General features: G+C 55.7%; 51 protein-coding genes (1 of these 51 cut by a window edge). 16 read left to right on the forward strand and 35 right to left on the reverse strand.

Annotated features, from left to right (window positions below; all coding sequences use genetic code 11):
* Positions 1-316: 316 nt before the first annotated feature.
* Positions 317-880 carry a D-glycero-beta-D-manno-heptose 1,7-bisphosphate 7-phosphatase gene (gene gmhB / locus GY169_RS18990; protein ID WP_163447308.1) on the reverse strand — a complete coding sequence of 188 codons (564 nt, stop codon included), beginning with the start codon at positions 878-880 and terminating at the stop codon, positions 317-319.
* Between the two features lie 188 nt (positions 881-1,068).
* Here gmhB and metN point away from each other — a divergent pair, with 188 nt between their 5' ends.
* The 6 genes from metN to proS all read left to right on the forward strand — a co-directional run bounded on the left by metN (position 1,069) and on the right by proS (position 6,656).
* A complete protein-coding gene (metN, locus tag GY169_RS18995) occupies positions 1,069-2,100 on the forward strand; it encodes a methionine ABC transporter ATP-binding protein MetN (protein ID WP_167576693.1) in 1,032 nt (343 codons plus the stop codon).
* Positions 2,093-2,746, forward strand: coding sequence for a methionine ABC transporter permease MetI (locus GY169_RS19000; protein WP_064547618.1), 654 nt, complete (start codon positions 2,093-2,095; stop codon positions 2,744-2,746). The genes metN and GY169_RS19000 overlap by 8 nt, the downstream gene beginning before the upstream one ends.
* Positions 2,747-2,786: 40 nt before the next feature.
* The gene (gene metQ / locus GY169_RS19005; RefSeq protein ID WP_163447304.1) at positions 2,787-3,602 is read left to right on the forward strand and encodes a methionine ABC transporter substrate-binding lipoprotein MetQ; all 816 of its coding nucleotides are present in this window, start codon (positions 2,787-2,789) and stop codon (positions 3,600-3,602) included.
* Between the two features lie 110 nt (positions 3,603-3,712).
* Positions 3,713-4,117, forward strand: coding sequence for an Rcs stress response system protein RcsF (gene rcsF, locus GY169_RS19010; RefSeq protein WP_064547614.1), 405 nt, complete (start codon positions 3,713-3,715; stop codon positions 4,115-4,117).
* The gene (tsaA, locus tag GY169_RS19015) at positions 4,117-4,824 is read left to right on the forward strand and encodes a tRNA (N6-threonylcarbamoyladenosine(37)-N6)-methyltransferase TrmO (protein ID WP_163447302.1); all 708 of its coding nucleotides are present in this window, start codon (positions 4,117-4,119) and stop codon (positions 4,822-4,824) included. Before rcsF ends, tsaA begins: the two co-directional genes overlap by 1 nt.
* Before the next feature lie 113 nt (positions 4,825-4,937).
* Positions 4,938-6,656, forward strand: a complete 1,719-nt coding sequence (proS, locus tag GY169_RS19020; RefSeq protein ID WP_167576695.1) for a proline--tRNA ligase — start codon at positions 4,938-4,940, stop codon at positions 6,654-6,656.
* A 104-nt stretch (positions 6,657-6,760) separates the two neighbouring features.
* On the opposite strand, the gene nlpE is transcribed toward proS, so the two are convergent.
* Genes nlpE through GY169_RS19035 form a run of 3 tightly spaced genes read right to left on the reverse strand, consistent with a single transcriptional unit; the run spans position 6,761 to position 8,448 of the window.
* Entirely contained in the window at positions 6,761-7,456 is a 696-nt protein-coding gene (gene nlpE, locus GY169_RS19025; RefSeq protein ID WP_167576697.1) for an envelope stress response activation lipoprotein NlpE, read from the reverse strand.
* Positions 7,457-7,492: 36 nt separating this feature from the next.
* Positions 7,493-7,906 carry an alternative ribosome rescue aminoacyl-tRNA hydrolase ArfB gene (gene arfB / locus GY169_RS19030; protein WP_065356570.1) on the reverse strand — a complete coding sequence of 138 codons (414 nt, stop codon included), beginning with the start codon at positions 7,904-7,906 and terminating at the stop codon, positions 7,493-7,495.
* Positions 7,903-8,448: a YaeQ family protein gene (locus tag GY169_RS19035; protein ID WP_163447296.1), complete on the reverse strand. Its 546-nt coding sequence runs from the start codon at positions 8,446-8,448 to the stop codon at positions 7,903-7,905. Before GY169_RS19035 ends, arfB begins: the two co-directional genes overlap by 4 nt.
* Before the next feature lie 166 nt (positions 8,449-8,614).
* Here GY169_RS19035 and GY169_RS19040 point away from each other — a divergent pair, with 166 nt between their 5' ends.
* Together GY169_RS19040 and rof are read left to right on the forward strand one after the other, a co-directional pair.
* The gene (locus tag GY169_RS19040) at positions 8,615-8,815 is read left to right on the forward strand and encodes a YaeP family protein (RefSeq protein ID WP_064547602.1); all 201 of its coding nucleotides are present in this window, start codon (positions 8,615-8,617) and stop codon (positions 8,813-8,815) included.
* Positions 8,802-9,062: a Rho-binding antiterminator gene (rof, locus tag GY169_RS19045; protein WP_163447294.1), complete on the forward strand. Its 261-nt coding sequence runs from the start codon at positions 8,802-8,804 to the stop codon at positions 9,060-9,062. Before GY169_RS19040 ends, rof begins: the two co-directional genes overlap by 14 nt.
* A gap of 16 nt (positions 9,063-9,078) precedes the next feature.
* Here rof and tilS read toward each other — a convergent pair whose 3' ends face one another.
* The 21 genes from tilS to rpsB form a co-directional block, all read right to left on the reverse strand.
* Positions 9,079-10,386 carry a tRNA lysidine(34) synthetase TilS gene (gene tilS, locus GY169_RS19050; protein WP_167576699.1) on the reverse strand — a complete coding sequence of 436 codons (1,308 nt, stop codon included), beginning with the start codon at positions 10,384-10,386 and terminating at the stop codon, positions 9,079-9,081.
* A gap of 57 nt (positions 10,387-10,443) precedes the next feature.
* Positions 10,444-10,833 (reverse strand): VOC family protein, encoded by a 390-nt coding sequence (locus GY169_RS19055; protein ID WP_167576701.1) that lies wholly within the window; start codon positions 10,831-10,833, stop codon positions 10,444-10,446.
* A gap of 62 nt (positions 10,834-10,895) precedes the next feature.
* Complete coding sequence (locus GY169_RS19060) at positions 10,896-13,034, reverse strand: lysine decarboxylase LdcC (RefSeq protein ID WP_167576703.1); 2,139 nt, start codon at positions 13,032-13,034, stop codon at positions 10,896-10,898.
* 77 nt (positions 13,035-13,111) lie between these two features.
* On the reverse strand, positions 13,112-14,881 hold the full coding sequence (locus GY169_RS19065; protein WP_167576705.1) for a chitinase: 1,770 nt from the start codon (positions 14,879-14,881) through the stop codon (positions 13,112-13,114).
* Positions 14,882-15,061: 180 nt separating this feature from the next.
* Positions 15,062-16,021 carry an acetyl-CoA carboxylase carboxyl transferase subunit alpha gene (accA, locus tag GY169_RS19070; RefSeq protein WP_163447286.1) on the reverse strand — a complete coding sequence of 320 codons (960 nt, stop codon included), beginning with the start codon at positions 16,019-16,021 and terminating at the stop codon, positions 15,062-15,064.
* Between the two features lie 12 nt (positions 16,022-16,033).
* Positions 16,034-19,516 carry a DNA polymerase III subunit alpha gene (gene dnaE, locus GY169_RS19075; RefSeq protein WP_163447284.1) on the reverse strand — a complete coding sequence of 1,161 codons (3,483 nt, stop codon included), beginning with the start codon at positions 19,514-19,516 and terminating at the stop codon, positions 16,034-16,036.
* A gap of 36 nt (positions 19,517-19,552) precedes the next feature.
* Positions 19,553-20,149, reverse strand: coding sequence for a ribonuclease HII (rnhB, locus tag GY169_RS19080; protein WP_163447282.1), 597 nt, complete (start codon positions 20,147-20,149; stop codon positions 19,553-19,555).
* A complete protein-coding gene (gene lpxB, locus GY169_RS19085; protein ID WP_167576707.1) occupies positions 20,146-21,294 on the reverse strand; it encodes a lipid-A-disaccharide synthase in 1,149 nt (382 codons plus the stop codon). Before lpxB ends, rnhB begins: the two co-directional genes overlap by 4 nt.
* The gene (gene lpxA, locus GY169_RS19090; RefSeq protein ID WP_064547588.1) at positions 21,294-22,082 is read right to left on the reverse strand and encodes an acyl-ACP--UDP-N-acetylglucosamine O-acyltransferase; all 789 of its coding nucleotides are present in this window, start codon (positions 22,080-22,082) and stop codon (positions 21,294-21,296) included. Before lpxA ends, lpxB begins: the two co-directional genes overlap by 1 nt.
* 3 nt (positions 22,083-22,085) lie before the next feature.
* On the reverse strand, positions 22,086-22,541 hold the full coding sequence (gene fabZ / locus GY169_RS19095; protein WP_052285413.1) for a 3-hydroxyacyl-ACP dehydratase FabZ: 456 nt from the start codon (positions 22,539-22,541) through the stop codon (positions 22,086-22,088).
* A 103-nt stretch (positions 22,542-22,644) separates the two neighbouring features.
* Entirely contained in the window at positions 22,645-23,670 is a 1,026-nt protein-coding gene (lpxD, locus tag GY169_RS19100; protein ID WP_064547586.1) for a UDP-3-O-(3-hydroxymyristoyl)glucosamine N-acyltransferase, read from the reverse strand.
* A gap of 3 nt (positions 23,671-23,673) precedes the next feature.
* Positions 23,674-24,159 (reverse strand): molecular chaperone Skp, encoded by a 486-nt coding sequence (gene skp / locus GY169_RS19105; RefSeq protein ID WP_065356564.1) that lies wholly within the window; start codon positions 24,157-24,159, stop codon positions 23,674-23,676.
* Between the two features lie 124 nt (positions 24,160-24,283).
* On the reverse strand, positions 24,284-26,695 hold the full coding sequence (bamA, locus tag GY169_RS19110) for an outer membrane protein assembly factor BamA (RefSeq protein ID WP_167576709.1): 2,412 nt from the start codon (positions 26,693-26,695) through the stop codon (positions 24,284-24,286).
* A 31-nt stretch (positions 26,696-26,726) separates the two neighbouring features.
* Positions 26,727-28,079, reverse strand: a complete 1,353-nt coding sequence (rseP, locus tag GY169_RS19115; protein WP_167576711.1) for a sigma E protease regulator RseP — start codon at positions 28,077-28,079, stop codon at positions 26,727-26,729.
* Positions 28,080-28,090: 11 nt separating this feature from the next.
* Positions 28,091-28,948, reverse strand: coding sequence for a phosphatidate cytidylyltransferase (cdsA, locus tag GY169_RS19120; RefSeq protein WP_163447276.1), 858 nt, complete (start codon positions 28,946-28,948; stop codon positions 28,091-28,093).
* Between the two features lie 12 nt (positions 28,949-28,960).
* The gene (ispU, locus tag GY169_RS19125) at positions 28,961-29,719 is read right to left on the reverse strand and encodes a (2E,6E)-farnesyl-diphosphate-specific ditrans,polycis-undecaprenyl-diphosphate synthase (RefSeq protein WP_163447274.1); all 759 of its coding nucleotides are present in this window, start codon (positions 29,717-29,719) and stop codon (positions 28,961-28,963) included.
* Positions 29,720-29,956: 237 nt separating this feature from the next.
* Positions 29,957-31,153, reverse strand: a complete 1,197-nt coding sequence (gene ispC, locus GY169_RS19130; protein WP_163447272.1) for a 1-deoxy-D-xylulose-5-phosphate reductoisomerase — start codon at positions 31,151-31,153, stop codon at positions 29,957-29,959.
* Positions 31,154-31,241: 88 nt separating this feature from the next.
* Positions 31,242-31,799 carry a ribosome recycling factor gene (frr, locus tag GY169_RS19135; RefSeq protein WP_163447270.1) on the reverse strand — a complete coding sequence of 186 codons (558 nt, stop codon included), beginning with the start codon at positions 31,797-31,799 and terminating at the stop codon, positions 31,242-31,244.
* Between the two features lie 151 nt (positions 31,800-31,950).
* Complete coding sequence (gene pyrH, locus GY169_RS19140) at positions 31,951-32,676, reverse strand: UMP kinase (RefSeq protein ID WP_000224567.1); 726 nt, start codon at positions 32,674-32,676, stop codon at positions 31,951-31,953.
* A 169-nt stretch (positions 32,677-32,845) separates the two neighbouring features.
* A complete protein-coding gene (gene tsf, locus GY169_RS19145) occupies positions 32,846-33,697 on the reverse strand; it encodes a translation elongation factor Ts (RefSeq protein ID WP_064547572.1) in 852 nt (283 codons plus the stop codon).
* A 135-nt stretch (positions 33,698-33,832) separates the two neighbouring features.
* Positions 33,833-34,558 (reverse strand): 30S ribosomal protein S2, encoded by a 726-nt coding sequence (rpsB, locus tag GY169_RS19150; protein WP_064547569.1) that lies wholly within the window; start codon positions 34,556-34,558, stop codon positions 33,833-33,835.
* Positions 34,559-34,890: 332 nt separating this feature from the next.
* On the opposite strand from rpsB, the gene map reads away from it, so the two are divergent.
* The 4 genes from map to GY169_RS19170 all read left to right on the forward strand — a co-directional run bounded on the left by map (position 34,891) and on the right by GY169_RS19170 (position 39,764).
* On the forward strand, positions 34,891-35,685 hold the full coding sequence (gene map / locus GY169_RS19155; RefSeq protein ID WP_163447268.1) for a type I methionyl aminopeptidase: 795 nt from the start codon (positions 34,891-34,893) through the stop codon (positions 35,683-35,685).
* A 59-nt stretch (positions 35,686-35,744) separates the two neighbouring features.
* Complete coding sequence (glnD, locus tag GY169_RS19160) at positions 35,745-38,417, forward strand: bifunctional uridylyltransferase/uridylyl-removing protein GlnD (protein WP_167576713.1); 2,673 nt, start codon at positions 35,745-35,747, stop codon at positions 38,415-38,417.
* 33 nt (positions 38,418-38,450) lie between these two features.
* On the forward strand, positions 38,451-39,275 hold the full coding sequence (gene dapD / locus GY169_RS19165) for a 2,3,4,5-tetrahydropyridine-2,6-dicarboxylate N-succinyltransferase (RefSeq protein WP_052285401.1): 825 nt from the start codon (positions 38,451-38,453) through the stop codon (positions 39,273-39,275).
* Between the two features lie 108 nt (positions 39,276-39,383).
* Positions 39,384-39,764 (forward strand): DUF3461 family protein, encoded by a 381-nt coding sequence (locus GY169_RS19170; RefSeq protein ID WP_065356560.1) that lies wholly within the window; start codon positions 39,384-39,386, stop codon positions 39,762-39,764.
* Positions 39,765-39,874: 110 nt separating this feature from the next.
* Here GY169_RS19170 and cdaR read toward each other — a convergent pair whose 3' ends face one another.
* From cdaR to dgt, 3 genes are all read right to left on the reverse strand, one after another.
* Entirely contained in the window at positions 39,875-41,032 is a 1,158-nt protein-coding gene (gene cdaR, locus GY169_RS19175; RefSeq protein WP_163447264.1) for a DNA-binding transcriptional regulator CdaR, read from the reverse strand.
* Positions 41,033-41,191: 159 nt separating this feature from the next.
* Positions 41,192-42,637: a serine endoprotease DegP gene (gene degP / locus GY169_RS19180; protein WP_167576715.1), complete on the reverse strand. Its 1,446-nt coding sequence runs from the start codon at positions 42,635-42,637 to the stop codon at positions 41,192-41,194.
* Between the two features lie 135 nt (positions 42,638-42,772).
* Positions 42,773-44,287 carry a dGTPase gene (gene dgt, locus GY169_RS19185; RefSeq protein WP_167576717.1) on the reverse strand — a complete coding sequence of 505 codons (1,515 nt, stop codon included), beginning with the start codon at positions 44,285-44,287 and terminating at the stop codon, positions 42,773-42,775.
* Between the two features lie 83 nt (positions 44,288-44,370).
* Between dgt and mtnN the strand changes: the two genes are divergently transcribed.
* The 3 genes from mtnN to GY169_RS19200 are packed head-to-tail and all read left to right on the forward strand — an operon-like array spanning position 44,371 to position 46,500.
* The gene (mtnN, locus tag GY169_RS19190) at positions 44,371-45,069 is read left to right on the forward strand and encodes a 5'-methylthioadenosine/S-adenosylhomocysteine nucleosidase (protein ID WP_065356557.1); all 699 of its coding nucleotides are present in this window, start codon (positions 44,371-44,373) and stop codon (positions 45,067-45,069) included.
* On the forward strand, positions 45,062-45,862 hold the full coding sequence (gene btuF / locus GY169_RS19195) for a vitamin B12 ABC transporter substrate-binding protein BtuF (RefSeq protein ID WP_167576718.1): 801 nt from the start codon (positions 45,062-45,064) through the stop codon (positions 45,860-45,862). Before mtnN ends, btuF begins: the two co-directional genes overlap by 8 nt.
* Positions 45,863-45,876: 14 nt before the next feature.
* On the forward strand, positions 45,877-46,500 hold the full coding sequence (locus tag GY169_RS19200) for a TRIC cation channel family protein (RefSeq protein ID WP_064547555.1): 624 nt from the start codon (positions 45,877-45,879) through the stop codon (positions 46,498-46,500).
* Between the two features lie 57 nt (positions 46,501-46,557).
* On the opposite strand, the gene erpA is transcribed toward GY169_RS19200, so the two are convergent.
* Positions 46,558-46,902, reverse strand: coding sequence for an iron-sulfur cluster insertion protein ErpA (gene erpA, locus GY169_RS19205; RefSeq protein ID WP_064547553.1), 345 nt, complete (start codon positions 46,900-46,902; stop codon positions 46,558-46,560).
* 82 nt (positions 46,903-46,984) lie between these two features.
* Entirely contained in the window at positions 46,985-48,403 is a 1,419-nt protein-coding gene (gene clcA / locus GY169_RS19210) for a H(+)/Cl(-) exchange transporter ClcA (RefSeq protein ID WP_163447256.1), read from the reverse strand.
* Between the two features lie 181 nt (positions 48,404-48,584).
* On the opposite strand from clcA, the gene hemL reads away from it, so the two are divergent.
* Positions 48,585-49,865, forward strand: coding sequence for a glutamate-1-semialdehyde 2,1-aminomutase (gene hemL / locus GY169_RS19215; RefSeq protein WP_163447253.1), 1,281 nt, complete (start codon positions 48,585-48,587; stop codon positions 49,863-49,865).
* A 158-nt stretch (positions 49,866-50,023) separates the two neighbouring features.
* Here hemL and fhuB read toward each other — a convergent pair whose 3' ends face one another.
* From fhuB to mrcB, 5 genes are all read right to left on the reverse strand, one after another.
* On the reverse strand, positions 50,024-52,006 hold the full coding sequence (fhuB, locus tag GY169_RS19220) for a Fe(3+)-hydroxamate ABC transporter permease FhuB (RefSeq protein WP_167576720.1): 1,983 nt from the start codon (positions 52,004-52,006) through the stop codon (positions 50,024-50,026).
* On the reverse strand, positions 52,003-52,893 hold the full coding sequence (fhuD, locus tag GY169_RS19225; protein WP_167576722.1) for a Fe(3+)-hydroxamate ABC transporter substrate-binding protein FhuD: 891 nt from the start codon (positions 52,891-52,893) through the stop codon (positions 52,003-52,005). The genes fhuB and fhuD overlap by 4 nt, the downstream gene beginning before the upstream one ends.
* Positions 52,893-53,690 carry a Fe3+-hydroxamate ABC transporter ATP-binding protein FhuC gene (gene fhuC, locus GY169_RS19230; RefSeq protein WP_064547545.1) on the reverse strand — a complete coding sequence of 266 codons (798 nt, stop codon included), beginning with the start codon at positions 53,688-53,690 and terminating at the stop codon, positions 52,893-52,895. Before fhuC ends, fhuD begins: the two co-directional genes overlap by 1 nt.
* A 48-nt stretch (positions 53,691-53,738) precedes the next feature.
* Complete coding sequence (gene fhuA, locus GY169_RS19235) at positions 53,739-55,952, reverse strand: ferrichrome porin FhuA (protein ID WP_163449495.1); 2,214 nt, start codon at positions 55,950-55,952, stop codon at positions 53,739-53,741.
* 226 nt (positions 55,953-56,178) lie between these two features.
* Positions 56,179-57,671, reverse strand: partial view of a bifunctional glycosyl transferase/transpeptidase gene (mrcB, locus tag GY169_RS19240; RefSeq protein WP_167576724.1) — the 3' portion only. 1,042 nt of this gene lie beyond the right edge of the window; the window shows 1,493 of its 2,535 coding nt (coding positions 1,043-2,535); its start codon lies beyond the right edge, outside the window — the gene reads right to left on this strand; it ends in the stop codon at positions 56,179-56,181.

Genomic DNA, 57,671 nt, shown 5'->3' on the forward strand with positions numbered 1-57,671 from the left:
ATTTTTCGTCTTGCGACGTTAAGAATCCGTATCTTCGAGTGCCCACACAGATTGTCTGATAAATTGTTAAAGAGCAGTTGCGACGCGGCTTGCAGCTCACCGTCGCGAGGTGGCGTATATTACGCTTTCCTCTTTCAGAGTCAAGCGTTTAATTTCGCTTTTCTCTGTCGAGATTCTCAGGAGAACCTCGCTGACCCGGCGGCTTGTTTGCCGTTGTTCCGTGTCAGTGGGAGCGCATTATAGGGAGTTATTTCTGGCTGACAAGAGGGAAAATGCATTTTTCTTTCAACCGCTCACCTTTTCGCCTTTTCGTCGATTATTTCTGCTTTTTGATGGCCGCAGGCAGGTCTGCCAGGCTATTAATCACCCAATCTGCCGCTTTCTCCGCTTCTTCCGTCACCGGCTTACCGGTGCGCACCAGCACTTTTGTACCGACATTCGCCGCTGCGGCTGCCAGCATGTCTTCAATTTTATCGCCAACCATATAAGAAGAAGCCATATCAATGTGCAGATATTCCTGCGCCGACTTCAACATACCTGGATGCGGTTTGCGACAGTCGCATACCTGACGATACTCTTCTACCGTTCCCTGCGGGTGGTGCGGACAATAGTAGATACCATCGAGATCGACACCACGGTCGGCCAGCGACCAGTCCATCCATTCCGTCAGCGTTTCAAACTGCGCTTCAGTAAACTTCCCGCGAGCAATACCCGATTGGTTAGTCACCAACACCAGGGCATAGCCCATTTCTTTTAATTCACGCATCGCGTCAATGACGCCATCGATAAACTCAAACTCATCTATTTCATGAACGTAGCCATGATCGACATTAATCGTGCCATCACGATCGAGAAAAATAGCGGGTACGGACTTTGCCACCGTGTTGCTCCTGAATAAGGCATGTGCCCTTAGTATCGCATGTTTCGCCAGGCAAGAAAGCGTCGATCGCATAAATCAGATTGATTTAGACGTCTAGATGCCTTAACATCCGTTTTGTTGACGGTCATCGCCCGTCCAGGGCAGAAGAAAATGCCGCGGATAACTCCTAACTGATAATAAAAAATCTAATGATTAAACTTTCGAATATCACCAAGGTGTTCCAGCAGGGCCACCGCACGATTCAGGCACTAAACAACGTTAGCCTGCACGTGCCTGCGGGACAAATTTACGGCGTCATTGGCGCATCCGGCGCAGGTAAAAGTACGCTCATTCGTTGCGTTAACCTGCTTGAACGCCCGACCGAAGGCAGCGTTCAGGTCGGCGGCCAGGAACTGACTTCATTATCTGAGTCGGCACTGACCAAAGCACGCCGCCAGATTGGCATGATCTTCCAGCACTTTAACCTGCTCTCATCTCGCACGGTATTTGGCAACGTCGCGCTGCCTCTGGAACTCGACAATATGCCGAAAGAAGAAATCAAGCGCCGGGTCACCGAGCTGCTGGATCTCGTCGGTCTGGGCGATAAGCACGACAGCTATCCGGCAAACCTGTCCGGCGGACAGAAACAGCGCGTGGCGATTGCCCGTGCTCTGGCCAGCAACCCCAAGGTGTTGCTGTGTGATGAAGCCACCAGCGCGCTGGATCCAGCCACCACGCGTTCTATTCTCGAACTGCTGAAAGACATTAACCGTCGTCTGGGCCTGACTATTCTGCTTATCACCCACGAAATGGATGTTGTTAAGCGTATCTGTGACTGCGTCGCCGTGATTAGCAACGGTGAGCTGATCGAACAGGATACGGTGAGTGAAGTCTTCTCTCATCCGAAAACGCCGCTGGCGCAGCAGTTCATTCAGTCCACACTGCATCTGGATATTCCAGAAGACTACCTGGCACGTCTGAAAGACACTCAGTCCGCTGATAGCGTTCCCATGCTGCGCATGGAGTTTACAGGTCATTCGGTAGACGCCCCGCTGCTGTCAGAAACCGCGCGTCGCTTTAACGTGAATAACAACATTATTAGCGCGCAGATGGATTACGCGGGCGGCGTGAAGTTCGGCATCATGCTGACCGAAATGCACGGTACACCTGAAGATACGCAAGCGGCCATCGCCTGGCTGCAGCAACACCATGTAAAAGTAGAGGTATTGGGTTATGTCTGAGGCCATGATGTGGTTACTGGCGCGCGGCGTCTGGGAAACGCTGGCCATGACGTTTGTGTCAGGCTTTTTCGGTTTCGTGATTGGTTTGCCGGTTGGCGTGCTGCTTTATACGACACGTCCGGGACAAATCATTGAGAACGGCAAGCTTTACCGCATTCTCTCTGCGCTAGTGAATATCTTCCGTTCCATTCCGTTCATTATCCTGCTGGTGTGGATGATTCCATTTACCCGCGTGATTGTGGGCACCTCCATTGGTCTGCAGGCGGCGATTGTTCCGTTGACCGTGGGCGCCGCGCCGTTTATCGCCCGTATGGTGGAAAACGCCCTGCTGGAGATCCCGACCGGGCTGATTGAAGCTTCCCGCGCAATGGGCGCAACACCGATGCAAATCATCCGTAAAGTTCTGCTGCCGGAAGCCCTCCCGGGCCTGGTGAATGCGGCAACCATTACGCTGATTACGCTGGTTGGTTACTCCGCGATGGGCGGTGCCGTGGGCGCTGGCGGCCTGGGCCAGATTGGCTATCAGTACGGCTACATTGGTTATAATGCGGTCGTGATGAATACAGTGCTGGTATTGCTGGTCGTTCTGGTTTATTTAATTCAACTATCTGGCGATCGTATCGTCCGGGCAGTGACTCATAAATAGCGTTACACACAACACAACTTAAAAGTTTAAGGAAATAAGCATGGCGTTCAATTTTAAAACCTTTGCGGCAGTTGGGGCCCTGATTGGTTCTCTGGCACTTGTTGGTTGCGGCCAGGACGAGAAAGATCCAAACCACATCAAAGTCGGCGTGATCGTCGGCGCAGAACAGCAGGTTGCTGAAGTTGCACAGAAAGTAGCAAAAGAGAAATACGGTCTGGACGTTGAGCTGGTTACCTTCAACGATTACGTACTGCCGAACGAAGCGCTGAGCAAAGGCGACATTGACGCCAACGCCTTCCAGCACAAACCGTACCTCGATCAGCAGATCAAAGACCGTGGTTACAAACTGGTATCCGTGGGTAATACCTTCGTTTACCCGATTGCTGGCTACTCGAAGAAAATCAAATCTCTGGATGAACTGAAAGCGGGCGACCAGATTGCCGTGCCTAACGATCCAACTAACCTGGGCCGTACTCTGTTGCTGCTGCAGGCACAGGGGCTTATCAAACTGAAAGACGGCGTTGGTCTGCTGCCGACCTCTCTGGATATCGTAGAGAACCCAAAAAATCTGAAGATTGTTGAACTGGAAGCTCCGCAGCTGCCGCGCTCACTGGACGATGCGCAGATTGCGCTGGCCGTCATTAACACCACCTACGCCAGCCAGATCAACCTGACCCCGGCGAAAGACGGTATCTTCGTGGAAGGTAAAGAGTCTCCGTATGTGAACCTGATTGTCACTCGCGAAGACAACAAAGACGCGGAAAACGTGAAGAAATTCGTTCAGGCATACCAGTCTGACGAAGTTTACGAAGCGGCGAACAAAATCTTCAATGGCGGCGCTGTTAAAGGCTGGTAATTGTCTTACCGCTAAGCAGTATCTTTCAAGACGGGCACATGCCCGTCTTGTCATTTATGCAAGCACCTGATTCAATAGCCCCCTGGTCTACCCTTTATAGAGGAATTACTATGCGTGCTTTACCGGTCTGTTTATTAGCGCTCCTGTTAGGCGGCTGCTCCATGCTAAACAGATCTCCCGTTGAACCCGTTCAAAGCACTGCGACCCCCGTCAAAACGGAGACCGCGAAACCGAAGGCGCCACGCGCAACGCCGGTACGAATTATTACCAACGCTGAAGATCTGGTCGGTAAGCCGTTCCGCGATCTGGGCGAGGTGTCGGGCGAATCTTGCCAGGCAACCAATCAGGATTCACCGCCGAATATCCCAACCGCGCGCAAACGCATGCAAATTAACGCGTCGAAAATGAAAGCGAACGCAGTACTGCTGCACAGCTGTGAAGTGACGAGCGGCACGCCGGGCTGCTACCGTCAGGCGGTCTGCGTCGGGTCTGCGCTCAACGTTTCCGCGAAGTAATGAGCACCTTCTCATTCGCGCAAATCGGCGTTATTCGCTCTCCTTATAAAGAGAAGTTTGCCGTGCCTCGCCAGCCGGGGCTGGTTAAAAGCTGTAGCGGCGAGCTGCATCTGGTCGCCCCCTACAACCAGGCCGACGCGGTGCGCGGTCTGGAGGCTTTCAGCCATTTGTGGGTGTTGTTTGTCTTCCATCAAACGATGGAAGGCGGCTGGCGCCCCACCGTTCGCCCTCCTCGTCTGGGCGGCAACGCGAGAATGGGCGTGTTTGCAACGCGCTCGACCTTCCGCCCTAACCCAATTGGGATGTCGTTGGTCGAACTGCGTGGTATCCGCTGCCATAAAGAACAGGTGATTCTTGAACTTGGCGGGCTTGACCTCGTCGATGGCACGCCGGTGGTAGATATTAAACCGTATCTGCCCTTTGCCGAATCGCTGCCGGAAGCGCGCGCTAGCTATGCGCAGGACGCGCCACAGGCCGATATTAACGTCACCTTCAGCGAGGAAATCGCCCAGCAGTTGCTCGGGCTGGAAAAACGTTACCCGCGCCTTCGTCAGTTTATTGCCGAAGTGCTGGCGCAGGATCCGCGTCCTGCCTACCGTAAAAATGAGGAAGAAGGCAAAACCTACGCGGTCTGGCTGCTGGACTTTAACGTCCGCTGGCGCGTAACAGCATCAGGATTTGAGGTCTTTGCCCTCGAAGCCCGGTAATTTGCGCCGCGCACTCTTTTGACATCCCTTTCTCGCTGGTAAACTAAACCACTTTTGTTTTGTGCCAGGCTCGTCTTGAGCCTGTTCAATCGTCCAACTGGAATCGTAACAACATGCGTACTAGCCAATACCTGCTCTCCACTCTGAAGGAGACACCTGCCGACGCCGAGGTTATCAGCCATCAGCTGATGCTGCGCGCCGGGATGATCCGCAAGCTGGCCTCCGGGTTATACACCTGGCTGCCGACCGGCGTGCGCGTCCTGAAAAAAGTCGAAAACATCGTGCGTGAAGAGATGAACAACGCCGGTGCGATCGAGGTGTTAATGCCGGTAGTTCAGCCTTCCGAACTGTGGGAAGAGAGTGGCCGTTGGGAACAGTATGGTCCGGAACTGCTGCGTATTGCTGACCGTGGCGATCGTCCGTTCGTCCTCGGCCCGACGCACGAAGAAGTGATCACCGACCTGATTCGTAACGAGCTGAGCTCTTACAAACAGCTGCCGCTGAACTTCTATCAGATCCAGACCAAATTCCGTGACGAAGTCCGTCCACGTTTTGGCGTGATGCGCTCCCGTGAGTTCCTGATGAAAGACGCCTACTCTTTCCATACTTCTCAGGAATCTCTGCAAGAGACTTACGACGCGATGTACGCGGCATACAGCAAAATCTTCAGCCGCATGGGCCTGGATTTCCGTGCTGTACAGGCTGACACCGGTTCTATCGGCGGTAGCGCCTCCCATGAATTCCAGGTGCTGGCGCAGAGCGGCGAAGATGATGTGATCTTCTCTGACTCTTCCGACTACGCGGCAAACATCGAGTTCGCAGAAGCGCTGGCGCCGAAAGAGCCGCGCGCGGCAGCAACCCAGGAAATGACGCTGGTCGATACGCCAAACGCCAAAACCATCGCCGAGCTGGTTGAGCAGTTCAACCTGCCAATCGAGAAAACCGTGAAAACGTTGCTGGTTAAAGCGGTAGAAGGCAGCAAGTCTCCGCTGGTTGCGCTGCTGGTTCGCGGCGATCACGAGCTGAACGAAGTGAAAGCGGAAAAACTGCCACAGGTTGCGGCTCCGCTGACTTTTGCCACCGAAGCAGAAATTCGTGCGCTGGTGAATGCAGGTCCAGGCTCTCTCGGCCCGGTCAACCTGCCAATTCCAACCGTTATTGACCGCACCGTTGCGGCAATGAGCGACTTCGCCGCTGGCGCAAACGTCGACGGTAAGCACTACTTCGGCATCAACTGGGATCGCGACGTCGCTACCCCAGAAGTGGCGGACATCCGTAACGTGGTCGCTGGCGATCCGAGCCCGGATGGCAAAGGCACGCTGATGATCAAACGCGGTATCGAAGTGGGCCACATCTTCCAGCTGGGTACCAAGTACTCAGAAGCGATGAAAGCCTCCGTACAGGGCGAAGATGGCCGTAACCAGATCCTGACCATGGGCTGCTACGGTATCGGGGTGACTCGCGTCGTGGCTGCGGCTATCGAGCAGAACTTTGACGACCGCGGCATCGTATGGCCAGACGCCATCGCGCCGTTCCAGGTAGCGATTCTGCCGATGAACATGCACAAATCCTACCGCGTGCAGGAACTGGCAGAGAAGCTGTACGCTGAACTGCGTGCGCAGGGTATCGAAGTGCTGATGGACGACCGTAAAGAGCGTCCGGGCGTGATGTTCGCCGATATGGAGCTGATTGGTATTCCGCACACCATCGTGCTGGGCGACCGTAACCTCGACAACGACGATATCGAATACAAATACCGTCGTAACGGCGAGAAGCAGCTGATTAAAACCGGCGACATCGTCGATTACCTGGTGAAAGCCATTAAAGGCTAATCGCGAACCCCGGCTGAGCGAAGCGACGCCGGGAATTCCCGGATAACCTTTGCCGGATCATCCGGCAAAAAAACGAAGGCCTCGCATGATGCGAGGCCTTTTTATTAGTTGCCGCAATCCTTACCTGGCACAAACTTCGCGCCTTTATCGGTCGCCAAAGTCTTCACCATCGCGCCGGTATCCGGATTAGCCTCAACGGTAAAGTGCCCTTCGACCACCAGCAGAATCGGTTTGTTCTCGCCGCCTTTTGCAGCCGCATAATCGCGCTCCAGTTGGGCGTTATTCACGACCGCCACGCGCTGCCCGGTAGCACAGTCGGTAAAGGTGGCCGCGTCTGCCATGTAGAAATACATCCCGCGCATTGCCATCGGCGTGGTTGGCAGGCTTGCTTTAACCGGTTCCAGCGTATAGTTCAGCGTCGATTCGATGGGGTTACCCTCGCGGTCAAGCATCTCCAGCTTGTCACCCTTCGCCCGGTAGTAAGACTTCTCCCCCTGGCTGTCGGTCAACACCAGCTTATCGGCGGTGCGCGCCCAGGTACCGTACGAGCCAAACGATGACGGCTCACGGCTGACGCCCTGATAGCGCTCGTTCATCACCCAGGTACCGTCCTTCTCGAGGAACAATGAGGTCTCAATGCCTTCGCAATCTGCGCACGGCAGAACACCGCGCCAGCTTTGCTGCATAGGGGTTAATTCTGCTGGCTGCGTCGGCTTGACGGTGGTCACTTCAGAATGGTTGCATCCGAATAACCCAAACAGCATCCCCGTGGCCGCAATGGCCAATATCGCTTTTTTCACCCTCAATTCCTTATACTTATTACATCCACGTCCGGCTTAATAGCGAACTTTCCCGCGCATGGACTTCACTGAAGATTTCTGCGCTTTTGAATTCAGCCGCCGCTCTTTCGACGCGCGGGTTGGGCGCGTAGGGCGTCGGCTTTTTTGTTCTGTCGTTAACGTCTGGATCACTGCCACCAGCCTGGCAATCGCCGCTTCGCGATTCATCTCCTGGCTACGGTATTCCTGCGCCTTAATGATAATCACACCGTCAGCAGAAATTAAGTGGTGGCTGGCGGCGAGCAGGCGCTCTTTATAATACTCCGGCAGGCTGGAGGCGCGAATGTCAAAACGCAGGTGAATCGCCGTGGAGGTCTTATTCACATGCTGCCCGCCCGCGCCCTGCGCCCGGATGGCGGTAATCGTCAGTTCATCATCCGGGATGCTCACCTGCCGGGAAAGCGTAATCATGCCCGCGTCTGCCACGGCGTCAGGTGAATTTCCAGATTATTCTGAGCATCCGATAACCAGATTGCCCCTTCCTGAATCGTCGCTTGCAGCGTCATCGTGCGCTCGGCAAACGCGCTGAGCTTCGCCAGCTGTTCATCGTCAAGATACCAGATACTCAGGTTTTTAAAGCCCGCCATTTTGCTCTGGTTCTGCTGCCACCAAATCTCCGCAGCACGACTATTATAGGTGAACAGCGCCACCTCCTGCGCCAGGCTACAGGCTTTTTTGATCCGCCGCTCATCCGGCAGCCCCAGCTCAATCCACAGATCGATACCCAAATGATCGTTGCGCAGCCACACCTCCGGCTCGTCGTCCGAAGAGAGGCCGCGGGTAAACTGCAGACGTTCGTCAGCATACTTAATCCACGCCAGAAGACGCAGCATCATGCGCTCCTGGGTTTCGGATGGGTGGCGCGCGAGGGTTAACGACGCGTCCAGAAACTGACTACGGTCGAGATCGGCGACGTTGACCACTGCTTTATAAATCGTTGCTTTCAGCGCCATGGCTAAACTCCTGAAAAAAATGGTGGTCATTGTAACGAAATCAGCGCCAAAAGGCCCGTCTGCCGCCGCTCATCCCGCTGATAATGCTTAAATGAGTGTGATATAGTCACCTTGCTAAACAGAGATTATCTTCATAGGCTTAATTGAAGCGCTGACAGGAGGGCATGTGGGCAACTATTGTGAGTTGATTCGCCAACGCTACGCGGAAATCGCGAGCGGTGATTTAGGGTATATCCCGGATGCGCTAGGCTGTGTACTGAAAGTTTTGAACGAAGTTGCGGCGGATGACGCCATTTCTGAGTCAGTCAGGGAAAAAGCCGCGTATGCGGCGGCAAACTTACTGGTGAGCGATTATGTCAATGAATGATACTTATCAACCCATCAACTGTGATGACTATGACAATCTTGAGCTTGCCTGCCAGCACCACCTCGTCCTCTCGCTGGAGCTGAAAGATGGCGAAGTGCTGCAAGCCAAAGCTCACGACCTGTTATCACGCAAGAACGTGGAATATCTGGTTGTCGACAGCGCGGGCGATCTGCGCGAGCTGCGTCTTGATCGGATAACCAGCTTCAGCCACCCGCAAATCGGCACCGTGGTGGTCAGTGAATCATAATTAAGAAACGGGCAGCTTAGCTGCCCGTTTTCTGCCAGCCCAGACGTACCCCTTCTCCCGCTTCACAGCCACCATCTCGTGTGACAAATCGCCCTGCGGCGGCAATCAGCGTATCGCCGTAAAACAGCAGCGGTGTGGTATCACGCAGCCAGGGGGGCACGCCCAGCTCCTGCCAGATTTTCTTCAGCTTGCGTCCGCCGTGACGGCCTACGATATGCAGCATCCCCGGCGCTTTAAAACGAATCGTAACCGGTTCGCTGGCATGCGGTGGACGAATATCGCCGCCCGGCGACAAAAAGACCTGCCCAAGACCGTCCGGTAATACCAGCGGCGCGCGTAAATTTTGCCACACGATTTCGCTATCCGTTTGCCCTGGCAGCGCTTTGACCCACCACAAACGTTGCTGAAAGCGACGAACGTCAAAATCGCCGAGACGCAGGCACGGCGAGGCATCTTCACGCGCAAGTGCCACCTCCTGCCACAGCCGAGTCAGCATTTCCCGCGACGGCATCGTTGCCCCCAGCCCGGCCAACCAGCGGCGCAGCAGCGCGGCGCGTTTCGGCCCACTCATGCTGACCAGAGGGTCAATCGCCAGCGAGCCGTTTTCGTCAAGCAGCAGCGACAGCTCGTCGGCCAGCAGCTCATCCAGCAGCTGTTCCTGCTCCCCGCACAGCGCCGCGCTACGCGCTGCCGCTTCGGCAAAGTGCGGCCAGCGGGCATTCAGCAGCGGCAAGACGCGTAGACGCAGGAAGTTGCGGTCGTAGGCGTCGTCCTGATTGCTCTCATCTTCAATCCAGCGCAGTCCGTAACGCTGTGCCCACAGCAGCAGCGTGGCGCGAGTTTCATGCAACAAAGGGCGGATCAGCTGTGTATCGGCAAACGTCGCGCTCACCGGCATCGCCGATAGTCCGGCAGGCCCACTACCGCGCTTAAGCGCCAGCAGCAACGTCTCGCTCTGGTCATCGAGGTGCTGCGCCGTCAGCAGTACTTCTCCGGGCAACAGCGCTTCACGGAAAGCCTGATAGCGCGCCGCTCGGGCCTCGGCTTCGAGCCCTGCGCCACTCTGCCTCAGCGTGACGCGTTCGACCACCAGCGGTACCTGCCACTCTGCGCACAGCTGCTGGCAGTGCTCAACCCAGCTGTCGGCATTCTGGCTGATGCCATGATGAATGTGGATAGCCCGTAGGGAAATGCCCGGCTCCTGTCGCCGCCAGCAAACCAGTTGATGCAACAGCACCGTCGAGTCGAGACCGCCGCTGAACGCGACCAGAAACTGGCGATGCGGAGAGAGTTGCTGCACAAGGGAAGAAGGCGTCATTGTCATATCATCGTGAAAAGTATCGCCCGGCACGTTACCGGGCCGGGCGGCTGATGACAAGCCTTACTGCTGGTAAAGCTCCAGCGGCAGGCCGTCAGGATCGTTGAAAAAGGTGAATCGCTTGTCGGTGTACGGATCGATGCGAATCGCCTCACAGGCAACGCCGTGGGCTTCCAGATGCGCCACAGCGGCATCGATATCCTCTACGCTGAACGCCAGGTGGCGCAATCCACACGCCTCCGGGCGACTTGGGCGCTCGGGGGGAAACGGGAAGGAAAACAACTCAATCACATACTGGCCATTCAGCGCCAGGTCACCTTTCCACGAATCGCGCGCTTCACGATAGACTTCGCTTTGCAGCGTAAAGCCAAGGATGTCGCAGTAGAAGGCCTTACTCTTCGCGTAGTCGGCGGCGATGATAGCAATATGGTGAATCTGTTTTAACCCCAGCATGGTTTTACTCCGTTAACCGTTTCTCAGCACGTTACCCGCGCAGGACGTTATCATGCAAGCCCTCAGCCGTTTTTTAGGACTCTAACGCGGTAGACGCCGTTTTCATCGCGTTTTGCACCGTGGATATCGGTTTCAAAGCCCGGATAATGTCGTCCAATGGAACAAAGCATCAGCAGGAAATCGAGCACGGAACGGCTCTCCTCGGTGATCATTTCCCCCGGCATCAACAGCGGCACGCCCGGTGGATACGGCAGAATCATGTTCGCCGAAACGCGCCCAACCAGCTCTTCCAGCGCCACCGTTTCCACCTCGCCTTTAATTTGTTGTTGCCATGCGCGATGTGGTGTCAGCTTCATCTCCGGCAGCACGTCAAAAGCCCGCAGCATCAATCGCGGAAGATCGTGCTGACGAATCAGGCGGTGGATCCCTTGCGCCAGATCCTGAATGCGCATATGGCGGTAGAAGTCAGGATCCTCAGCATAGAGATCCGGCAGCATGTTCTTCACCCGTAGGTTCAAATCGTAGGCGCGCTTAAACTCCGTGAGCCCACGCAGCAGCCCCATCGCTCGGGTTTTATCAATACCGATGCTGAACAAGAACAACAGGTTATACGGCCCGGTTTTCTCCACCACTACACCATGCTCGTCGAGGTATTTTGCCACCAGCGCCGCCGGGATCCCTTCGTCGCTCATATTGCCCTGCTCGTCCATGCCTGGCGTGAGGATCGTAACCTTCACCGGATCGAGGAACATATGATCGGTATCGGCGTCGCTGAAACCGTGCCAGTCCTCTCCTGGCGACACCGGCCAGCACTCAGCTTCATCAATCTCTTCCGGCTGCCAGATATCAAAGAACCAGCTGTCCGACTCTTCTCGCAGCCGCTGTACCTCTTTACGGAAGTGCAGCGCGCGTTCGACCGAGCGATTGATCAGTCGACGTCCGGGATTACCGCGCAGCATGGCCGCGGCGGTCTCGATTGACGCCACGATCGGATAGCTCGGTGACGTCGAGGTGTGCATCATAAAGGCTTCGTTGAAGGTGTCTTCATCATAGTCGCCCTTAATGTGGATTAATGATGCCTGCGACAGCGCCGCCAGCATCTTGTGGGTCGACTGAGTTTCAAAGAACACTTTTCCCGGCACGCGCTCGCCGCTCATGCCGCTTTTCCCCTGGTAAATGGGGTGGAAGTGGGTATAGGGCACCCAGGCGGAATCAAAGTGAATCGACGGAACATCGAGCGTCTGTTTAATCCAGTTGGTGTTATACAGCAGACCGTCATAGGTGGAGTTAGTGATCACCGCATGCACCGGCCACTGCGCACCGTCGGTGGCCTCCACCTTCCGCTGGAGGCTGTCGCGAGTAAACTCCCGTTTCGGGATCCCGCCGAGAATACCCAGCGCGTTACGCGTCGGCTTGAGCCACAGCGGCACAACATCGCTCATCATCAGCAGGTGCGCCAACGACTTATGGCAGTTGCGGTCAATCAGTAACGTGCTGCCGCCAGGCGCCGCATACATACCAATAATTTTATTCGAGGTAGAGGTGCCATTAGTCACCATATAGCTCTGCTCGGCGCCAAAGGTGCGGGCGATATACTCTTCCGCCTCAAGATGCGGGCCGCTATGGTCAAGTAACGACCCCAGTTCAGTCACCGAAATAGACACATCGGCCTTTAGCGTATTGGCCCCGAAGAAATCATAAAACAGGCAGCCTACCGGGCTTTTCTGATAGGCCGTACCGCCCATATGCCCCGGCGTACAAAAGGTATACTTTCCCTCATTCACATAGGTAAATAACGCTTTGGTGAACGGCGGCGTAATGTTATCGAGGTATTCATCTGTGTATTGACGGATGCGAGTTGCAATATCGCTGGCCTGCCCCAACGCATACTCGAAAAACCACAGCGCCATGCGCATGTCATGCGCGCTGACGTCCATCGTCGAGTGGTTATTGATAAAAGCGTAAAGCGGCAGATATTCATTGAGCTGGTTTATCTCTCCGCAGAGATCGACGCTGTATTCGTCCCAGTCAAAAATAACCCCGCAGATGCGCGGGTTGTGCTCGATAAACTTCAGCAGGTCGGCACTGTTTTGCGGCCAGATAATTTTGAAGCCCTGCGCCTGTAGCGCACTCTCCAGTTCCTTGATTGGCTCGTCTTTGTAATAGACGCCGTGCGGGCCCATAATCGCGATGATATTCATGCTTCCCTCCTGGACAATCCAGGTAAAAGCATAACAGCAATCATGCCAGCGCACCGCACTGGCATGATTTCTTCATTTTACAGCGCTTTCCACGCATCGCCCCATGCTAAACCGGCACCCGGCTCGTAGTAGGTCGGCGCATTGTTGCACCACGCGCCTTCCGGCAGCGGTTTACACTGATAGAGCGCACCGTGGTTATTCACGATCTCGCCCGCCTTCCAGGTCTGGGTTGCGCTCCAGGCTGGGTAATCAGTCGACTTACCCTCATCCCCTTCCGCAGCTTTCGCCTTCACGTTCAGAGTGTAGGTTGTGGTGCTGGACAGGCTACCGTCGCTCACCGTCAGGCTAACCACATACTGCGCATCCTGATCCTTAACCGGTGCGGCAAAGGTGACGACCGATTTATCCTGACCGCTTAACGTCTGCCCATCCTGCAACATCCAGGTATAGCTGAGCTTATCACCGTTGGCGTCGCTGGAGCCTTCCGCGCTTAACGAAACCTGGCTGCCTGCATCCACCGCGCCAACCGGCCCGGCGATACGCGCCACCGGAGCGACGTTAGCGGCAGGAGCCGGTGTGGTATCGTCGGTGGTGTCAGACGGTTCATCGGCCTGGCCGCTGTCATCAACGATATTAACGTTAAAGTGCTTCTGCACGCACTTCGCATAGTCACCTTCTTTAAAGGCGCTGTACGGCGTCTGATAGCCCACTAACTGACAGGCGTTGGTTTTACCATCGGCGGTTTCCGCGCTCCATCCCCAATCCATTTCCCAGTAGATCGGCAGAGCCCCAGCGCCACCTTCATCAAACTGCTTCATCTTTTTACAACCGAGGACTTCATCGTCAGCAATCGGCACTTTCAGATAGTTAGCAAACTCTTTGTAGTAAGCAATACGGTTCAGCGACTGCGCATTTTCATCCGCACCGCCACACTCTACGCCACCGTTGATAATCTGAATGGTGACGCCAAACCCTTCAACGAGGCCGTTCGCTTTATCATGGTCGTTAGGCTGCCATGTGCCATCGATAACATGCAGCATGGAAGGTTTCGGCGGTTGCGGGTAAACAAAGAAGAAGACGGCGCTGGCCAGGTTCATCCAGGTATCGGCCACCAGCTCCGGTTTGTCCAGCAGCGGGCGCACATCGCCGTCATACATCGCATCAGAGAACGGGCCATAGTTGTAGTTATAGGAAAGCTGCTTGGCCCCGCGACCGAAATAGCTCAGGTAATCACCATCTTTATCCTTCCCGCACGGCCAGGTTTGCCCCTGCCAGATGTTCGGATCACATTCGCCGTTGTAGCCGCCTTTCTGGCCTTCAACCCAGCCCACTTCACGCAGATAAACCAGCGCCTGGCGCCATTCAGGAATATCGCGCCAGCTTTCATGGCCGCCAGTCTCCTGGGCAAAGTGAGCAAACATCGTAGCCAACGATTTCCGACAAATCGCATCGCTGTCGCGCCCATCGGTATAAGTGCCGCAAACGGCAGGAAATTTACCAATCGCTTTCAGAAAATTCGAATAGGTATATTCCGGCGCACGCATGGGAAACAGATAGTCCCAATCTTGCTCGGTCAGGATGCTCTCGACTCGTTTAACGTTTTCCGGGTTTGCCGCCCGGCCCGGTGCGATTTTTTCGACTTCGCTGTTAGCGAGCGTTTTAATGGACGATTTTACCGAGTTCATCAGCGGAAAATCGGTTAACGCTTTTTCTTTTGCCGCAAGATCGCTCGCCTTGATGGTTGTCGCTTCTGTCGCGCTCAGCAACGGCGCCGCATGAGCAGCCCCCAGACTTAACATGATCCCTGCGGCCACGGCGCTTAATGTAACAGTTTTAGATGAAGCCATAGTTGTTCTCCTTTTCTCCTTGTAGGCTGCCCGTAGTGGCTTAATGCCTGGCAGTGGCCTCAGTTTTGCCGCAGGAGCGCCTCATCCACTAATCACATTCCCTCTTTTGCACATCATCAAATAACACATAAAAAAAGGGCCGGAAAATCCGGCCCTTTGAAAAGAAAGTGAGGTCTGTAATCAGGCGTAACCGTAGCTCATCAGGCGCTGATAGCGACGGTTGAGCAGATCTTCTTTGCTCAGTACGTCGAGATCGGCCAGGTCAGCCAGCAGCTGCGCTTTCAGCGATGCCGCCATGGCTTCCGGATTACGATGGGCGCCGCCCAGCGGTTCTGGAATGATGGAATCAATCAGCTTCAGCTCTTTCAGACGCGGCGCGATGATGCCCATGGCTTCAGCCGCCAGCGGCGCTTTGTCGGCGCTCTTCCACAGAATAGAGGCACAGCCTTCCGGAGAGATAACGGAATAGGTGCTGTACTGCAGCATATTCACTTTATCGCCCACGCCGATCGCCAGCGCGCCGCCGGAGCCGCCTTCGCCGATAACGGTGCAGATGACCGGTACGTTCAGACGAGACATCTCACGCAGGTTACGCGCGATGGCTTCAGACTGGCCACGCTCTTCCGCGCCCACGCCAGGGTATGCGCCCGGGGTGTCGATGAAGGTGATAATCGGCATGTTGAAGCGCTCAGCCATCTCCATCAGACGCAGGGCTTTGCGGTAACCTTCCGGCGCCGGCATGCCGAAGTTACGGCGAATCTTCTCTTTGGTTTCGCGACCTTTCTGGTGACCAATGATCATCACCGGGCGACCGTCCAGACGAGCGATACCGCCGACGATAGCTTTATCGTCGGCATAGGCGCGATCGCCTGCCAGTTCGTCAAATTCATCAAACGCCAGACGGACATAATCCAGGGTGTACGGGCGCTGCGGATGGCGCGCCAGTTGGGCTACCTGCCATGCGCCGAGATCGGCAAAGATTTTGCGCGTCAGTTCTACGCTTTTTTCACGCAGACGATGCACTTCTTCGTCGATATTAATATCCAGTTTCTCATCCTGACGGCTAACCGCAGTCAGAGAATCGATTTTCGCTTCCAGCTCTGCGATCGGCTGTTCAAAATCAAGGAAATTCAGACTCATAGTATTCCTGTATTAGTCAAACTCCAGTTCCACCTGCTCCGAACCGATGAGGCCACGCAGATCGTTAAGTAAACGATCGCTCGGAGAGACACGCCAGGTTGCACCGAAACGCAACCGCGCACGTGCATCCGCCCTCTGATAGTAGAGATGTACTGGAATGGTTCCCGAACGATGGGGTTCCAGAGACTGACGGAGTCGGTTTAAAAGCTGGTCATCAATTTGCCTGTCCGTCAGCGAGATAGCAAGCCCGCGAGCATATTTTTCCCGGGCTTCGTCAATGTCCATCACTTCGCGGGCCATCATTTTAAGGCCGCCGCTGAAGTCATCAAAGCTGACCTGTCCGCTGACGATAAGTATGCGGTCTTTTTCCAGCAGATGCTGGTATTTTTCCAGCGCCTCGGAGAACAACATCACCTCCAGGCGTCCGGAACGGTCATCCAGCGTACAGATGCCGATACGATTGCCGCGCTTGGTGACCATAACCCGCGCCGCAATCACGAGCCCCGCGGCCGTGGTCACTTTACCACGTTCCGTCGGATGCATGTCTTTGAGTCGATACCCGCCGACATAGCGCTCAATTTCTTTTATATACTGGTTGATCGGGTGCCCCGTCAGGTACAGACCTAACGTTTCGCGCTCCCCATCCAATACCACCTGCTCCGGCCACGGCAGACAGTTGGCATACGATTGTTCTATTTGCTCCGGCTCTTCCGCCAGCACGCCGAACATATCGGCCTGGCCAATGGCTTCGGCTTTCGCGTGCTGATCCGCCGCCTTCAGCGCGTCGCCCAGCGAATTCATCAGCGCGGCGCGGTGCGGGCCAAGGCGGTCGAACGCCCCGGACATAATCAGCTTTTCCAGCACCCGGCGGTTCAGCTTTTTGGTATCGGTACGGGCGCACAGGTCGAACAGCTCACGGAAATAACCGCCGTTATTACGCGCTTCGATGATCGCTTCAATCGGGCCTTCGCCGACGCCCTTAATGGCGCCGATACCATACACGATTTCCCCGTCATGATTCACGTGGAAATGATATAAACCGGAATTGATATCTGGCGGCAATATTTTCAGCCCCATGCGCCAGCATTCATCCACCAGGCCCACCACCTTCTCGGTGTTGTCCATATCGGCGGTCATCACCGCCGCCATAAACTCTGCCGGATAGTGCGCCTTCAGCCACAGCGTCTGGTAAGAGACCAGCGCATAGGCCGCGGAGTGCGATTTGTTAAACCCGTAACCGGCGAATTTTTCCACCAGGTCAAAGATTTTCATCGCCAGTTCGCCGTCGATGCCGTTCTTTTTCGCTCCTTCCTCGAACGCACCGCGCTGCTTGGCCATCTCTTCCGGCTTTTTCTTACCCATTGCACGACGCAGCATATCCGCGCCGCCGAGGGTGTAGCCAGAAAGCACCTGGGCAATCTGCATAACCTGTTCCTGGTACAGGATGATGCCGTAGGTCGGTTCCAGTACTGGTTTCAGGCTTTCGTGCTGCCACTGCACGTCAGGATACGAGATCTCTTCACGTCCGTGCTTACGGTCAATAAAGTTATCTACCATCCCCGATTGCAGCGGGCCCGGACGGAACAGGGCCACCAGCGCGATCATATCTTCGAAGCAGTCAGGCTGCAGGCGTTTAATCAGGTCTTTCATGCCGCGGGATTCAAGCTGGAAGACCGCGGTGGTCTCCGAACGCTGCAGCATGTCGAAGCTTTTCTTATCGTCGAGCGGGATGGCCGCGATATCCAGCGGCGGCTCGCCGTTGCGCTCGCGGCGGGCGTTGATCATCTCCAGCGCCCAGTTGATGATGGTGAGCGTACGCAGGCCGAGGAAGTCGAACTTCACCAGCCCCGCGTATTCCACATCGTTCTTATCGAACTGGGTTACCGGATGCAGCCCCTGCTCATCGCAATAAAGCGGCGCAAAGTCGGTAATTTTGGTTGGCGCGATCACCACGCCACCGGCGTGTTTACCGGCGTTACGAGTCACACCTTCCAGTTTGCGCGCCATATCGATTAGCGCGCGCACCTCTTCATCCGCCTCGTAAATTTCCGGCAGCTGCGGTTCAGCTTCAAACGCTTTCGCCAGCGTCATGCCCGGATCGGGCGGCACCAGCTTAGAGATACGGTCCACGAAGCCGTACGGGTGCCCCAGTACACGGCCTACGTCGCGGATAACCGCTTTTGCCGCCATGGTACCGAAGGTAATAATCTGCGATACCGCATCGCGGCCATACATCTCGGCCACGTGCTCGATAACCTGGTCGCGTTTCTCCATGCAGAAATCGACGTCGAAGTCGGGCATCGAAACACGTTCCGGGTTAAGGAAACGTTCGAACAGCAGGTCAAGTTCCAGCGGATCGAGATCGGTAATTTTTAGCGCATAAGCCACCAGCGAACCTGCACCGGAACCACGGCCCGGCCCTACCGGCACGCCGTTATCCTTGGACCACTGGATAAACTCCATCACGATCAGGAAGTAGCCGGGGAAGCCCATCTGGTTGATAACCTGGAGTTCCACATCCAGACGCTCATCATATTCAGGACGACGCTTAGCGCGCACTTCCGGATCCGGGAACAGAAATTCAAGACGCTCTTCCAGCCCTTCTTTCGATTTCGCTACGAGGAAGTCCTCGGTGGTCATATCGCCAGTCGGGAACTGCGGCAGGAAATATTCGCCAAGGCGCACCGTGACGTTACAGCGCTTGGCGATCTCAACGGTATTTTCCAGTGCTTCCGGGATATCGGAAAACAGCTCGCACATCTCGTCTTCGCTGCGCATGTACTGCTGCGCGGAATAGTTGCGCGGGCGTTTCGGGTCGTCGAGGGTAAAACCATCATGAATGGCGACGCGAATCTCGTGGGCGTCGAAGTCTCCCGGTTCGAGGAAACGCACATCGTTGGTCGCGACCACAGGAAGACCACGTCTTTCCGCCAGCTCAACCGCCGCATGTAGGTACGATTCTTCATCCTGACGACCGGTACGAATCAGCTCAAGAAAATAGCAGTTCGGGAAGTGTTGTTCATAAAAATCAACGCACTGATCCACCAGCGCCATATTCCCGCGCAGCAAGCTACGACCCACATCCCCCATACGTCCGCCGGAGAGCAGGATCAAGCCCTCTTTCAGCTCAATCAGCCAGTCGCGGTCGATAATGGGGCCCGCAGCGCCATAACCGCGCTGATAGGCTTTGGAGATCAGTAGCGTCAGGTTCTGGTAGCCCTGGTTGTTCGCTGCCAGCACCGTTAAATGGGTGAGTTCTTCGCCGAGCAGATCGCTCTGCACATGGAAATCGGCGCCGACAATCGGTTTAATCCCGGCACCGTGGCCTGCCCCGTAGAACTTCACCAGACCGCAAAGGTTGGTAAAATCGGTGATCGCCAGCGCAGGCATGCCCAAAGAGGCCGCCTTTTTCACCAGCGGCCCGGTTTTCGCCAGCCCATCAATCATGGAGTAGTCGCTATGCACCCGCAGGTGCACAAAACGTGGTTCAGCCATCTTTAGATTCCGGTTAACTTATTCTCGACACAAGAATCAGGACGCCAGTCCCAGTGCGCGTTTAACGGGAGCAAAGCTGCGTCGGTGATGTTCGGTTGCGCCATATTGCGCTAACTTTTCCAGATGAAAAGCGGTTGGGTAGCCCTTGTGCTGGGCAAAACCGTATTGTGGAAACACCGTGTCCAGCTCCGCCATTTCCGCATCGCGCGTGACTTTAGCGAGAATAGACGCGGCGCTGATTTCTGCCACCCGGCTATCGCCCTTCACCACCGCCATCGACGGCATCGGCAGCTTGGGACAGCGATTGCCGTCAATCAGCACGTATTCCGGTACGATAGCCAGCCCGGCCACCGCGCGCTGCATCGCCAGCATGGTGGCATGCAGAATATTGAGCTCGTCAATTTCATGCGGCTCGGCGCGGCCAAGGCTCCAGCACAGCGCTTTCTCTTTGATTTCGTCAAACAGCGCCAGGCGGCGCTTTTCGCTCAGTTTTTTAGAGTCGTTGAGCCCGACAATCGGACGGGCAGGATCGAGGATCACCGCCGCCGTGACGACCGCGCCGACCAGCGGGCCACGCCCGACTTCATCCACACCCGCCACAAGATGGGTATGGGGATATTCAAATTCAATCATTGTGCTAGCTCCAGCACCGCGTCTGCCGCCTGTTCATCCGCATTACAGCGAATTTGCAGATGCAGCTCACGGAAGGTATCGTGCATCGCGTGGCTGGTTTTACCGTTGGCCAGCAGCGGCTGTAGCGCCTCGGCCAGCCGCTGCGGCTCACACTCATCCTGCAGCAGCTCTTTGACCAGCTCGCGGCCAGCCAGCAGGTTCGGCAGCGAAACATACTCGGTCTTCACCAACCGCTTCGCCAGCCAGAAGGTGAACGGTTTCATGCGATAGCCCACCACCATCGGACATTTGGCCAGCATGCACTCCAGCGCCGCCGTGCCTGAGGCCAGCAGCGCCGCGTCGCTGGCGATCATCGCCTCGCGCGCCATGCCGCCGAGCATGTGCACGTGGAGATCGGGCGCCACTTCCGCTTTGATACGTTCGAACTGCTCGCGACGCTTCGCGTTAACCAGCGGCACCACCACTTCAAGGTCGGGGTACTGCTGGCGCAACAGCTGCGCGGTTTTTAAAAAGTCGGCGCTGAGCATCTCCACTTCGGCACCACGGCTGCCCGGCAGCATCGCCAGACAGTGGACATCGTGGGCAATACCCAGCGTATCCCGCGCGGCGTTTTTATCCGGATCCAACGGCATGGCATCAGCCATGGTGTGGCCGATAAAGCGGCACGGGACGTTAAATTTGTCATAAAACGCTTTTTCAAAAGGCAGGAAAGCCAACACCATATTGGTGGATCTGCCAATTTTGAAGACGCGTTTTTGTCGCCAGGCCCACACGGACGGGCTGACGTAGTGGATCGTTTTGATCCCCTGCTTTTTGAGGTTGCCTTCCAGCGTGATGTTGAAATCGGGGGCATCAATGCCAACAAAGACATCGGGCTTGAGTTCAGTGAAGCGTTGGGTGAGATCGGCGCGAATGTGCAGCAGGCGACGCAGACGCCCCAGCACTTCCACGATCCCCATCACCGCCAGCTCTTCCATCTCGTACCAGGCTTCGCAGCCTTCGGCCTGCATACACGGACCGGCCACGCCGACAAAGCGCGCATCAGGAACTCGCGCCTTGAGAGCGCGAATGAGGCCTGCACCAAGAATATCGCCGGAGGTTTCTCCGGCGACCAGGGCAATCGTCAGGGGACGCTGTTCAGCCATTAACGAATCAGGCCGCGCGTTGAGCGGGCAAAGAAATCGCTAAAGGGCTGAACTTCCGGATACTGCTTCGCCAGCTCGGCAATTTCCGGCTTCACTTCTTCCAGCGTTTTGCCACTGCGGTACAACGCTTTATAAGCATTGCGAATCGCGGTGATCGCTTCGCGGCTAAAGCCACGGCGCTTCAGACCTTCGATGTTGACGCCAAACGGCGTCGCGTGGTTGCCCTGAGCAATAACGTACGGCGGAACGTCCTGAGCAACGCCAGAACAGCCACCTACCATCACGTGCGCACCGATGATGCAGAACTGGTGCACCGCGGTCATGCCGCCGATGATAACGAAATCATCCAGCGAAACGTGTCCGGCAAGGGTAGCGTTATTGGCAAGGATGCAGCGGTCGCCCACCGTACAATCGTGCGCCACGTGGGCGTTGATCATCAGCAGGTTATCGCTGCCCACCTTCGTCAATCCACCGCCCTGTACTGTGCCACGGTGAATGGTGACGCTTTCGCGAATGCGGTTGCGATCGCCAATTTCCACACGAGTCGGCTCACCAGCGTATTTCAGATCCTGGTTAACCTCCCCGATAGAGGCGAACTGATAGATCTCGTTATCACGACCAATTTTAGTATGGCCGTTAACCACAACGTGAGACTTCAGTACGGTACCTTCGCCAATTTCGACGTTAGGTCCCACAATACAAAACGGGCCAATGTGGGCGTTAGCACCGATAACGGCACCGTCTTCCACAATGGCGGTAGGATGGATAAAGGCGGTTTTATCAATCACGGATCAGGACTCCCGGCTACGCGCACACATCATTGTTGCTTCGCAAACCACTTTACCATCGACCAGCGCAACGCCTTTAAAGCGAGTCAGGCCACGGCGGGTTTTCTCGAAGGTAACTTCCATAATCATCTGATCGCCAGGCACGACAGGACGCTTGAAGCGCGCTTCATCAATGCCTGCAAAATAGTACAGCTCGCCTGGCTCCAGTTTACCGACGCTTTTAAACGCCAGAATACCCGTGGCCTGCGCCATCGCTTCCAGAATCAGCACGCCCGGTAAAATCGGCTTGCCAGGGAAGTGGCCCTGGAAAAACGGCTCATTTACGGAAACATTTTTCACTGCGCGCAGAAAACGACCTTCTTCAAAATCCAGCACGCGGTCTACCAGTAAGAACGGGTAACGGTGCGGCAGAAGTTCTAAAATCTCTTCAATGTGCAGAGTATGAGTGTCAGTTGTCAAAATACTCTTCCTGTCAAAATATACTAAGGGGCAATAATAACACGGCCTGCCGGATTACAAGAATGCCGACAGGCCGGAAAGTATCATGCGATACCGATGAAAATTAGTCTTGATTATCAAGCTTGCGTTCAACAGCTTTGAGACGCTTGCTCATTTCATCAATATTCATCACCAGTGCAGCCGTTTTGCGCCAGGTCTTGTTAGGCTGGAGCGGAATACCGGACGAGTATACGCCAGGTTCGGTAATCGGGCGCATAACCATGCCCATACCGGTTACGGTGACTTTATCGCAGATTTCCATGTGGCCGTTAATCACGCTGGCACCGCCAATCATGCAGTAACGCCCAATTTTCAGGCTACCGGCCATAATCACGCCGCCTGCGACAGCGGTATTGTCGCCAATCACCACGTTGTGCGCAATCTGACACTGGTTATCAATGATAACACCGTTGCCGATCTGCGTATCGTCAAGCGCGCCGCGGTCGATCGTCGTACAGGCGCCGATCTCCACGCGATCGCCAATAATCACGCGACCCAACTGGGGGATCTTCACCCAGTTGCCGCGATCGTTGGCATAACCAAAGCCGTCAGAACCGATGACGGTGCTGGACTGGATCAGGCAATTCTCACCGATCTCGACTTCGTGGTAAATGGTTACATTCGCCCACAGGCGAGAACCAGCGCCAATTTTCGTTTTTTTACCAACGAAACACCCCGCCCCAATCACAACGTTATCGCCAAGCACAACGTCAGACTCAATCACCGCGTTCGCACCGATGGAGACGTTGTTGCCGAGGGTCGCGGTCGGGCTAATGACCGCGCTCGGGGCGATATCCTGCGCCGGCTGTGGCGTGGTATCTAAAATTTGTGCCATGCGCGCGTAAGTAAGGTAGGGGTTCTTCACTACCAGCGCGGCGCCTTTGGCAAAAGGCAGTAAATCTTGCGTCAGGACAATCGCTGACGCTTCGCAAGCGGACAGGTGTTCACGATACTTGGGGTTAACCAGGAATGTGATATGACCCGCCTTAGCGGATTGCATGGACGCGACAGCGGTGATGACGATATCGCCATCACCGTGTAATTCCGCATCCAACTGCTGAGCTAAATCAGCCAGTCGAATTGAAGGCATTACTTATTTAACCTGTTTCAGTACATCAGCGGTGATGTCTTTAACATCGCTGCTGTTGAATGCAACGGCGTTAGCGTCAACCACCAGGTCGATGCTCTGGCTTGCAGCAACGGATTTCACAGCGGTCTGGATACGAGTAACCAGTTTGCCACGTTCTTCGTTGGTGCGACGCTGACGGTCTTGTTCAAAGGACTGCGCTTTCTGGGAGAAAGTCTGACGCTGTGCAGAGATGTCTTTTTCCAGTTTAGTGCGATCGCTACCTGCTTTCATAGACTGCAGACGCTGCATTTTAGACTGCAGGTCACCTTCCATGCGCTGAAGTTCGCTAGCACGGCCTTTAAATTCGTTTTCCAGGGTGCTGGAAACGCCAGTTTTCTGTGCAACTTGCTGGAACAGGCTACCCATGTTAACAATTGCAATCTTGTCTGCTGCCTGAGCAGACGCCGCCATTGCTAAACCCAGACCTGCAGCGACTAACCACTTTTTCACAATAATACTCCTTACCATCCCATACGTACCCGAAGGTACTGTTCTTTTGGTGGCCGAAGCCACCTGACGCTATCGCCTAATGCCAGCAAACTACACTGAACCCGCATTCCTTTGCAAAGAGCAATTACCAGGTTTTACCAATGTTAAACTGGAACTGCTCGGACTTGTCTCCATCGTATTTCTTGTACGGTTGGGCGTAGGAGAAGACCAACGGCCCCAATGGCGACATCCATTGTAATGCGATGCCCGCGGACATACGGATATTGCTCGGGTCGCTGTAGTCAGGAACGCCAGCAGCCTTCATTGCCGCCGTATTATCCCAGTTGGTATCCCAAACGGTACCCATATCCCAGAAGAACGACGTACGGACCGAGTTCGCGTACTTATCGCTGATAAACGGCGTCGGAACAATCAGCTCAAGGCTGGCCACGCCCATGGCGTTACCGCCGACGGCGTCGTCAGACTTACAGTAGCCGCCAGCCTGGTCGCAGTTATCCAGACCTGATGAACCATAGTAGACCGCTTTCGGGCCGATGGTATTGGACTGGAAGCCACGCACGGTGCTGGAACCACCGGCATAGAAGTTCTCATAGAACGGCAGCTCTTTACCGCCCAGGCCGTCACCGTAACCCCACTTGGTACGACCCAGCACCACCCACTGATGGTCTTCATCAAGCGGGAAGTAGGACGCCGTATCCAGCGTGATTTTGTAGAACTCGTTATCAGAGCCCGGAATCGTCACTTTACCGTTCAGGTTGACACGTGAACCGTCCGTCGGGAAGTAGCCGCGGTCGAGTTTGTTATATGTCCAACCGTAGTTGAAGGTGAAGTCGTTAGCCGAGAAGCCGTTGTCATCACTGGTGGTGCCCGCAGTCTGGCCGATAGAGTCCAGATAACGCCACATCGCCACCTGCGGTTCCATATTGGACAGGTCGTTGTGAACGTAGCCCAGACCCGCACGCAGTGAGTTGTATTCGTTAATCGGGAAGCCCAGCGTACCGTCTACACCATAACTTTTGTTGGTGTAGGACGACAGGTCAGCATCATCCGCTTTAAAGTCATTGTAGAAGACACGACCGCCAAGGCTAACGCCATCCACCGTAAAGTACGGGTTGGTCACAGAAAGCTCGGTATAGGTCTGGTAGTCGTTCTTGGTACCGTTGATACCGACAGAGTAACCGGTACCTAACCAGTTATCCTGCTGAACGCCCGCCTGGAAGCTCACGCCGCTTTCTGTACCGTAGCCGATACCGAAGTTGAAGCTGCCGGTGTTACGCTCTTTGACTTTGTAGACTACGTCTACCTGGTCCGGGCTGCCCGGTACGCGCTGCGTTTCCGTATCGACCGTTTCGAAGAAGCCCAGACGGTTCAGACGATCTTTACCCTGGTCAACCAGGTCGCCGCCCAGCCATGCCCCTTCCATCTGACGCATTTCACGGCGCAGAACGGAATCTTTTGACGTATCGTTACCGACAAAGCGGATGTTACGCACGTAGAAACGGTTGCCGGCATCCACGTTGATGTGCAGCTTAACGGTTTTATCGGTGTCGTTGATTTCCGGCTGAGACTGTACGCGCGGGTAGGCATAGCCGTAGCGACCAAGAAGTTTCTTAATGTTATCTTCCATTTTGGTCACTTTCGCGCCGTTATACAGCTCGCCCGGCTCAATTTTGGTCAGGCTCTCGATTTCAGCCGAATGACCCGCCAGGTTACCGGTCACCTGGACGCCAGACAGCTTGTACTGGTCGCCTTCGGTGATGTTAATGGTGATATAGATACCTTTTTTATCCGGCGTCAGGCTCACCTGAGTGGAGTCAATGTTGAAACGCGCATAGCCGCGATCCAGATAGTAGCTGCGCAGGGTTTCAAGGTCACCCGACAGCTTCTGTTTCTGGTATTTACGATCGCCGACCACGTTCCACCACGGCACTTCATCACGCAGCTGGAAAGTGGAGATCAGATCTTCGGTCTTGAACGCATGGTTACCGACGATGTTGATCTGCTGGATCTTTGCAGAGACCCCTTCCTGGAAGACCAGCTTCAGGTCGACACGGTTACGCGGCAGAGGGGTGACAACCGCCTTCACGCTCGCGCTGTACTTACCGACGCTGTAGTAGAAATCTTCCAGCCCTTTCTCGATATCGGAGAGGGTGGTACGGTCGAGAGATTCACCGACGCGAACGCCAGAGGCTTCCAGGTTTTGCTTGAGCATGTCATCTTTCACCGACTTGTTGCCGGAGAAAGTGATGCTCGCAATGGTTGGACGCTCTTTGACCTGCACCAGCAACACATCGCCGTCTCTCAGGACGCGGACGTCCTCAAAGTTGCCCGTAGCAAACAGGGCGCGAATGGTGTTACTGATGTCGTCATCAGTGACGGTATCGCCAGGACGTACTGGCATACTGAGAAGGGCCGCACCAACAGCGACACGCTGCAAGCCTTCGAAATGAATGTCCTTCACCACGAACCCGTCAGCACCGTATACGGTCGCGCTGCTAAACAGCAGCGACGCTATAAGCAACTTTTTCATCGCCATCGTTATTATGCGTTCTTCCTAACTAACTCTCTTACAACCGAGAGAAATCATTGAAAAGTGCAAGCCCCATTAACATCATCAGCAAAATCGAGCCGATGCGGTAACTAAAGTCTTGAACTCGCTCGGATACCGGGCCGCCTTTCAGCTTCTCAATCGCCAAAAACAGCAAATGTCCCCCATCTAATACGGGGAGCGGGAACAGGTTGATTATGCCTAAATTCACGCTGATGAGTGCAAGAAACATCAGGTAGTAAATCAGCCCATACTCCGCAGACATCCCAGCCCCCTGGGCGATTGAAATCGGCCCACTGAGGTTGTTCAGTTTGACGTCACCGGTGATCAATTTTCCCAGCATACTGACCGTCAGCTTCATCAACTGCCCGGTTTTCTCCGTGGCTTCGACGATGGCGCTGAATGGCCCATACTGGCGCACTGTTTTATATTCCTCAGGCAGCGGGATAATCTTCGGTACTACCCCTGCAAACCCTTCCGCCTTTCCGCTACCGTGTTTTGTATCCGGTATCAGAGTTAAAGACAAGAGACTGCCCTGCCTTTCGATCTCTAGCTGTAACGCTTTGCCTGGGTTATCACGCACCAGCGTAACAAACGTCATCCATTGCGTCAGCGGTTGACCGTTGACTGTAACGATCCGATCCCCTGCTTGTAAACCGGCTTTACGCGCCGCAGAGTCAGATTGCACTTCTGCCAGCACCAGTTCAATTTGCGCGCCGCGCGGACGTATACCAAGCGAAGTGACCGGATCTTCTTTATCCGGCTCGAACGCCCAGTGCCGCAGGTCGAGGATTTTATCCTGACGCTGCTCGCTGCCGAAAGGGGCCACGGTGAGAGTGGTGCTTTCATCACCAATTTTGGCCACCAGCGCCATGCGCACAGCATCCCAGTCAGGCGTTTCGATACCATCTACGGCTTTTAGTTCCGTGCCTGGTGCAATTTGTGCTGTCGCCGCGATGGAATTGGCGGTTATTTCACCAACAACCGGACGAATACCAGGGACACCAATGATAAACACCAGCCAATAGGCGAAGATAGCGAAAAGGAAGTTGGCGATGGGGCCCGCAGCGATAACGGCGGCGCGCTGGCCAACCGTTTTATTGTTAAACGCCATGTGGCGCAGCTCTGGCGCCACTGCGTCAACGCGCTCATCAAGCATTTTGACGTAGCCGCCCAGCGGGATAAGGGCGACAACAAACTCGGTGCCGCGTTTATCGACGCGGCGCCACAGCGCTTTACCAAAGCCAATAGAAAAGCGCTCTACACGGATACCACAGCGCCGAGCAACCCAGAAATGACCAAATTCGTGTACGGTGATCAATACCCCTAGCGCAATAATAAACGCGGCCAGGTTCCAGAGAATGCTCAGCATAAGTCCATCCGTTAAATCGTCCTGAAAACCAGCAGCAGCAGGCAGGCAAAGACCGGTACCGCCGCCGTCAGGCTGTCGATTCGGTCAAGGATCCCACCGTGGCCGGGAATCAAATGACCACTGTCTTTAATACCCGCTTCACGCTTGAACATACTCTCAGTGAGATCGCCCAGAACGGAAGCCAGCGCTGCCACGATGGAACAGGTTAGCAGCACGGATGGTGCGACGTCCAGATTTGCCCATAAACCGTAAGCCCAGGAGATAATCGCTGCCGTCACCAGACCGCCGATAAACCCTTGCCAGGTTTTACCCGGAGAAACCTTCGGCGCCAGCTTATGCTTACCAAACAGCTTGCCGAACATATAAGCGCCGGAATCTGCACCCCAGACCAGGATCATGACGTAAAGCAGCCACAGCGCGCCGCTATAGTGATTTTCATCATAGTGCCAGGCGCGCAGCGCCAGCATGCCCCAGAAAAACGGTACGATGGTCACGATACCGAAAATCAAGCGCAACGTCTTTGACTGACGCCAGAACCCGGCGGAAGCTGGATAAAAGAGGACTAAAACCAGCGCCACAAGCCACCAGACCACCGAGGCCCATAGCGATGTCTCCACCACGGGTTGGTGAATATTATGGTGATACTCCGGGATCATAAAGAGCATCAGTGCCAGCAACAGGCCACACAGTACCGCCAGCCACACGCGTTGGGTGCGCGAGGTGAAACCGCTTAATTGCCCCCATTCCCACGCCGCCAGCATACAGACGACCAGCGTAACAATCGCGAAGCCGCCAGGTGGCAGCAAAAACAGGGCTGCAATGACAACCGGTATTAAAATTAATGCAGAAATCAGGCGATACTTCAGCAAAAGCTACCCCCATCAGGCCTTGTCGCCACCAGGCTCGGTGCCACCGAAACGCCGTTCACGATTGGCAAACGCATGCAGTGCACCCTCAAAGTCTTGTTCATCGAAATCGGGCCAAAGAACATCTGTAAAGTAAAGTTCAGCATAGGCGATTTGCCAGATAAGAAAATTACTGATTCGATGCTCTCCCCCGGTCCTAATTACTAAATCTACGGGAGCCAGTTCATGCATGCAGACCTGCTGACTGAGCAGTTCTTCATTGATTTGATCGGGGCGGAGTTCCCCTTCCTGAACCTGTTCGGCTAAGCGCTGAACTCCCTGAACAATATCCCATCGACCGCCGTAGTTAGCGGCAATGTTCAATGTTAACCCCGTATTATTTTCCGTCAGCGCTTCCGCTTTACGGATCCGCTCTTGCAGGCGTGAGTTAAACCGACGGGTATCGCCAATAATCCGCAGCCGAACGTTATGCCGGTGCAGACTTTTTACTTCGCTATCCAGCGCCCAGACGAACAGCTCCATCAGAGCGCTCACCTCTTGCTCAGGGCGATTCCAGTTTTCACTGCTGAACGCGTATAGCGTCAATGCTTCAATACCGTTATTCGCGGCATAGGCGACGGCACGACGCACAGATTTCGCCCCGGCTTTGTGCCCAAAGGCGCGAATCTTACCTTGCTTCTTCGCCCAGCGGCCATTGCCATCCATAATGATTGCCACATGGCGGCAACCGTGGGCTGGCAAATTCTCGCTGGTTGGTTGATTAGCAGACAACATAACGCGTTTATAATCCATGAAAAGGGATGAGCGGTACCCCGGAATACAGCTATACACTTTATCGCTCAGGCAAGCCCGATTGATTTTACGTGTCTTTGTCTCGCAAAAAAGCCGTGCTAAATCACGGCTCTCCCTATCGCCCAGCCAATACGCACAGCGATAGGGTGGCGCAGACTATATCACTGAAGCCAGATGCTAACAAATGCCATGACGGCTCGTATGCTGATTCTGCTCTCATTACCTGACGAAATATTTCGTCAGCAAGGTCGCCGCTTCACGTGCGCTGGCATCAATAATCAATACCTCATCCACGTTCTGTGGTTCCCTGAGGTCGAGATGTTCCAGCACCGCCAGATTGAGCGCCGCAATGTCGGTAAAGCGGATCTGCCCGTCGAGGAATGCCGCCACGGAGATCTCGTTAGCCGCATTCAGCGCGGTGGTCGCCGCCTGCCCTTGCTCGAAGGCGTCCATCGCCAGCTTCAGACAAGGGTAGCGCGCATAATCCGGCTCAGAGAAGCTCAGTGCGCCCATCTTGCAGAAATCCAGCGGCTTCGCTCCGGATACGACGCGTTGCGGCCAGGCCATGGTATTGGCAATCGGCGTCCGCATATCAGGCTCACCCAGTTGCGCCAGCACGCTACCGTCCTGATAACGCACCATCGAGTGAATCACCGACTGCGGATGAATCAGTACTTCCATCTGCTGCGCTGATGCATTGAACAGCCAGCGGGCTTCGATGTATTCCAGACCTTTATTCATCATAGTGGCCGAATCGACGGAAATTTTGCGTCCCATCGACCAGTTCGGGTGACGACACGCCTGATCCGGCGTCATTGCGCTCAGCTCAGCAATCGGCGTCTCCCGGAACGGGCCACCTGATCCGGTAAGCAGAATGGAGGAGACTCCATGCTGCGACAGCTCAGCGTACCCTAAGTCGGACTGAAAACTTTGCGGTAAACTCTGAAAGATAGCGTTATGTTCACTGTCGACCGGGAGAAGCTGCGCGCCGTGCTGCTTTACTGCTTCCAGGAAAAGCCGACCGCAGGTCACCAGCGACTCTTTGTTCGCCAGCAGAATGGTTTTCCCCGCGCGGATGGCCGCCAGCGTCGGTACCAGACCTGCCGCGCCGACGATGGCCGCCATAACCTGATCCACCTCGTCGAGCGCCGCGACGTCACACGCCGCTTGTTGCCCGCTCAACACTTCGGTACGACTCCCATGCTCACGCAACGCCAGCATCAGCGCATTGGCGCTTTTCGCGTCGTCCATCACCGCATAGCGAGGAGAAAACTCCAGGCACTGTTCGATCATTCGATCGACATTTTTGCCCGCAACCAGCGCTGTAACCGCAAAACTTTCGGGGTTATGGCGTACCACATCCAGCGTGTTGCAGCCAATCGAGCCTGTTGAGCCCAGAACAGTTAATCGCTTCATGAGAGATCCAGGATTGATAAAATGCAAAACGCCGCCAGCGAAGCTGCGACGCTTCCTGTACGGCGTTAATAGCACAACTTACACAGTCTTAGAACTGCATCAGTTCCGCTTCTTTCTCTGCCAGCGCCGCTTCCACTTTCTTGATAGCAGCATCGGTCAGTTTCTGTACTTCTTCCTGAGAGCGGCGATCGTCATCTTCGCTGATCTCTTTGTCTTTCAGCAGCGCCTTCACTTTGTCGTTCGCATCGCGACGAACGTTACGCACGGAAACGCGCGCTTGTTCTGCTTCGCCACGAACGATTTTGGTCAGGTCTTTACGACGTTCTTCGGTCAGAGGAGGCAGCGGAACGCGGATATCGGTACCCGCGGAGCTTGGGTTCAGACCGAGGTCAGACGCCATAATCGCTTTTTCAACGGCAGGGCCCATAGAACGGTCAAACACGTTGATTTTCAGGGTACGGGTATCTTCTACGGTCACGCTTGCCAGCTGACGCAGCGGCGTCGGGGTGCCGTAATATTCAACGATGATGCCATCCAGCAGGCTGGGAGAAGCACGACCCGTGCGAATTTTGCTGATTTGGTTTTTGAATGCTTCTACGCATTTATCCATGCGTACTTCGGCATCTTTTCTGATATCGCTAATCACGTTACGAATCCTTGAAAACTAGTCTCAGTCGACCAGACAATGGCACATTGCAGTGAATGCGCTAAGTATAGTCTCGTTTAAATCATGCCACAGAATTATGTCATTCTGCCGGGTAAAGGCGAATCTTACCCGGAAATGGCCGTGACGGAAATTATTCCGTAATCAAAGTGCCTTCTTTTTCGCCCATCACCACGCGGCGCAGCGCGCCAGGTTTGTTCATGTTGAATACGCGAATCGGCAGTTTGTGGTCACGGGCCAGCGTAAAGGCCGCCAGATCCATGACTTTCAGTTCTTTATCCAGTACTTCGCTGTAGGTCAGCTGATCGTACATGGTGGCAGACGGATCTTTCGCCGGGTCAGCGGTGAAGACGCCGTCAACTTTGGTTGCTTTCAGTACCACGTCGGCTTCGATTTCGATGCCGCGCAGGCAGGCTGCGGAGTCGGTGGTAAAGAACGGGTTGCCGGTACCGGCGGACAGAATCACGACGCGGTTATTACGCAGCAGGCTGATCGCCTCTGCCCAGCTGTAGTTGTCGCAAACGCCGTTCAGCGGAATTGCCGACATCAGGCGGGCGTTCACATAGGCGCGATGCAGTGCGTCACGCATTGCCAGGCCGTTCATTACCGTAGCCAGCATGCCCATGTGGTCGCCCACAACGCGGTTCATACCGGCTTTTGCCAGACCCGCACCACGGAACAGGTTGCCACCACCAATAACGACACCCACCTGGATGCCCAGCTCAACAAGTTCTTTAATCTCTTGCGCCATACGGTCAAGAATACTTGCGTCAATACCGAAGCCTTCAGTGCCCTGCAAGGCTTCGCCGCTAAGCTTGAGCAGAATACGTTTGTAGACAGGTTTTGCGTTGGTAGCCATTTTCTTTCCTGAGGTGTCACGAATGGGATGGTTTAATTCAAGTGACATCATGCGTTCCTTGCCACCTGAACCCTATAGGAGCTGGCTGATTTCCACATGACGATGTTCTTTACTACACGTGCTTTACTACACAAAAGAGAGCCGCCCTCAGGCGGCTCCTTTACTGCAATTAAGACTGCTTGGACATGGCAGCAACTTCTGCTGCGAAGTCAGTCTCAACTTTCTCGATGCCTTCGCCCACTTCGAAGCGGATGAAGCCAGTCACGTCAGCGTTGTGCTCTTTCAGCAGCTGGCCAACAGACTTGCTCGGATCCATAACGAACGGCTGACCGGTCAGAGAAACTTCGCCGGTGAATTTCTTCATGCGGCCTTCAACCATTTTCTCTGCGATTTCTTTCGGCTTACCGGACTGCATCGCGATATCCAGCTGTACCTGGTATTCTTTTTCTACCACTTCAGCGGAAACGTCTTCCGGCTTAACGAATTCCGGCTTGCTTGCAGCAACGTGCATTGCCAGCTGTTTAACCAGCTCTTCGTCAGCGCCAGTAGCAGCAACCAGAACACCGATGCGCGCACCGTGCTGGTAGTTGCCCAGTACTTCGCCTTCCAGGGAAGCCACGCGACGGATGTTGATGTTCTCACCGATTTTAGCAACCAGCGCAACGCGTTCTTCTTCGAACTGTGCTTTCAGAACTTCAACGTCGGTGATGTTGCCAGCAACGGCAGCGTCCAGAACTTTGTCAGCGAAAGCCTGGAAACCAGCATCTTTAGCAACGAAGTCAGTCTGGCAGTTAACTTCCAGAATGAAGGCGATGTTGCCGTTGATTTTGGTTTTGATCACGCCGTCAGCAGCAACGTTGCCTGCTTTTTTCGCCGCTTTGATCGCGCCAGATTTACGCATGTTTTCGATTGCCAGCTCGATGTCGCCATTAGCTTCAGTCAGGGCTTTTTTGCAATCCATCATGCCTGCGCCAGTACGTTCACGCAGCTCTTTTACCAGGGAAGCGGTAATTTCAGCCATTCTAAAATCCTCGGAAGATTTGATCTGCCCGGCCAAAACCGTACAGATTTAAAAGTGAAAAAGGGGGCCATAAACAGGCCCCCTAACCAAACGTGTTACTACCTGGTTTATAAGGGCTCTAACGAGCGTGCCTTATTACTCAGCTTCTACGAAGCTTTCTTCCGCCTGGGAAGCCAGATCGGAAGAACGGCCTTCACGAACGGTAGCAGCTACAGCGCTCAGGTACAGGGTCACAGCACGGATTGCATCGTCGTTACCCGGGATAACGAAATCAACGCCATCTGGATCAGAGTTGGTATCAACGATAGAGAATACCGGGATACCCAGGTTGTTCGCTTCTTTGATAGCAATGTGCTCGTGGTCAGCATCGATAACGAACAGTGCGTCCGGCAGGCCGCCCATGTCTTTGATACCGCCCAGGCTGTTTTCCAGTTTCTCAAGCTCACGAGTACGCATCAGCGCTTCTTTCTTGGTCAGCTTGTCGAAAGTACCGTCCTGAGACTGAGTTTCCAGATCTTTCAGACGTTTGATGGACTGACGAACGGTTTTCCAGTTAGTCAGCATACCGCCCAGCCAGCGATGGTTCACGAAGAACTGGTCGCAGCTCAGAGCAGCTTCTTTCACAGCTTCGCTTGCAGCGCGTTTAGTACCAACGAAAAGGATTTTGCCTTTACGAGAAGAGATCTTGTTCAGTTCAGCCAGAGCTTCGTTGAACATCGGTACAGTTTTCTCAAGGTTGATGATGTGAACTTTGTTACGTGCGCCGAAGATGAAAGGCTTCATTTTCGGGTTCCAGTAACGGGTCTGGTGACCGAAGTGAACACCAGCCTTGAGCATGTCGCGCATGGAAACAGTTGCCATGGTTTAAAACCTCTATAGATAAAGTTGGGGTTATGCCTCCACGTATCCCATATTACCGACCCCAAAGGGCACCCCGGAATATGTGCCGATACGTGTGTGTTATTTACACAAAGTGAGATTTGTCGCTTCCGGACAAAACAATGAGCGGAAGTTCGGCGCGCTTTATACCATAAAACCGACGCAGATACCAACAGTTGTTATCGCCGACGCAGGGCACGAAAGGCGAAGTTCAGAATGATTCTCAATTTGGCAGGGGGTACTCCTGGCTGTTAACATTGACATCACTAATACTCAATTATTGTCGAAAAAATCGACACTGATGGACATATTCCATGGCTATTTCTATTAAGACTCCAGAAGATATTGAAAAAATGCGCGTTGCTGGCCGTCTGGCCGCAGAAGTGCTGGAAATGATCGCCCCGCACGTCAAGCCTGGCGTGACCACCGGCGAGCTGGATCGCATTTGCAACGACTATATTGTCAACGAACAGAAAGCAATCTCCGCCTGCCTCGGCTACCACGGATATCCGAAATCGGTCTGCATCTCTATCAATGAAGTGGTGTGCCACGGCATCCCGGATGACGAAAAACATCTGAAAGATGGCGATATCGTCAACATCGACGTGACTGTGATTAAAGATGAGTTCCACGGCGATACGTCGAAAATGTTCATCGTTGGCAAACCGACCATTCTCGGCGAACGTCTGTGCCGCGTTACCCAGGAGAGCCTGTACCTGGCGCTCAAAATGGTGAAACCGGGCGTGAACCTGCGCGAAATTGGCGCGGCGATTCAAAAGTTCGTTGAAGCGGAAGGCTTCTCCGTGGTGCGTGAATACTGCGGCCACGGCATTGGTCGCGGCTTCCACGAAGAACCGCAGGTGCTGCACTATGACTCGCGCGAAACCGACGTGGTCCTGAAACAAGGCATGACCTTCACCATCGAACCGATGGTCAACGCCGGGAAGAAAGAGATTCGTACCATGAAGGACGGCTGGACGGTAAAAACCAAAGACCGAAGCTTGTCTGCGCAGTACGAGCATACTATTGTGGTGACAGACAACGGCTGCGAAATACTGACGTTACGCTCGGATGACACCATCCCGGCGATAATCTCGCACAACGAATAATGAAAAGCCGGCAAATGCCGGCTTTTTTTTGGTAATCGTTTTTTCTTATGGGTGGCGCAATGAGTAACTCCATACCTGAACTGGCTTGTACCCCCCTTCCCACTCTGCCCGGCCAGCCGGACAACCCGGTACACTGGCCCGAAGACAGCCTGAACTGCGCCGATATCAAAAGCCGGCTGGAAGCCTTCCAGCGCTGGCTCGGCGTCGCGTTCGACGAAGGCGTCAGCGCGGAACAGCTCATCGAGGCACGCACCGAATTTATCGACCAGATGCTCCAGCGCCTGTGGCTGCACTACGGTTTTGGCGAGGTTGAGGACGCTGCGCTGGTCGCCGTCGGCGGCTACGGTCGCGGCGAGCTGCATCCGCTTTCGGACGTCGACCTGCTGATCCTCAGCCGCAAAAAGCTGCCCGACGAGCAGGCGCAGAAAATCGGCGAACTGCTGACGCTGCTGTGGGATATCAAGCTGGAAGTCGGCCACAGCGTGCGTACGCTGGAAGAATGCCTGCTGGAAGGGTTATCCGATTTAACCGTCGCCACCAACCTGATTGAATCACGTCTGCTGATTGGCGACGTTGCGCTGTTTCTTGAGCTTCAGAAACATATCTTCAGCGAAGGCTTCTGGCCGTCGGAAAACTTTTTCCCGGCGAAAGTCGCCGAGCAGGAGGCACGCCACCAGCGCTACCACGGTACCAGCTACAATCTGGAACCGGACATTAAAAGCAGCCCCGGCGGCCTGCGCGACATCCACACCATCCAGTGGGTCGCCCGCCGTCACTTTGGCGCCACCTCGCTCGATGAAATGGTCAGCTTTGGCTTCCTCACCGAGGCCGAGCGTAACGAGCTTAACGAATGTCTGCATCTGCTGTGGCGCATTCGCTTTGCCCTGCACCTTGAACTTAATCGCTACGACAACCGTCTGCTGTTCGATCGTCAGCTCAGCGTCGCCCAGCGGCTGAAATATGCTGGCGAAGGCAATCAGCCGATCGAACACATGATGAAAGACTTCTATCGCGTCACCCGTCGCGTGGGCGAGCTGAACCACATGCTATTGCAGTTGTTCGATGAAGCGATTCTCGCCCTGACGGAAGATGAAAAACCGCGCGCCATCGACGATGACTTCCAGCTGCGCGGGACGCTGATCGATCTGCGCGACGATACGCTGTTTATTCGCGAACCGCAGGCTATTTTGCGGATGTTCTACATGATGGTGCGCAACAGCAACATCACCGGCATCTATTCCACCACGCTGCGCCATCTGCGCCACGCGCGACGTCATCTGACCGAGCCGCTGTGCTATATCCCGGAGGCGCGTTCCCTGTTCCTCAATATGCTGCGCCACCCCGGCGCGGTGAGCCGCGGCCTGCTGCCGATGCACCGCCACAGCGTGCTGTGGGCCTATATGCCGCAGTGGTCATATATCGTCGGCCAAATGCAGTTCGACCTGTTCCACGCCTACACCGTCGACGAGCACACCATTCGCGTGCTGCTGAAGCTGGAGAGCTTTGCCAACGAGGAGACCCGTTCGCGCCATCCACTGTGCGTTGACCTCTGGCCGCGGCTCAACCATCCGGAACTAATTCTGATTGCCGCCCTGTTCCACGATATCGCCAAAGGGCGCGGCGGCGACCACTCAATCCTCGGTGCTCAGGACGTGCTGAAATTCGCCGAATTGCATGGTCTGAATTCGCGTGAAACCCAGCTGGTCGCCTGGCTGGTACGCCAGCATCTGCTGATGTCGGTCACCGCCCAGCGCCGCGATATTCAGGATCCGGAAGTCATCAAGCAGTTCGCCGAAGAGGTGCAGACCGAACACCGTCTGCGCTTCCTGGTATGCCTGACGGTCGCCGATATTTGCGCGACCAACGAAACCTTGTGGAACAGCTGGAAACAGAGCCTGCTGCGCGAACTGTATTTCGCCACTGAAAAACAGCTGCGTCGTGGGATGCAGAACACGCCGGATATGCGTGAACGCGTGCGTCATCACCAGATGCAGGCGCTGGCGCTGCTGCGCATGGATAACATCAATGAAGAAGCGCTGCACCAGATCTGGAACCGCTGCCGCGCCAACTACTTTGTTCGCCACACGCCGAACCAACTGGCGTGGCACGCTCGTCACCTGCTTAAACACGATCTCAGTCAGCCCATGATCCTGCTGAGCCCGCAGGCAACGCGCGGCGGCACCGAGATCTTTATCTGGAGTCCGGATCGCCCGTACCTGTTCGCCGCCGTCTGCGCCGAACTGGACCGTCGCAACCTGAGCGTCCACGACGCACAGATCTTTACCACCCGCGACGGTATGGCGATGGACTCCTTTATCGTGCTTGAACCGGACGGCAGCCCGCTCTCAAGCGATCGCCACGAAGCTATCCGCTTAGGGCTGGAGCAAGCGATAACCCAGCGTAGCTGGCAGCCGCCGCAGCCGCGTCGCCAGGCCGCCAAACTGCGCCACTTCTCCGTCGATACTGAGGTCAATTTCCTGCCGACCCATACCGACCGCCGCTCATTCCTTGAGCTAATCGCCCTTGACCAGCCAGGCCTGCTTGCCCGCGTCGGCCAGGTGTTTGCCGACCTCGGTATTTCGCTACACGGGGCCAGAATTACGACAATTGGTGAACGAGTAGAAGATTTATTTATAATCGCCACCGCCGACCGGCGTGCCCTTAATAATGAGCTGCAACAAGAAGTGCAACAACGGTTGACAGCGGCCCTCAATCCAAACGATAAAGGGTGACGTATTTTTATTAGTGAATGGAAAGAGTAAACAATGCAGCAATTACAGAACGTTATTGAGTCCGCTTTTGAGCGTCGCGCCGACATCACGCCGGCAAATGTGGATACCGTAACCCGCGAAGCGGTTAACCAGGTGATTTCCCTGCTGGATTCCGGCGCGCTGCGTGTCGCTGAAAAGATCGACGGCCAGTGGGTCACTCACCAGTGGCTGAAGAAAGCGGTTCTGCTCTCTTTCCGTATTAACGATAACCAGGTTATCGACGGTGCGGAAAGCCGCTACTTCGATAAAGTACCGATGAAATTCGCTGATTACGACGAAGCGCGTTTCCAGAAAGAAGGTTTCCGCGTGGTGCCGCCGGCTGCCGTTCGTCAGGGTGCCTATATCGCCCGCAACACCGTGCTGATGCCGTCCTATGTGAACATCGGCGCCTACGTTGACGAAGGCTCCATGGTGGATACCTGGGCGACCGTGGGCTCCTGCGCGCAGATTGGTAAAAACGTGCACCTGTCCGGCGGCGTCGGCATCGGTGGCGTACTGGAGCCGCTGCAGGCGAACCCGACCATCATCGAAGACAACTGCTTCATCGGCGCGCGTTCTGAAGTGGTTGAAGGTGTGATCGTTGAAGAAGGCTCCGTGATCTCGATGGGCGTCTATCTCGGTCAGAGCACCAAAATCTACGATCGCGAAACCGGCGAAGTGTTCTACGGCCGCGTTCCGGCAGGCTCCGTTGTCGTCTCCGGCAACCTGCCTTCTAAAGACGGTAAGTACAGCCTGTACTGCGCCGTCATCGTGAAGAAGGTTGACGCGAAAACCCGCGGTAAAGTCGGTATCAACGAACTACTGCGTACTATCGATTAATAAGATGCGAAAAAGCGGGGGCAACCCCGCTTTTTTTTATTCTTACGCTGGCGGAGTTTGATTTTTTCGTTAATTATTCAATAGTTAAATTAGATCAGGGGTACCGCTATGTACGATAATTTGAAAAGCCTGGGGATTACCAATCCCGATGAAATCGATCGTTACAGCCTCCGGCAGGAAGCCAACAACGATATCCTGAAAATCTATTTCCAGAAGGATAAGGGTGAATTTTTCGCTAAGAGCGTGAAGTTCAAATATCCGCGTCAGCGTAAAACCATCGCTGGTGATGGTCAGGGTTTCAAAGAAGTGCAGGAGATCAGCCCGAATCTGCGCTACGTGATTGACGAGCTGGACCAGATTTGCCAGCGCGATCGCAGTGAAGTCGACCTGAAGCGTAAGATCCTTGACGATCTGCGTCATCTGGAAAGCGTCGTGACCAATAAGATCAGTGAAATTGAAGCCGATCTTGAGAAGTTGACGCGTAAATAGCAGCATGTGGATGTATTTGTAGGCCGGGTAAGGCGAAGCCGCCACCCGGCGTTTTGCCTGATGGCGCTACGCTTATCAGGCTTACACAGACCGCACACTCTACGGTTTTATCATCGCTGCTCATCCAATTGCAGCGCAATATACAGCAGCAGCCTGTCGTCAAAATTCCCCAAATCCAGCCCGGTTAGCTCCGAGATACGGTTCAGTCGATATTCCAGCGTATTGCGGTGAATAAACAATGCCTTTGAGGTAGCCAGCGGCTGAACATTATTGCGAAACCATGCTGTCAGGGTACGACGCAGCAGACCGTTGTTATCCATTGCTTTCAGGCGCATCAACGGGCGCGAAAGCTCGTTGGCCTGCCAACCACCGCGCAGGCTGTCGAGCAGCACCGGCAGCATCAAATCCTGGTAAAAATAGCTGCGGCTCTCGGGCATGCGCTGTTTGCCCACCATCATGGTGGTACGGGCAGTACGGTACGAGCGGGCAATGCTGCCCGGCCCGGTAAAGTAGTTGCCCAGCGCCACGCGAAAACGCAGATGGCCGTTCTCTTTCATGCGTGAAATCAACTGCTCAACGCGCTTCTGGTGGTCTTCAGCATCCCAGCGGCCAAACTGATTGAGTGCCGGTTTCAGCACCACCATTTCAGTCAAAGAGACGATAGCAATCAGGTTGTTGCGCTCAGGCGTGGTCAGCGCGTTTTGCAACTGCTGTAACTCGGCCATGGCGCTGTCGACGCCAAGCTGCCCGCTGTCGACTTCAACGACCGCCGCCACGCGCGGCTGGTTAAGGTCGATTCCCAAACGCTGCGCCCATTCGGTCAACGCAGGGGTATTCTCCTCGGCCTGAATCAGATTCATGACCAGCTCTTCACGCAGGCGGCTGTCCTGCGCCAGCAGATGCATCAGCCGCGACTGCTCCAGCATCATCTCCGCCGTCATGCACACCAGCTCGCCATATTTACGCAGCGTCTCCGGTTCGCCGGTCAGGCCGATAACGCCGACGATTTCCCCCTCCAGACGCAGCGGCAGGTTGATCCCCTGACGCACGCCATGCAGATGACGCGCCACCGCATCATCGATGTCTACGACCCTGCCCTGTGACAGCACCAGCAGCGCACCTTCGTGCAATTCCCCAATACGCTCGCGATCGCCGCTGCCGATAATGCGTCCACGGGCATCCATCACGTTAATATTGGTATCGATGATGCGCATGGTGCGCGCCACAATATCCTGCGCCATTTTAGTATCGAGATGCCAGCCAGCCATGAACCCCTCCTGTGAGCAGGTTACATGATAAGAAAGACAGGGGAACCGCGCACTGTGCAAATGCACAAAGCACAGCCGAGATCTATGAAGTTGTGGGGAGCTTCACATTACGAAAGGAAGAAACCCTTTCCCCTGATGGGGAAAGGGTTGAGGTCATGATTACTGCATCAGCAGGTAGATAGAGCTATCACCACGCTGAATGTTCAGCGCCAGAACGGACGGCTTGCTGTCGAGGATTTTGCGCAGCTCGGCGATGTTTTTCACTGCCTGCTGGTTCGCGCCCACGATAATGTCGCCTTTCTTCAGACCAATCTGCGCGGCCGGGGTCCCGGCTTTCACCGTATTAACCACCACGCCTTTATCCTGGCCTTTGTTGCTCATTTCCGCACCTTCAATCCCGTTGAAAATGCTGCTGGACTCTACCTGAGTCTGGCTGCTCTGCTGCAGTTCCAGGTTCACCGTCACCGGTTTGCCATCGCGCAGCAGGCCGAGGGTGATTTTGCTGCCCACCGGCATGGTGCCCACCTGGGCGCGCAGCGCCGCGAAGCTGCTAATTGGCTTACCGTTCAGGGCGGTAATCACGTCACCGGCTTTGATCCCCGCTTTCGCCGCAGAGGAGTTCGGCATAACCTGGCTGACGAAAGCGCCGCGCTGAGCGTCAACTTTCATTGCTTTCGCCAGTTCAGAGTTCAGCTCGGTACCCATAATGCCCAGTTCACCGCGTTTTACCTGGCCAAATTTCACCATCTGATCGGTCAGGTTTTTCACCATGTTGCTTGGAATGGCGAAGCCGATACCGATGTTGCCACCGTCCGGCGCAAGGATCGCGGTATTGATACCAATCAGCTCGCCGTTCAGGTTCACCAGCGCGCCGCCGGAGTTACCACGGTTGATCGCCGCATCGGTCTGAATAAAGTTTTCGTAGTTTTCGACGTTCAGGCCGCTACGACCCAACGCGGAGACGATACCGGAAGTGACGGTTTCGCCCAGACCGAACGGGTTACCAATCGCTACGGTGTAGTCGCCGACGCGCAGAGCATCGGAATCCGCCAGCTTAATTGCCGTCAGGTTTTTCGGATCCTGAATCTGAATCAGCGCGATATCCGAGCGCGGGTCTTTACCGACCACTTTAGCGTCGAACTTACGTCCATCACTCAGCTGTACTTTAATCACGTTGGCGTTATCAACCACGTGGTTGTTGGTGACGACGTAGCCTTTGGCGGCGTCAATCACCACACCGGAGCCGAGGGCCATAAATTTCTGTTGCTGCTGCGGCTGGGCGCCACCGTTACCGCCGTTCGGGCCAGCGCCCTGGCAGAAAGGTGAGCTCTGGAACGGTGAACCGTCCTGACAGAACGGCGAGTTGTCGCCGAAGAACTGCTGGAAGTTACGACCCATACGCGGCGTGTTTACCGTTGTGCTGCCCTCAACATTAATGCTGACGACAGACGGCATCACTTTTTCCAGCATCGGTGCCAGGCTAGGCATAGGCTGGGCAGCGGATGCGGTAGAAGATGCCGTCTCGGCCGCGCTAGCGGACAACGGAGACAGAGCCAGACTTAAACTAAGAGCCAGAGCACTCATTGCTAACGTGGTTTTTTTCATGTGTTTCAATCTCAATATCAGATTACGCAAAATTGCTGTGTTCGTGACTATCAGATTCGCTTTATGACACTAAGTTCCATTCAACTGCACGTGGGAAAAGTAAAAATTTATTGAGCGTCTTTACAAAACTTCTGATTATTCTACTGCCATCAGTCGTCGATATTCATCCCACGCGTAGAGGTCGGTCATTCCGCTGATATAATCCTGAAGCAGACGACAACGGTAATAATATTCCATCACCGGAAATTCAAGGGCATCGCGTGAAATTTTATTCACAGCCTCAACATAAGCTAAACGATGTCGCGTTGAGAGCTTGCAAAAAAGGCGCGACTCAATGGGTAAGCGACGCACCCGCTCGTGTTCCACCAGTTCACTGAAATCGCTTAAGGATAATTTAAGCAACGGCGCGTAGATATCCAGCAATCCACCAATAACCCGGTAGCCCTGCAATTCCAGCTGCTCAACCTCATGATGACTAAACACATGTTTTATAGCCACATTTTTATAAAGATTAAGCAACTGACTATAACTACTTTCATCTTCCAGCAGTGCGTGATTAAAGTCGCCAGCATAAATCTGCGGCAGATTTTCAATAAACCGCTGCGCCGCATAGGGCACCAGTTTATTTAATGTGTTCACCCGTAAATACATAAAGAACTGGTCTTCAGTACTGCGGCTTAATGAATTAGCACGAGATTTATCCCAGGCATTTTCCACCACCTGTGCGAACAGTGAGCCTTTTGTATGCTCCGGCCAGGAATCGTATAAATGCTGATACAGCTGCTCAACGCTGAAGATTCGTTTTTCAACGGCATCCTCAAGGTCCGCAACACAATAAGAAATATCATCGGCCGCTTCCATAATCCAGGTTAATGGGAAGCGATTGTAAGGTGCTAAATCCAGTTCTTTACGTAAGCGCGAAATATAACCTTCTTCGGCCAGGTAGTAGCCCGGTTTTTTCATTAAATAGCTGTGGGTCGCTGGCGTCTCACCCACCCACCAGGCCGGGCGCGTATATTTCAGGATACACCCCACCTGCGCCCAGGTCAGGTTCATACGCATTAGCGTATGCACCAGTCGAACCCCCTGCGCGTTGCCTTCAAAGTGACACAGATCCTGACGCACCTTACGGCGCAACTCATTCAGCGTCTCTTCACCTTCGCGCAGCTGGAGGCTCACGACTTCACAGCGGTCATGGCTCAGCGGCTGGCGCAGCGCATCTTTCGGCGCCAGACGCTGGCTGAACCAATCGTTGATTGCGGCTTCGCCAAAATGGCCAAACGGCGGATTGCCGATATCATGCATCAGGCAAGCCATCTCAACGATGCTTTCAAAAGGCCCGGTCAACTCGTCCAGACCGTAGGCCACCAGCAGCTTTTTCTCTTTCAGGCGGCTTAAAATCTCTTTGGCGATATAGCGCCCTACCTGCTGGACCTCCATCGAGTGAGTGAGGCGCGTGCGAACGGCGGCATTACGCTCCAGCGGGAAGACCTGGGTTTTCTGCTGCAAACGGCGAATCGCCGGCGAGTTGATGATGCGCCCACGGTCACTTTCAAAAATGCGCAGGATCTCATGCTCCGAGCTGACGCCTTGCGGTGAACGATAGCGCCGACGCCAGTTAATTTTGTTACGAAAATCAATCTTAGCCATAGCCTCTCCGTCGCGAGAAATGCGCTTCCCCTGAACCGCATGATAGACTATGCCTTTAAACATGGCACATCGCGAGTAAATCTATGAAAATCGGCATTATTGGCGCAATGGAAGAAGAAGTTACGCTGCTGCGTGACAAAATCGAAAATCGTCAGACTATCACCCTCGGCGGCAGTGAAATCTACACCGGCCAGTTGAACGGCGTGGACGTTGCTCTGCTGAAGTCCGGCATTGGTAAAGTCGCGGCCGCGATGGGCGCAGCCCTGCTGCTGGAGCGCTGCCAGCCGGACGTTATCATCAACACCGGTTCCGCGGGCGGTCTGGCGCCGACGCTGAAAGTGGGTGATATCGTGGTCTCCGATGAAGCGCGCTATCACGATGCCGACGTTACCGCATTCGGCTACGAAATCGGCCAGATGGCCGGCTGCCCGGCGGCGTTCAAAGCCGACGATAAACTGATTGCCGCCGCCGAAACCTGCATCAAGGCGCTGGATCTGAATGCGGTACGCGGCCTGATCGTCAGCGGCGACGCTTTCATTAACGGCGCCGAAGGGCTGGCGAAAATTCGTCGCAACTTCCCGCAGGCCATTGCCGTTGAGATGGAAGCTACCGCCATTGCCCACGTTTGCCACAGCTTTGCCGTGCCGTTCGTGGTGGTGCGCGCCATCTCCGACGTTGCCGACAAAGAGTCCCACCTGAGCTTTGACGAATTCCTGGCGGTTGCCGCGAAGCAATCGACGCTGATGGTTGAAACGCTGGTGCAGAAACTCGCACATGGCTAAGCGCTTGATGACAGGGCTGCTGGCCCTGCTGTTTAGCGCCCCGGCGTGGCTCTATGCCGCGCCGCGGGTTATCTCTCTCTCCCCTGCCAATACCGAACTGGCCTTTGCCGCCGGGATCACCCCCGTTGGCGTCAGCGCGTGGTCTGACTACCCCGCCGCAGCCAAAACGATCGAACAGGTCGCCTCCTGGCAAGGCATCAACCTGGAGCGCATCGTGGCGCTGCATCCGGACGTGGTGCTGGCGTGGAAGGAAGGTAACGCCGAGCGCCCGGTCAATCAGTTGCAGTCGCTCGGCATTACCGTGCTGTGGATTGACTCACACAGTATTGAAGACATCGCCGCCGCGCTACGTAAGCTGGCAAAGTGGAGCCCGCAGCCGGAAAAAGCCGAGCAGGCCGCCGCCGCGCTGATGCGCGACTACACTCAACTGAAGGCGCAATACGCCGACGCGCCGAAAAAGCGCGTGTTTATGCAGTTCGGTTTCAACCCTATCTTCACCAGTAACAAAAGCGCGATTCAGAACCAGGTGCTGGAGATTTGCGGCGGTCAGAACATCTTTGCCGACAGCCGCGCCGCCTGGCCGCAGGTGAGTCGTGAGCAGGTACTGACGCGTCAGCCGCAGGCCATTGTCGCCGCCGGTGACGAAAGTCAGATTCCGAAAATTCAGCGCTACTGGGCCAGTCAGCTCACAATCCCGGTTATTCCCCTTAATAGTGACTGGTTTGAACGGGCAAGCCCACGTATTATCCTCGCCGCAAAACAACTCTGTACTGCGCTGTCGCAGGTTCATTAATTGGGTAATTGGTCATGCTTGTCTACTGGCTTGATATTGTTGGCACCATTGTTTTCGCCGTCTCCGGCGTATTGCTGGCGGGGAAACTGCGCATGGATCCGTTCGGCGTGCTGGTTCTGGGCGTTGTCACCGCCGTCGGTGGCGGAACGATTCGCGATATGGCGCTCGCCAACGGCCCGGTATTTTGGGTAAAAGACCCGACCGACCTGGTCGTGGCCATGGTGACCTGTATGCTGACCATCGTACTGGTGCGCCAACCGCGTCGCCTGCCGAAGTGGGTGCTGCCGGTGCTCGACGCCGTCGGGCTGGCGGTGTTCGTCGGCATCGGCGTCAACAAAGCCTTTATCGCGCACTCCGGGCCGCTGGTCGCGGTCTGTATGGGGGTGGTGACCGGCGTCGGCGGCGGGATTATCCGTGACGTGCTGGCGCGCGAAGTGCCGATGATTCTGCGCACCGAAATCTACGCTACCGCCTGTATTATTGGCGGGATCGTCCACGCGACAGCCTATTACACCTTCAAAGTGCCGCTGGAAAACGCCAGTATGATGGGGATGGTGGTGACGCTGGCCATTCGTCTGGCCGCCATTCGCTGGCATCTGAAGCTGCCGACCTTTGCGCTGGACGACAACGGGCGCTAACCCTGCCTGCAAACAAAATTGCCCGCGGCTAAGCGGGCAATTTTAGACATTTGATCATCAAATGCTGAAGGAAGAACCGCAGCCGCAGGTGCTGGTCGCGTTCGGGTTGGTCACGATAAAACGTGAACCTTCCAGACCTTCGGTATAGTCAACGGAACCGCCTACCAGATACTGCAAGCTCATTGGATCAACCACCAGGCCAACGCCCTGTTTTTCGATGGTCATATCGCCTTCGTTGACCTGATCGTCAAAGGTAAAACCGTACTGGAAGCCGCTGCAGCCGCCGCCCGTGATGTACACACGCAGCTTCAGGTTTGGATTCTCTTCATCCGCAATCAGGACTTTTACTTTTTTGGCTGCGGCGTCGGTAAACTCCAGCGGCAGCGCTACGTCATCACTCATTTTATGCTCCCATTACTACAGCTAGTCTGGGCAAATAGTAACCCGACTCTTTGGGTCATTATCTAATACCCTGGTAAATCGTTCAAGTATTCTCCCCGGCAACCTGCCGGGCTTTTGCCTCTTGCTCGGCTTCCTGCTTGGCCAGCGTACGCGCCAGGATAGTGGCATAAAGCGGTTGTCCGCCGAGGAACTGCGCTAATAGCGTGGCACCGAGCCCGGTGATAATCATTGGCAAAATGAGCTGATAGTTATCGGTCATCTCCAGTACCAGCACGATACCGGTCAACGGGGCGCGAACGGAAGCCGCCAGCAGCGCGCCCATTCCGGCGATGGCGAAAGTGCCAGCGTCCAGATGATAAGCCGGAAACAGACTCGCCGCCGCCGTGCCAAACGCGGTCCCCAGCAACGTGCCCAACGCCAGCATCGGTGCGAAAATCCCGCCTGGCGCGCCGGAGGAGAAGCACAGCAGCGTGGTCACGACGCGAACAATGAACAAACACAGCAGCGCGCCGATGGTGTAGTTACCCGCCGCCGCAATCGGGATCAGGGTAAAGCCGCCGCCCGATGCCGCCGGTTGAATCAGCCCCAGTACGCCGCAGCAACCGCCGATCAGACCGCCAATCAGTACCCATTTTTTAATATTGCCACCGTGGATGCGGAAAAACATATCCTGGGTCTTCAGCACCATCGTGTTGAACAGCGGCCCAAAGCAGCCGAACACAATGCCCAGCACCATATACAGCCACAGCGTATTGACCGGCGCGTTGCTCAGTTTACCGACCTCAATCACCGGCGTTTCGCCGTTGAAGATGCGGAACACAATGCTCGACATGATAACGCCGGTAAACACCGCTTTAATTGAAATCAGGCTGTAGCGGAACTGCGGACGCATCTCTTCAATAATGAACAGTATGCCCGCCAGCGGCGCGTTAAAGGCCGCCGACAAGCCCGCCGCCGCGCCCGTTGCCAGCAGGGTGTGGCGCGCTTCTTCGCCGCGCTGGCGGAAGATATCGCTCACCATGCGCCCCACGTTGCCGCCGATCTGCACCGTCGGCCCTTCGCGTCCCAGCACCATACCGGCACCGAGCGTGCCCATGCCGCCGATAAATTTCACCGGCAACACGCGCCACCAGCGCACCGGACGTAACTCTTCCAGCGCGCCTTCAATTTCCGGGATCCCCGAGCCACCGGCCTCCTGCGCAAACCGACGCACCAGCCAGTAACCCAGCATCGCCAGCAGCGCCGACAAAATAAAGGCCAACGGCCAGACGATAAACCAATGGTCAGCAACCTGCGCCAACGTACCAATACGCACGTTCATCACCCAGTTCACCGCATGTTCAAACGCCACGCCGACTAAACCCACCAGCGCGCCAACCACGGCGGCCATCAGGAGCACCATCAGCGGCGTTTTATCGCGATTCAACAATTTACGCACCACGTCACGGCGGCGTAAACGGACAATCCGTTGTGCCTCTAAAGGGGGTATTTCAGCTTTCATACCGTCATCACTAATTGGTAATACAAATAGGAAGGGGGAGCATTTTACCCACACCTGTGCGCTACGTCGCGAAAAAATTGCTTCAGGAGGGCTTTGTTGCAATCAGGCAAAAATTTCATAACCTCTACGGAATAATTTAGAATAGCGGACAAAACATTTTTCACGAACCAGGATCCTGGCAATGAGCAAATCTGAAAACCTCTATAGCGCAGCGCGTGAACTTATCCCCGGCGGCGTTAACTCGCCGGTACGCGCCTTCACCGGCGTTGGCGGTACGCCGCTGTTTATTGAACGCGCAGATGGCGCCTACCTGTACGACGTCGACGGTAAAGCCTATATCGATTACGTCGGCTCCTGGGGGCCAATGGTGCTGGGACATAACCATCCGGCTATCCGCAACGCGGTCATTGAAGCGGCCGAGCGCGGCCTGAGCTTCGGCGCGCCGACCGAAATGGAAGTGACTATGGCGAAGCTGGTGACCGAACTGGTGCCTACCATGGACATGGTCCGTATGGTCAACTCCGGTACCGAAGCCACCATGAGCGCCATTCGCCTGGCCCGCGGCTTCACGGGCCGCGACAAAATCATCAAGTTTGAAGGCTGCTACCATGGCCATGCCGACTGCCTGCTGGTGAAAGCCGGGTCCGGCGCGCTAACCCTCGGCCAGCCAAATTCACCGGGTGTCCCGGCAGACTTCGCCAAACATACCCTCACCTGCACCTATAACGATCTGGCGTCCGTGCGCGCGGCGTTCGAGCAGTATCCGCAGGAGATCGCCTGCATTATCGTTGAACCGGTCGCCGGCAACATGAACTGCATTCCGCCACAGCCAGAGTTCCTGCCGGGCCTGCGCGCCCTGTGCGACGAGTTTGGCGCGCTGCTGATTATCGATGAAGTAATGACCGGCTTCCGCGTGGCGCTGGCGGGTGCACAGTCCTACTACGACGTGGTGCCGGACCTGACCTGTCTGGGCAAAATCATCGGCGGCGGGATGCCGGTAGGGGCGTTCGGCGGCCGTCGTGACGTGATGGACGCGCTGGCACCTACCGGCCCGGTTTACCAGGCGGGTACGCTCTCCGGTAACCCGATTGCGATGGCAGCGGGTTACGCTTGCCTGACCGAAGTGGCGCAGCCGGGCGTCCACGAGACGCTGACCGAGCTGACCAACCAGCTGGCGCAAGGCTTGCTGGATGCCGCACAAGACGCTGGTATCCCGCTGGTCGTCAACAACGTGGGCGGCATGTTCGGTATTTTCTTCACCGATGCCAAAGAAGTCACCTGCTATCAGGATGTGCTGAAGTGCGACGTTGAGCGCTTCAAGCGCTTCTTCCATCTGATGCTGGAAGAAGGCGTATATCTGGCGCCGTCGGCCTTTGAGGCGGGCTTTATGTCGGTTGCCCACAGCGAAGAAGATATTGATAACACCATCGACGCGGCGCGTCGGGTGTTTGCACAGCTGTAAGGGATATACGCGCAGTTCCCCCCTCACCCTAGCCCTCTCCCCACCGGGGAGAGGGAACCGTTCGGAACAGCCTTCACCTACGGCACCAGCTCGCTTTTCCCCCTCGCCCCTTTGGGGAGAGGGTCGGGGTGAGGGGGGACGTTCCCTTACCCTTTCATCTAGCGGCTCTGCTTCCTCAGCAGATAGATAAAGTACGGCGCGCCGATAAAGGTCGACAGCAGCCCCGCGGGCACCTGATACGGAAACATCAGCATTCGTCCGCACCAATCCGCAAACACCAGCAGCAGGCCGCCAACCAGGGCGGAAATCACCATATGCGGCATCGTCCGCCGGAACCCCATCATCCGCGCGATATGCGGCGCCATCAAACCGACAAAGCTCAACGGCCCGATGGTTAGCGTCGCCGCCGCCGTCAGGCTCGCCGCCAACAGCAGCAGCGCAATGCGGGTCGGCGCCAGCGCCATACCGATCGACCGCGCCGTTTCACCGCCCAGCGGCAGAATGGTGAGCCAGCGACGGCACAGCGGCACCAGCAGCAGTAGAACCACCATCGCGGCCGCCGACTGCATCACCTGCTTGCCGGTAGCGTTGTAGGTCGAGCCGGAAATCCACGTCAAAATCTGCGCCATACGCGGGTCGCCGCTGGCCTGTAGCATCATCAGCAACATGGTGAATGCGGTGCTCAACGCCATCCCCGCCAGCAGCATGCGGTGCGGCGAGAAGCCGCCGCGCCCGGCTGCAATCAGGATAATCAGCAGCGTGACCGCTGCGCCGACACTCCCGGCAGGCAGCAGCCAGCCAAAGGCGTTGCCCGGCACGATAAACAGCATCAGCACCACGCCGAACGCCGCACCGGAGCTAATTCCCAGCACTTCCGGGCTGGCCATCGGGTTGCCGGTCAGACGCTGAATAATGCAGCCCGCGACCGCCAGCATCATCCCGGCGATCAGCGCGGAGGCGATACGCGGCCAGCGCCACTGGAGCAGTTGATCCAACAGCGAACCGCTGGCCCAGTGCCAGCCGTAAGCGTCACGCCCCAGCGACAACGCTGCAAAGACGGCAATCAACAGAATGGCTAACCCGCCCAGCGCAAACCACGCAACGTTCTGCCGTTCGCGGGCAACGCTGTCGCTGGCGTTCATTGCAGGCGCGCTCATGCTGCGCAAACGCGGTAGCAGCCACAGCAGCAACGGCGCGCCAATCAGCGCGGTGACGGAGCCGGTAGAGACCTCCATCCAGACTCGCGACAGCCACAGAATCAGTTGATCGGAGAGCCACAGGATCAACGCGCCAATCAACGGCGCCAACAGCAGTCGGGAGAGCAAACGCCGCGCCCCCAGCATTTTCGCCAGCAGCGGCGCAAACAGGCCGATAAAACCAATAATCCCCACCGCGTTAACCAGTAAGGCGCTGATGACGATCGCCAGCGTTAGCGCCCCCAGACGAGCCAGCGACAGCGCCAGCCCGAGGTTACGGGCCACGCCGTCATCCAGCCCCATCAGCGTCAACGGGCGCAGCAGCAGCAACGTCAGCATCACGCCGCCCAACAGTTGCGGCCACAAACGCTGCACCACGCTCCAGTCGGTCTGCGTCAGCGTGCCGGTGCTCCACAGGAACATACTTTGCAGCTGGTCATGGTGGAAAATCACCATCAGTTGGTTGATGGCGCCACAGTAGAGGCTCACCACCAGACCGGCGAGAATCAGCGTGACCGGCGAAAGCCGTTTACCCCACGCGACGCCAAACACCAGCGCCCCGACGATGCAGGCCCCCGCCAGCGCGGCAAATTGCGTAGCCAGCACCCCCGGTATCGCCCACAGAGTGGTGATGGTCATACCGAGCTGCGCACCAGTGGCCACGCCAAGCGTCGTCGGTTCTGCCAGTGGGTTACGCAAAACCTGTTGGAACAGCACGCCGACCAGCCCCAGCCCAGCCCCAACCAGCAGCGCAATCGCCAGGCGCGGCAGCAGGCTGTAGTGGAAAATCATCTGGTCAATGGCGTCGATATTCGGCTGACGCATCGCCTGCAACCAGAGCGAACCCGGCAGCGCGGTGCTGAAGTTAAACCAGGTCAGCGCCAACGCAGCAATAAACAGCAGCCCCAGCAACAGTGCAGCAAAGGGAGAGAAGGTCGTTTTCACGCATTGCCTCCCAACGAATTATCCAGGATACGGGCGAAATTCATCGCCGATAGCGTGGCGCCATAGAACCAGACCGCCGGTACAACCTGCATGCGGCCAGCGCGTACGAATGGCATCGCCTGCCATAACGGCGTGGCCGACAAGCTGCGCATTTCCGCAGCGTTACCGTGGTCGAAACAAATCACATCGACGTCTTTATAGGCCGCCAGCCGGTCAATCCCCACGACCGTGCTGCCCCAGAAGTTGGTTTCACCCTGCCAGGCGTTTTTAACCCCCAGACGGTCGAGAACTTCCTGGAACAGGCAGTTCGGGCCGAACACCAGCACATGACGCGAATCGAGCAGTGACATCATCAGCAGGGGGCGCTCCCCACGCTGACGGAAACGCGGCTTCAGTCCATCGATAAAGGCATCAAATTCCGCCAGATGGCGATGTGCGACTGCTTGCTTGCCCAGCAGGTCAGCCATTTCCATCAGCGAGCGTCGCGCCTGCGCCAGCGGCTGTTTCCCGTCGCTGAACGCGAAGCCACGCCCCGGCGCGATGCGCGCCAGCACCTCCGGCGAAGGGCCATAGCCTGCCGACCATACCAGCATCGACGGCTTCATTTGCGTCAGTAGCTCCAGATTGGGCTCCGTGCGCAAGCCAACGTCAATCACCGAATCCGGCAGCACCGGTTCGTTGACCCACATACGGTAGTTGGGAATATCCGCGACGCCGTAAGGCGTGACGCCCAGCGCCAGCATCAGCTCAACGGGTAACCATTCGAGCGCCACAATGCGCTCGTTATTCATCGGCGCGGCCTGCGCCGTTTGCATCCGCCACAACAGCGGCGACAGCGCCATCGCCGTCAGTAACCGACGGCGGCTAATCAGGTTTACGTCAGCCATCAATAGACAAAACTTACCGGTGCAGCACCGGCCGGGTGTGGCAGGATCCCCATCGGGATACCATAAATACGTTCCAGCGTGTCGCTGCGCATCAGTTCATCCGGCGTCCCCTGGGCAATCATTTCGCCGCCGCGCAGGGCCACCAGATAGTCGCAGTAACGCGCCGCCATATTGATATCGTGCAGCACCGCTACGACGGTCAGGCCGCGCTGCTGGCTGAGGCGATGTACTAACGCCAGCACATCGACCTGATGCGCGATGTCCAGCGCGGACGTCGGTTCATCAAGCAGCAAGCAACGACTATCCTGCGCCACCAGCATGGCGATCCATGCACGCTGACGCTCACCGCCGGACAGGCTGTCAACCAGGCGCTGGGCCAGCGGCTTCAGCCCCACCAGCGCAATCGCCTCATCCACCTTTTCACGGTCGGCAACGCCAAAACGACCTAGCGCACCGTGCCATGGGTAGCGGCCAATCGCCACCAGTTCGCGCACCGTCATCCCTTCTGCGGGCGGCAGTTGCTGCGGCAGATAGGCGACCTTGCGGGCAAACGCTTTGCTGTTCCAGCTTTCGAGCGGCTGACCGTCAAGCAGGATCTCCCCTTCCGACGGCGGCTGATGGCGGCCCAACATTTTCAACAGGGTCGATTTGCCCGAGCCGTTGTGGCCGATGAGCCCGGTCACTTTGCCCGCAGGAAAGGTTAAAGAGAGAGGATGAAGCAGCGTACGGCCCGGAACGCGAAAAACGACCTGTTCGAGAGAAAAGGTCGTATCTGAATGAGTTGTGTTGTCCTGCATAACCGTCAACATGTTAAAGGGCGCGGAAAATCCGCGCCCTGGAGGTGGTTAGAAACGGAACGTTGCGGTCGCAACAACCTGACGTTCTGCGCCCCAGTAGCATGCGTATTCGCTGTAGCAGCTGGAGACGTAATCACGGTCGAACAGGTTATTGACGTTAACGGCAACAGATGATCCCGGTAAGCCGAAGCGACCCAGGTCATATTTCACCATTGCATCGGCAATCGCGTAACCCGCTACGCTAAACGCTTCATTTTTCTTCGCGGCAACGTTTTTGTAGTAGCTCACGGTGGAGCCGGTGTAACGCACGCCCGCACCGAAGGTCAGACCGCTCAGCGCCGTGTCGTAGAAGGTGTAATCCGTCCACAGGGAAGCCTGGTTACGCGGAACTTCTGCCGGACGCTTACCTTTGAAGATCGTGTCTTCAGTGTACTCTGCGTCATTGTAGCTATAGGCAGCCGTTACATTGATGTTTTCGTTAACCGCCGCTTTCGCTTCCAGCTCGATACCGCGAGAACGGATTTCCCCGGTCTGTACGCTGTACAGACCTGTCGGATCGTTCGGATCGGAGGTCAAATTTTTGTTCTTAGTCAGCTGATACACCGCTGCGGTCAGCACCACCGGCATATCTTTCGGTACATACTTCACGCCAGCTTCATACTGCTTGCCGCGAGACGGATCGAACGGCTTCCCTTCTTTTGTTGAACCGGAAGTCGGTTCGAAAGATTCGCTGTAGCTAAAGTACGGGGAAATACCATTGTCGAACAGGTAGTTAATCCCGCCACGCCAGGTGAACTGCTGGTCGTGGTTCATCGCTTCTGTACCCGTGCTGCGGGTCAGCGTTGACGTTTTCGCGTAATCATAGCGGCCGCCCAGCGTCAGTACCCACTTGTCCCACTCCATCTGATCCTGTGCATACAGGCCAGTTTGCTCCATACGGTTCAGAACCTGGTACTTTGCGTAAGGACCGCTGACATCGATATTTGGGTTACCGTACTGCGGATTATTCATATCCAGTGCGTCGGCAGAACCATACAGCGCGTCAACATCATTGCGCATGCGAGAATAATCAACGCCGGTCAGCAGCGTATGATCGACTTCACCGGTCGCAAATTTAGATTGCAGTTGGGTATCAACGGTGAAGCCATTCAGATCCTCGTCAGAACGCACGTACTGACGGTTGATCTGGCCCGGCGCAATATAGCCGTAACCATATACCGAGCGGTACAGCGTTTTCACCTGGTCGTAGCGCAGGTTCTGACGCACGGTGAAGGTGTCGTTAAATTCGTGAGAGAAGTTGTAGCCCACCATCTGCTGGCGACGCTGCATCTTGTTATCTTTTTCACCTTCGTTGAAATCGGTCGGCAGCTTGTGCGCGTTACCGTTGGCATCAATGTAAGGAACCACGGTGCCTTCACGCGGCAACCAGCCGTAGTAGCCGGCATCGGGATCGCTCTGGAAGTTGCTCAGGAAGGTAAAGTTAGTTTTGTCATCCGGACGCCAGCTGAAAGACGGCGCCACGGCATAGCGGCTCGATTTCGCCATATCCTGCTGAGCATCCTGGCTGCGGCCTAAGCCGGTCAGACGGTAGGACCACACGCCTGCATCATCAATCGCATCGCTGAAGTCAAAGCCAGTCTGCCAGAGGTTATCCGTGCCCATCTTGAACTGAATTTCGCGCAGCGGTTCGGTAGTCGGACGCTTACTGACCATGCTCACGACGCCGCCCGGATTGCTGTTGCCGTACAGCACGGAGGTTGGTCCACGCATCACTTCAACGCGTTCCAGGAAATACGGGTCCATAGAAACTTCAGAGTAGTTATTCCCCTGCAGTTTCATACCATCCAGGTACTGGTTGGTATTCACGGTTGTCGGTGCGGTGAAACCACGAATTGAAACCACATCATAGGTTGAGGAACTACCGCGCGTAGAAAAGACGCTCGGCGTATAGGCCATCGCATCTTTGACGGTTGTCGGCTGGCGCATGTCCATTTCCTGACGGGTAATGACCGAAACAGACTGCGGCGTCTTCTCAATCGGGGTATCCGTCTTAGTCGCCGTCGCGGAACGTTTTGCCGCGATCGTTGGTGCCGGACCCCACGCGCTCTCTTGCGAAGCCGGAGCGGCGGTAACGGTAATGGTTTCTTCTTTCGGTTGTTCTGCTGCCTGCGCGTAAACAGACATGCCGCTAACCGCTGTGGCTACTACAACCGCGAGTTTACGCAGCGAGTGGGTTGGCTGAGCAGTTTTAAGACGTGCCATGGGTATTTCTCTGATGAAGTGAATGATAACGTAAACGAGAATTATTATTATAACGAGCAGCATGATAGGCGAAAAATTGCGTCGATAGCAAGCAATACGCGCCCCTACAAAAACTAAGGGGTTAAGAAACAAACAGATGAAATAATGAGGTTAAAAAAAAGAAAAAACCTGGATATAAAAAGGCCTCTGTCAGAGACAGAGGCCTTTTAGTGGGTGCATTACGCGATTAATTCCCGCCGAACATATCCTTGATCCAGCCGGCTACGCCGTCGCTCTCTTTCTTCTCTTGCTGCGGCTGCTGCTGTTGTTGCTGCTGCGGCTGTGAAGAGGACGAGTCAAACGGGTTCGTCGACTGCTGCTGCTCTATCTGCTGCTGGCTTTGCTGGCACAGCGCATCCGGGTCGGTCGTCCAGACCGGCAGCATACGCATGCCGCCACCGCCGCAGATAAAGTTACCGCCTTCATCCACGCCCATATTGACCACGTCTTCTGGCGGCGTCAGATCCAGCGCAATCGGCGACTCGCTTGCCAGGTAACGCTGATAGATAGACATCGCACCACTCGCGCCGTACAGCTTGGTCGGCTGGTTATTATCGCGACCTACCCAGGTGATCACCACTTCACGGCCATCGATACCAGCAAACCAGGTATCGACGTTGTTGTTGGTGGTCCCGGTTTTCCCTGCCAGATGCAGGTTCGGGTATTTCGCGCCCAGCTGACGACCGGTACCGCGTTGAACCACCTGCTGCATGGTCCACAGCGTCATGTACGCCGCCTGTGCCGGCACCGCACGCTCGGCCTGCGGGAAGCTCTGGTACAGCACAGTACCGTCTTCCGCAATCACCGAACGCAGCGCCGACAGAGTCGCGCGGTTACCGCCGCTGGCAATGGTCTGGAATGCCTGCGCCACTTCAATCGGCGTCAGGTTCAGTGCACCAAGCAGCATCGCCGGTACGGCGTTGAGCTGGTCTTTCGGCACGCCCAGCTTCAGCCAGGTATCGGTGACGGCGGGCAGGCCCAGCGCCATACCGAGGTTAACCGTCGGCACGTTCATTGAACGCGTCAGCGCATCCACCAGCATTACCTGACCGCTGTAGCGGCGGTCATCGTTCTGCGGCGACCACACCTGGCCATTCGGCTGACGCAGCGAAATCGGCGCATCGGCGATCCAGGTGTTCAGTCGATACTGATTCGGCTGGCTCAGCGCGGTCAGGTAGGTTGCCGGTTTCGCCAGAGAACCAATAGAGCGACGCGCCTGCATGGCGCGGTTGTAGCCCGCAAACTGCGGCTCTGCGCCGCCGACCATCGCACGCACTTCACCGCTGAAGCGGTCAACGACCACCATCGCGGTTTCCAGATCGCTCAGCTTACGCTGCTTCTTCAGCGCCGGGATGCCTTCAGTGGCCGCTTTTTCAGCCGCATCCTGCGCCACGGAGTCAAAGGTGGTGAAAATCTTCACGCCGGAGAGATCTTTGACCTTATCGCCCAGCTTCGCCTGCAGCTCCTGACGCACCATCTGCATAAACGCCGGCTGTGGTGAAATCACCCCGCCGCGCGGCTGCACGCCCAGCGGACGCGCGCTCAGCATGTCATACAGCTCCTGGTCGATCACGTTCTGCTGCTGCAGCAGACGCAGCACCAGGTTACGACGTTCCAGCGCCAGTTTCGGGTTACGCCACGGGTTATAAATCGACGCCCCTTTTACCATGCCCACCAGCA

It is taken from the genome of Kluyvera genomosp. 3, assembly GCF_011765685.1.
Taxonomy (GTDB): Bacteria; Pseudomonadota; Gammaproteobacteria; order Enterobacterales; family Enterobacteriaceae; genus Kluyvera; species Kluyvera georgiana_A.

What these genes read in the sequence shown, in the direction of transcription:
- metN (WP_167576693.1), top strand. Translation starts at nt 1,069, where the DNA reads ATGATTAAACTTTCGAATATCACCAAGGTGTTCCAGCAGGGCCACCGC.
- GY169_RS19000 (WP_064547618.1), top strand. Translation starts at nt 2,093, where the DNA reads ATGTCTGAGGCCATGATGTGGTTACTGGCGCGCGGCGTCTGGGAAACG.
- metQ (WP_163447304.1), top strand. Translation starts at nt 2,787, where the DNA reads ATGGCGTTCAATTTTAAAACCTTTGCGGCAGTTGGGGCCCTGATTGGT.
- rcsF (WP_064547614.1), top strand. Translation starts at nt 3,713, where the DNA reads ATGCGTGCTTTACCGGTCTGTTTATTAGCGCTCCTGTTAGGCGGCTGC.
- tsaA (WP_163447302.1), top strand. Translation starts at nt 4,117, where the DNA reads ATGAGCACCTTCTCATTCGCGCAAATCGGCGTTATTCGCTCTCCTTAT.
- proS (WP_167576695.1), top strand. Translation starts at nt 4,938, where the DNA reads ATGCGTACTAGCCAATACCTGCTCTCCACTCTGAAGGAGACACCTGCC.
- arfB (WP_065356570.1), bottom strand. Translation starts at nt 7,906, where the DNA reads ATGATTACGCTTTCCCGGCAGGTGAGCATCCCGGATGATGAACTGACG.
- GY169_RS19035 (WP_163447296.1), bottom strand. Translation starts at nt 8,448, where the DNA reads ATGGCGCTGAAAGCAACGATTTATAAAGCAGTGGTCAACGTCGCCGAT.
- rof (WP_163447294.1), top strand. Translation starts at nt 8,802, where the DNA reads ATGTCAATGAATGATACTTATCAACCCATCAACTGTGATGACTATGAC.
- tilS (WP_167576699.1), bottom strand. Translation starts at nt 10,386, where the DNA reads ATGACAATGACGCCTTCTTCCCTTGTGCAGCAACTCTCTCCGCATCGC.
- GY169_RS19055 (WP_167576701.1), bottom strand. Translation starts at nt 10,833, where the DNA reads ATGCTGGGGTTAAAACAGATTCACCATATTGCTATCATCGCCGCCGAC.
- GY169_RS19060 (WP_167576703.1), bottom strand. Translation starts at nt 13,034, where the DNA reads ATGAATATCATCGCGATTATGGGCCCGCACGGCGTCTATTACAAAGAC.
- GY169_RS19065 (WP_167576705.1), bottom strand. Translation starts at nt 14,881, where the DNA reads ATGGCTTCATCTAAAACTGTTACATTAAGCGCCGTGGCCGCAGGGATC.
- accA (WP_163447286.1), bottom strand. Translation starts at nt 16,021, where the DNA reads ATGAGTCTGAATTTCCTTGATTTTGAACAGCCGATCGCAGAGCTGGAA.
- dnaE (WP_163447284.1), bottom strand. Translation starts at nt 19,516, where the DNA reads ATGGCTGAACCACGTTTTGTGCACCTGCGGGTGCATAGCGACTACTCC.
- rnhB (WP_163447282.1), bottom strand. Translation starts at nt 20,149, where the DNA reads ATGATTGAATTTGAATATCCCCATACCCATCTTGTGGCGGGTGTGGAT.
- lpxB (WP_167576707.1), bottom strand. Translation starts at nt 21,294, where the DNA reads ATGGCTGAACAGCGTCCCCTGACGATTGCCCTGGTCGCCGGAGAAACC.
- lpxD (WP_064547586.1), bottom strand. Translation starts at nt 23,670, where the DNA reads ATGCCTTCAATTCGACTGGCTGATTTAGCTCAGCAGTTGGATGCGGAA.
- bamA (WP_167576709.1), bottom strand. Translation starts at nt 26,695, where the DNA reads ATGGCGATGAAAAAGTTGCTTATAGCGTCGCTGCTGTTTAGCAGCGCG.
- rseP (WP_167576711.1), bottom strand. Translation starts at nt 28,079, where the DNA reads ATGCTGAGCATTCTCTGGAACCTGGCCGCGTTTATTATTGCGCTAGGG.
- ispU (WP_163447274.1), bottom strand. Translation starts at nt 29,719, where the DNA reads ATGTTGTCTGCTAATCAACCAACCAGCGAGAATTTGCCAGCCCACGGT.
- ispC (WP_163447272.1), bottom strand. Translation starts at nt 31,153, where the DNA reads ATGAAGCGATTAACTGTTCTGGGCTCAACAGGCTCGATTGGCTGCAAC.
- pyrH (WP_000224567.1), bottom strand. Translation starts at nt 32,676, where the DNA reads ATGGCTACCAACGCAAAACCTGTCTACAAACGTATTCTGCTCAAGCTT.
- tsf (WP_064547572.1), bottom strand. Translation starts at nt 33,697, where the DNA reads ATGGCTGAAATTACCGCTTCCCTGGTAAAAGAGCTGCGTGAACGTACT.
- rpsB (WP_064547569.1), bottom strand. Translation starts at nt 34,558, where the DNA reads ATGGCAACTGTTTCCATGCGCGACATGCTCAAGGCTGGTGTTCACTTC.
- map (WP_163447268.1), top strand. Translation starts at nt 34,891, where the DNA reads ATGGCTATTTCTATTAAGACTCCAGAAGATATTGAAAAAATGCGCGTT.
- glnD (WP_167576713.1), top strand. Translation starts at nt 35,745, where the DNA reads ATGAGTAACTCCATACCTGAACTGGCTTGTACCCCCCTTCCCACTCTG.
- dapD (WP_052285401.1), top strand. Translation starts at nt 38,451, where the DNA reads ATGCAGCAATTACAGAACGTTATTGAGTCCGCTTTTGAGCGTCGCGCC.
- GY169_RS19170 (WP_065356560.1), top strand. Translation starts at nt 39,384, where the DNA reads ATGTACGATAATTTGAAAAGCCTGGGGATTACCAATCCCGATGAAATC.
- cdaR (WP_163447264.1), bottom strand. Translation starts at nt 41,032, where the DNA reads ATGGCTGGCTGGCATCTCGATACTAAAATGGCGCAGGATATTGTGGCG.
- degP (WP_167576715.1), bottom strand. Translation starts at nt 42,637, where the DNA reads ATGAAAAAAACCACGTTAGCAATGAGTGCTCTGGCTCTTAGTTTAAGT.
- dgt (WP_167576717.1), bottom strand. Translation starts at nt 44,287, where the DNA reads ATGGCTAAGATTGATTTTCGTAACAAAATTAACTGGCGTCGGCGCTAT.
- mtnN (WP_065356557.1), top strand. Translation starts at nt 44,371, where the DNA reads ATGAAAATCGGCATTATTGGCGCAATGGAAGAAGAAGTTACGCTGCTG.
- btuF (WP_167576718.1), top strand. Translation starts at nt 45,062, where the DNA reads ATGGCTAAGCGCTTGATGACAGGGCTGCTGGCCCTGCTGTTTAGCGCC.
- GY169_RS19200 (WP_064547555.1), top strand. Translation starts at nt 45,877, where the DNA reads ATGCTTGTCTACTGGCTTGATATTGTTGGCACCATTGTTTTCGCCGTC.
- erpA (WP_064547553.1), bottom strand. Translation starts at nt 46,902, where the DNA reads ATGAGTGATGACGTAGCGCTGCCGCTGGAGTTTACCGACGCCGCAGCC.
- clcA (WP_163447256.1), bottom strand. Translation starts at nt 48,403, where the DNA reads ATGAAAGCTGAAATACCCCCTTTAGAGGCACAACGGATTGTCCGTTTA.
- hemL (WP_163447253.1), top strand. Translation starts at nt 48,585, where the DNA reads ATGAGCAAATCTGAAAACCTCTATAGCGCAGCGCGTGAACTTATCCCC.
- fhuD (WP_167576722.1), bottom strand. Translation starts at nt 52,893, where the DNA reads ATGGCTGACGTAAACCTGATTAGCCGCCGTCGGTTACTGACGGCGATG.
- fhuC (WP_064547545.1), bottom strand. Translation starts at nt 53,690, where the DNA reads ATGCAGGACAACACAACTCATTCAGATACGACCTTTTCTCTCGAACAG.
- fhuA (WP_163449495.1), bottom strand. Translation starts at nt 55,952, where the DNA reads ATGGCACGTCTTAAAACTGCTCAGCCAACCCACTCGCTGCGTAAACTC.